This window comes from Actinomycetospora sp. NBC_00405 (genome assembly GCF_036044095.1).
GTDB classification, from domain to species: Bacteria; Actinomycetota; Actinomycetes; order Mycobacteriales; family Pseudonocardiaceae; genus Actinomycetospora; species Actinomycetospora callitridis.
In genome coordinates this window covers 5,444,628-5,499,619 of sequence record NZ_CP107938.1, presented here as the reverse complement: position 1 = coordinate 5,499,619, position 54,992 = coordinate 5,444,628, and the positions used below count along the sequence as shown (strand labels likewise).

Sequence of the window (54,992 nt, the reverse complement as noted above, 5' to 3'; positions counted from 1 at the left end):
GGGTGACCAGCGCAGCTCCAGGAAGCGCGGCGGGCGTGACGAGCCACCGCCGACGGCGAGGACGCCGCCGAACCCGTGCTCGGCGAGCCAGGCCTCGTCGCGGACCGTCACCTCGAGGCCCCGGGCGTCGGCGACGAGGTCGGTCGCGGTGGTGGCGAACCAGTCCGGCGACTTGGTGCCCGACGGTGTGTCGGCGAGGTCGCGGGCGCGCGCCGTGGCGGTGGCGAGCTCGACGGTCCGCTCGACCGTCCCGTGGTGCTCGGCGGGGACGTCGAGGTGGACCGTCACCCGGGCGCCGGGGCCCGTGGACTTCACGGAGAACCGGTGCGAGCCCAGCACGACGCCGAGCGCCAGCGACGCCCAGTCGTCGGCGGTCTCGGGAAGGTCCTCGGGACGCGCGGGCGCCAGGGTGGCCGCGCGGGGCCCGTCGCCGGCGCCCACGGCCGCGCCCGGGGCGTCCCGCAGCGCGCGTACGGCGGCGGCCCCGGCGGCGCGCCAGTCGCGGGGACGGCCTTCGCCGACACCCACCAGCCACTGCGCGGGGGCCGGGCCGGGGAGTGCGGCGACGGAGCCGGCCGACGGGCGCCAGCCCGGGGGCGCGCCCTCGACCGCCCCGTCGCCGTCGAGGGCCTCGTCGTTGCCGGCGCTCTCGGTCGACTCGTCGGAGGTGGTGTCGGACCCGTCCGCGCCGTCGCGTCGGCGCCACCGCAGGACGGCGACCGGGCCGTCCGGGACCGCGGTGGTCAGCGTGGCGAGCGGGGTGGGCAGGGCCGGGGACGCGAAGGGCGCGTCCCCGGTCACGGCGTCCCGCCCGGCGGTTGCGGTGCTCAGCCGACCACGCCCGTCAGAGCCTCCCGCAGGTCGCCCGCCTCGTCCGCCGTCATCTCGACGACGAGGCGCCCCCCACCTTCGAGCGGCACGCGCATCACGATGCCGCGCCCCTCCTTGGTGACCTCGAGGGGACCGTCTCCGGTCCGGGGCTTCATGGCCGCCATAGCGTGCTCCCTCCGCGAGCTGCGTCGTTCCCGTTCCCCGCGTCGCCCGCGTGGGCGTCCGGAGAGCGAGCGCCGTGTGACAGGCGACGATTCTTCACCATGCGACCGACCGGCACGACACCGGAGCGATCACCCGGGCGTGTCCGCCCCGGTCACGCGGCCGGTCAGACCCCCGGTGCGCCGATCGCGCGGAAGCATCCGGCCACGTGGTCGTCGACCATCCCGGTCGCCTGCATCAGCGCGTAGCAGGTCGTCGGGCCCACGAACCGGAAGCCGCGGGCCCGCAGCGCCTTCGCCATCGCGGCCGACGCGGGGGTGGTCGCGGGCACGTCGTCGAACCCGCTCGGCGGCTGCTCCCGCGGGGGCGGGGCAAACGACCAGAGCAGGGTGTCGAGGTCCTCGTCGCGGTCGGCCAGGGCCAGCACGGCGCGGGCGTTGGCCACCGTCGCCTCGATCTTGGCGCGGTTGCGCACGATGCCCGCGTCGGCCAGCAGGCGTGCGGTGTCGGTCTCGTCGAAACGGGCGACGGCCTCGGGGTCGAACCCGGCGAAGGCCTCCCGGAACGCCGGGCGCTTGCGCAGCACGATCAACCAGGAGAGACCGGACTGGAACGCCTCGAGGCTGATCCGCTCGTAGAGCGCGTCGCGGCCGTGGAGCACCCGGCCCCACTCGCGGTCGTGGTACTCGGCGAGCAGCTCGCTGCCCCCGCCCCACGGGCAGCGGCCGACCCCGTCGTCGCCGACGATCGCGCTCACCGCCTGCTCACCGCGACCAGCTCTCCTCGCACCGGCGGGCCAGGAGGTCGAGCGAGCGCTTGACGCCCCAGGCGAACGCCGGCTTGACCAGCGGCCACCCCAGCGCCCCGAGGGCGCCGAGCGGCAGGTCGAGCTGCTCGCTCCACACGAACGTCGACGCCTCGCGACCGTCGTCGGTGCGGCGCTCCAGGACGGTGAACACGCCGCTGCCGCGCACGACCCGGCCGGTGTGGCGGACGGTCGCCCGGTGCGGCGGGTCCCAGCCGACGATCTCCATCGTGTCGGTGACCCCGAGGGGCCCGACGCCGGTGGTCGCGGCGAGCTCCGACCCGACGCTCGTGCCGTCGCCGCGCGTGACCTTCACGGCCGTGCCGAGCATCCACTCACCCTGGGACTCCCAGTCGGTGACCTCGCCCCACACCGTCTCGACCGGTGCGTCGACGTCGACCGACACCGTGATCTCCCGTCGCGCCATCCGGCGTTCCTCCCGCGTGCTGTCGGGACCCGCGTCAGCGTCCGGGGCCGTCGATGCCGGACATTCCCCGCCCGGCACCGGACGACGCCCCCTGTGACGCAGCTTGTGCCGGGCCGAGCGCGTCCCGGCCCGTCACGGTCGGGTCGGTCGGGTCGGTCGGGTCGGTCGGCGTCGGGTCGGCCAGGTCGGGCGCGGGCTCGGCGTGGCCGTTGAGCGTCGACGCGGGCGCCTCGCCGTCGGTCTCCACCGCCTCGATGCGGGCGCGCAGGGCGTCGACCTCGGACGCGAGGCGCTCGAGCGCCCAGTCGACCTCGCTGCACTTGTAGCCGCGCAGGGCCTGCTGGAAGCGCAGGTCGCGCACGTCGCCGGCGGTGAGGTCGCGGGCGGGCAGCCGCGTGGGCGTGGCGCCGGGCGGCATGGGGGCGAGCTCCTCGCCCCGGCCGAAGACGAAGGCCGCCAGCAGGTAGACCGCGGCGGCCACGAGGCCCACCACGATGACGTACACCAGCGCGCTGCCCATGGCCCTCGATCGTAGGGGTGCCGACCGATGCTCTCCGTCAGCTCCCGGTGGCCCGCTGTGTCGCGAGCGGCGGGCGGTCCGTGGTGGCGACGGCCTGCTCGTCGGACAGCCAGTCGCCGTCGACCGGCACGAACTGCGTCAGCGGGTCCGCCCCCGGGTGCCCGGGGACGCAGCGGCGCAGCACCGCGTCGAGGACCTCGGCGGCGGTGGCACCCAGGGCCCGCAGGCTGCGGTGGCGGTGCTTGCGCACGCCGAGGTCGACCTGGGCGATCGCGTCGAGCCCACGCGTGGTGTGGGTGTCGAGGAGCAGGCCGATCTCGACGCCGTAGCCCGCGGCGAAGGGCAGCGACTCGAGCAGCTCACGGGTCGCGGCGTACTCGCCGCCGAGGGGCTGCACGACGCCGGAGAGCTCGGGGCGCAGCGCGGCGAGGGCGGGCCGCGCGGTCAGCTCGGTGACCCGGCCGCCGCCGGTCAGGGCCGCGCCGGCGTCGGCCATCCCGGAAGACGGGAGCCGTAAGGGCCGGTGGTAGAAGCCCTTGACCAGCGCCACGCCGTCGACGGTGAGCAGCGGGCCGAGCAGGTTCACGACGAAGTCGGGGCCGAGGTCGACGAGGTCGGAGTCGAGGAAGACCACCAGGTCTCCCGACGTGGCCGCGAGCGAGCGCCACAGCACCTCGCCCTTGCCGGGGCGGACCGGGATCTGGGCCAGGACCGGGATCTCGCGGAGCACGGCGTCCCGTGACACGACACGGGCCCCGGCCGCACGGGCGCGGGCGACGGTGGCGTCGGTGGACCCGGAGTCGACGACGACGATCTCGTCGACCAGCGTGCCGAGCAGGGGCCGCACCGCGGCGACCACGCCGCCGACCGTCGCCTCCTCGTCGAGCGCCGGCAGGACCACCGACACCGTCCGTCCGGCACGGGCCGCGGTGAGCTCCGCCGCGGTCCACGTCGGGCGGGTCCAGGTCCGCCGCGGGAACCACTGCTCGGTCGCGTCCCTCACCGACGGTCCTGAGCGTGCCGAGGAGATCGTGTATCAAGACGGCATGGTGACCGAGCACCGGGACGTGGCCCGCGGCGTGGGAACGGTGTCCGGGTCGTGAACGTCATGGCCGGACCGTCCGCACCGACGCAGATGGTGATCCGCGGCCGGCGCCTGAGCCGGGACCGCGCCCTGATCATGGCGATCGTCAACCGCACCCCGGATTCGTTCTACGACAACGGCGCCACCTGGGCGCCGGAGGCGGCGCAGGCCGCCATCGGCGACGCCGTCGCCGCCGGCGCGGACGTCGTGGACCTCGGCGGTGTCCCCGCGAGCCCCGGCCAGGACGTCTCCGTCACGGAGGAGCTCGACCGGGTGGTGCCCACCCTGCGCTGGGCCCGGGAGCGCTTCCCCGACCTCGTGATCAGCATAGACACCTACCGCGCCGAGGTCGCGGACGCGTGCCTCGCCGCGGGCGCCGACCTGGTCAACGACAGCTGGGCGGGCTGGGACCCGGAGATCCTGCCCGCCACCGCCGCCCACGGGGCCGGGTACGTCTGCGCCCACACCGGCGGCCTGACGCCCCGCACCGACCCGGTGCGGCCCACCTACACCGACGTCGTCGCCTCGGTCGTCGACGACACCACGGCCCTCGCCGAGCGCGCGATCGCCGCCGGGGTCCCCGCCGAGGGCATCCTGCTCGACCCGACCATCGACTTCGGGAAGAACACCCTGCAGAGCCTCGAGGTCCTGCGCGGCCTGCCGCGGCTCATCGCCACCGGGATCCCGGTCCTGCTCGCGATGTCGAACAAGGGCGTCGTCGGCGAGACGCTCGACGTGCCCCTCGACGGCCGGCTGACCGGCACGCTCGCCGCCACGGCCCTGGCCGCGCAGGCGGGGGTGACCATGGTGCGGGTGCACCAGGTGGAGGAGACCCGCCAGACGCTGGAGATGGTGGCGAGCATCGCCGGGCACCGGCCCCCGTCCCGCGCCGAGCGCTGGATGAGCTGATGCAGCAGGTCTGGCCGCTGCCCGCGCGGGCTCTCGACGAGGACGCGCTCGAGGAGCTGTACACGTACCCGGCCGGCGACGAGGACAGGGACCACTGGCTCGCGGTCAACTTCGTCAGCTCCCTCGACGGCGGCATCGAGGTCGAGGGGACGTCGGCCGGGCTGTCCACCCCAGCCGACCGGCGGGTGTTCGCGCTCGGGCACGACCTCGCCGACGTGGTCCTGCTCGGGGCGGGAACGGCCGTCGCCGAGGACTACCCGGGGCTGCGGCCCGACGCCACGACCACCGCGCGGCGCGAGCGGCACGGGCTGTCGACCGTCGCGCCGCTCGCCCTCGTCACCTCGGGGGCGTCACTGCCCGCCGACGCCACCAGCGTCACCGACGTCCTCGTCCCGTCGATCGTGGTCACGTGCGCGAGCGCCCCCGAGGAGCGGCGGCGCGCCTGGTCGGACGCGGGCGCGCGCGTCCTGCTGGCCGGCGACGACGAGGTGGACCTCGCCGACGCGCTCCGGCAGCTCGCCGACGCGGGGCTGCGGCGCATCGACTGCGAGGGCGGTCCCGGCCTCGTCGGCAACCTGCTCGCCCGCGGCCTCGTCGACGAGATCCGCCTGAGCATCGCTCCGCTGGCCGTGGCGGGCCGGGCGGCACGGGTGGCCTCCGGCGCGATGGCGCTGAGCCCCCCGACGGCCTTCGAGGTCGCGTCGCTGCTCGTCGACGACAGCACGCTGCTGGTCCGTTACGTGCGCTGAGCTACGCGCGATGGCCGGCCGCGAGGGCGTCGAGCGCGTCGTCGACCGTCTTCGTCCGCACCACGCCCGCCATGCCGCGCTCCGAGACGTAGCCGGTGCCCCGCAGGCCCTCGAGCCAGGCGAACAGGGGGGCGTAATGGCCGTCGGGGTCGAGGACGACGACGGGCTTGTCGTGCATCCGCAGCGACCGCGAGGTCCACGCCTCGAAGAGCTCCTCGAGCGTCCCGAGCCCGCCGGGCAGGGCGAGGACCGCGTCGCTGCGCACGTCCATCTCGCCCTTGCGGGTGCGCATGTCGGGCACGATCACCAGGTCGTCGGCCTCGTCGTCGGCGACCTCGTACGCCACGAGGGCCTCGGGGATGACGCCGACGGTGCGGGCGCCGCCCTCGCGCGCGGCCCGGGCCACCGCGCCCATCATCGACACGCGCCCGCCGCCGGAGACCAGGCTCCAGCCCCGCGCGGCGATCGCCGTGCCGACCTCGGCGGCGAGCGCGACGGCGGACTCCGGCACCGGTCCGGAGGCGCAGAACACGCAGACGGCGAGCGTCACGAACCTGCCCTCACGATCCCACCGCCTCGCGGAACCCCTCCTCGACGATGGTCACGACCTCGTCGATGTCGTCGGTGAGGTGGATGAGGTCCACGTCACGCTGGCTGATGGTGCCGGCGGCGATCGCGGGGCCGGCGAGCCACTCGAGCAGCCCGCCCCAGTAGTCGCGTCCGAGCAGGACGACCGGGAAGCGGGTGACCTTGCCGGTCTGCACGAGCACGAGCGCCTCGAACAGCTCGTCGAGCGTGCCGAAGCCGCCCGGCAGGCAGACGAAGGCCTGCGCGTACTTGACGAACATCGTCTTGCGGGCGAAGAAGTAGCGGAACCCGACGCCGAGGTCCACCCAGGGGTTCAGGCCCTGCTCGAACGGCAGCTCGATGCCCAGGCCGACGGACAGGCCGCCCGCCTCGGACGCGCCGCGGTTGGCCGCCTCCATCACTCCCGGGCCCCCGCCGGTGATCACCGCGTAGCCGGCGCGCGCCAGTGCGGCGCCCAGCTCGACCCCGCGGGCGTACTCGGGATGGTCCGTCGCGGTGCGCGCGGAGCCGAAGACCGTCACCGCCCGCGGGATCTCGGCGAGCACGCTGAAGCCCTCGACGAACTCGGCCTGGATGCGCTGGAGGCGCCAGGCGTCGGAGTGCACCCAGTCGACGGGCCCGCGGGAGTCGAGCAGGCGCTGGTCGGTGGTCGACGACAGACGGGCCGGATCCCGGTGCTCGGATCGGCGGCGGTCGATGGTGGTCGGGCGCGGGGCGGTGGCATCCCGGCCGGCCGGGTCGTCGTGGAGCATGCCGCCGAGCCTAGGAGCACCCCACGAACGGGGCCGGTCCGTGGGGTGACGGCCGGCATGACGGCCGCGGTTTCGGGCGGGACCGGGCGTGGCACCCGAAGTTGAACCGACAACTACTCCTCTGGAGGCTCCCCATGGCCACGGCCACCCCGAAGGTCGCGATCATCTACTACAGCTCCACCGGCACGATCCACGCGATGGCCCAGGACTACGCGAAGGGCCTGGAGAACGCCGGCGCCGAGGTGCGCATCCGCAAGGTGCACGAGCTGGCGCCGCCCGAGGCGATCGCCGCGAACGAGGCCTGGGCGCAGCACGCCGAGGCGACCAAGGACGTCCCCGAGGCCACGGCCGACGACGTGCTGTGGGCCGACGCCGTCGTGTTCGGCACGCCGACGCGCTACGGCAACGTCACCGCGCAGCTCAAGCAGTTCATCGACACGCTCGGCCCGCAGTGGGCGCAGGGCCAGCTCGCCGACAAGGTCTACTCCGGGTTCACCTCGACCTCGACCGCCCACGGCGGCCAGGAGTCGACGCTGCTCGCGCTCTACAACACGATCCACCACTTCGGCGGCATCCTCGTGACCCCGGGCTACACCGACCCAATCCAGTTCACCACCGGGAACCCCTACGGCCCGTCGCACGTCGACGGCCAGGGCTCGATCCCGATCTCGGACGACACGCGCCAGGCGACGCAGTACGCCGGCCACCGCGTCGCGACCGTCACCCGGCAGATCGTCGCCGGGCGCAACGAGGTCGCCGCGATCTGAGCGAGCCGTCCGGGCGTTCTGGCGAGGGGCACCGTTCGCCGCTCTATTTGGCTGAAGGTGCCCTTCGCGCGGTACAGGTGCGCGGCAGGTGCGGGACCCGAGCGCGCGTTCTGGCGAAGGGCACCGTTCGCCGCTCTATCCGGCTGAAGGTGCCCTTCGCGCGGTACAGGGCGCGGGTTTCCGGGGCACCGCGCCGTCCGGTCAGGTGCGCGTCAGGTACCCGCGCAGCACGTCGCAGGCGGCGGTGACGGCCTCGACCGGCACCGACTCCTCGCGGGTGTGCGCCAGGTTCGGGTCGCCGGGGCCGAAGTTCAGCGCCGGGATCCCGAGCGCGGCGAAGCGGGCGACGTCGGTCCAGCCGTACTTGGCCACCGGCGTCGTCCCCGTCGCGGCGACGAAGTCCGCGGCGGCGGGCGCGGCGAGGCCGGGCAGCGCGCCCGGGGCGGCGTCGGTCTCCGTGAGGTCGAAGCCGTCGAGCACCCCGGCCACGTGCTCGCGGGCGTCGTCGAGCGACCGGTCGGGCGCGAAGCGGAAGTTCACCGTCACCTCGCACACGTCGGGCACGACGTTGCCGGCGACACCGCCCGCGATCCGGACCGCCTGCAGGCCCTCGCGGTAGCGGCACCCGTCGATGTCGACGTCGCGGGCGGTGTGGTCCGCCAGCCGGGCCAGCACCGGGGCCGCGGCGTGGATCGCGTTCTCCCCCAGCCACGAGCGCGCCGAGTGCGCGCGCCGGCCGGTCGTCCGCACGACGACCCGCAGCGTGCCCTGGCACCCCGCCTCGACCTGCCCGGACGTCGGCTCGCCGAGCAGCGCGAGGTCGGCGTCGAGCCAGTCGCGGTGCTCGCGCTCGAGCCGGCCGAGCCCGTTGCGCGCCGACTCGATCTCCTCGCAGTCGTAGAGCACGAGCGTGACGTCGTGCGCGGGCTCGCGGACGGCGGCGGCGAGGTGGGTCATCACGGCGACCCCGGACTTCATGTCGCTCGTCCCGCAGCCGTAGAGCGTCCCGCCCTCGCGCCGCGACGGCACGTTGTCGGCGATCGGGACCGTGTCCAGGTGCCCGGCCAGCAGCACCCGCCGCGCCCGGCCGAGCCGCGTGCGCGCCAGCACCGCGTCCCCGGAGCGCAGGAGCTCGAGGTGCGGCGCCTGGACCGCCAGCGCCGCCTGGATTGCGTCGGCCAGGGCCCGCTCGTCGCCGGACACGCTCGGCACGTCGACCAGGGCCGCGGTCAGCGTGACCGGGTCGGCGAGCAGGTCGAGGGTCACGGGTGGAGCGCTCACGACGCGCGAGGCTAACCGGGTGTGCGGTCTGCGGTGTGAGGTGCGTGCGCCGGACGGCCCAGCACGGCGAGCGCGGCGCCCCCCAGGAGCACGGCGAGCACCGGCACCGACCAGCGCAGGACGGCGAGCAGCACCGCCGCCGCGGCGGCCCCCACGACCAGCGCGGCGAGCTGGCGCAGCCCCGACACCCGGCGGCGCGGGCCACCCGTGACGAGGGCGACCATCGCCCCGGTGAGCGTGCCGGTCAGGTACGTCGTCGACTCCCCCAGCCGCAACGCCGTGCTGCTCTGCGCGCCCATCGCGCCCGCGGCGACGCCCAGCAGCACGAGCACCGTCGCCCCCTGCGGCGCCGTCCCGGTCACGACCCACGCGACGGCGAGCGCGGCGAGCAGGACGAGCTCGGCGATCAGGGGCCACGCGACGGCGGCAGGCCGGCGGCGCCAGGCGAACGCCCAGGCCGCCGCACCGACGGCGAAACCGAGCACCGCGATCAGCGGCGGCCACAGCGCCGTCGCGTCACCCCGCCCGGCGGCGCCGCCGACGGTGACGAGGTTGCCCGTGACGACGCCCGCGAACGGGCCGCCGAGGCTCGTCACGGCCCAGAGGTCGACGACACCGGAGGCGGCGGCGAGGAGCGTCGTCGCCGTGGCGACCCGGGCCACCCCGCGCTCGCTACCGGCGTCCGCCACGCCCGATAGCCTGGCGGACGATGAGCACCCCCGCCGCCCCGCGTTCCTCCCGTGCCGTCGGTGTCGGCCTCGCCACCGTGGCCGCCGACGGCACCGTCCTCGACACCTGGTACCCGCTGCCCGAGCTCTCGGACGCGGCCGACGGGATGGCCGAGGAGCCGGGCACGGTCATGGTGCCGGCCGGCGATCTCGAGCCCTCCCTGGTCGAGGCGCTGGGTCCCGACGAGGACCGCGGCGTCGAGGTCGTCGCCGTGCGCACCGTCGCCGACCTCACGGGCCCGCCCGCCTCCGCGTACGACGTCTACCTGCGGCTGCACCTGCTCTCGCACCGGCTCGTCACCCCGCACGGCGTGGACCTGACCGGCGCGTTCGGGCTGCTGGCGAACGTCGTCTGGACCAACCACGGGCCGTGCCCGGTGCCCGGGTTCGAGCGCGTCCGTGCCCGGCTGCGCGCCCGCGGGCCGGTGACCGTGTACGCGGTGGACAAGTTCCCGCGCATGGTCGACTACGTCATCCCGTCCGGCGTGCGCATCGGCGACGCCGACCGCGTGCGCCTCGGCGCGCACCTCGCGTCGGGCACCACCGTGATGCACGAGGGCTTCGTCAACTTCAACGCCGGGACGCTGGGCACCTCGATGGTCGAGGGGCGCATCTCCGGCGGCGTGGTGGTCGGCGACGGCTCCGACGTCGGCGGCGGCGCGTCGATCATGGGGACGCTCTCGGGCGGCGGCAAGGAGATCATCTCGATCGGCGAGCGCTGCCTGCTCGGGGCCAACGCCGGCATCGGGATCTCGCTCGGCGACGACTGCGTCGTCGAGGCGGGCCTCTACGTCACCGCGGGCACGCGAGTGACCCTCTTTGAAGACCAGCACGCCGATAGGGGCTCGGTGGTCAAGGCCGCCGAGCTCTCCGGGCGCTCGGGGCTGCTCCTGCGCCGCGACTCGGTCACCGGCGCGGTGCACGCGCTGCCGCGCACCGAGGGCGCCAAGGTGGAGCTGAACGCCGCGCTGCACGCGAACGATTAGGCCGACGTAATCTGACGATCGTGGACGTCGAGGTCACCCGTCTGCCCGGGATCGGCACCAAGCAGGAGTTCGCGACGACGTCGGGGCGCCGCATCGGGGTGCTGACGCACCGCGACGGGCACCGCGAGTTGTTGGTGTCCGGCCGGGAGGATCCGGACTCCTGCAGCGCCTCGGTGGGCCTCACCGACGCCGAGGGCCAGGCCCTGGGCACGCTGCTCGGCGCGCCGAACCTCGTCGCGCAGCTGCAGGACCAGCAGCGCGAGGTCGAGGGCGTCAGCACCGCGCAGTTCCCGGTCGGCGCCGGCTCGCCGTACGACGGCCGCACCCTGGGCGACACCGCGATGCGCACGCGCACCAGCACGTCGATCGTCGCCGTGGTCCGCGACCACGTCGTCTCCCCGTCGCCGGGCCCGGAGTTCGTGTTCCGCGCGGGCGACCTCGTGGTCGTCGTGGGCACCGGTGAGGGGCTCGGCCAGGCGGCGGCGATCCTCGAGGACGGCTGAGCCCCACCCGTGCACACGACCGCCCTCTCGCTCATCGAGCTGGGCGCGCTCTTCTTCGGGCTCGGCATCCTCGGTCGCGTCGCCGGGCGCCTCGGCATCTCGCCCGTGCCGCTCTACCTGCTCGGCGGGCTCGCGTTCGGTGTGGGCGGCGTCCTGCCCCTCGAGGGCATCGAGCCGTTCACGGGTGTGGCGAGCGAGGTCGGCGTCGTCCTCCTGCTCCTGCTCCTCGGTCTCGAGTACTCCGCCTCCGACCTGGTCGGCGGCCTGCGGCGGTCCTGGCTGGCGGGGATCGTCGACATGGTCCTCAACGCCGCGCCCGGGGCGATCACGGCGCTGATCCTCGGCTGGGGTCCCCTCGGCGCGCTCGCGATGGCCGGCGTGACGTGGGTGTCGTCGTCCGGGATCGTCGCGAAGGTCCTCGAGGATCTGGGCCGGCTGGGCAACCGGGAGACCCCGGCGGTGCTCTCCGTGCTCGTCATGGAGGACCTGGCGATGGCCCTCTACCTGCCGATCACCACCGCCGCGCTCGCCGCGCTCGGCCTGGTCGCCGGGCTGCGGACGGTCGCGATCGCGGTCGGCCTGCTGATCGTCGTGCTCGTCGTCGCGCTGCGGTTCGGGCGCGCGGTGTCGGCCGTGGTGGAGTCGCCGACCTCCGAGGTCTTCCTGCTGCGCGTGCTCGGTATCGCGCTGCTCGTGGCCGGCATCGCCTCGCAGCTGCAGGTCTCCGCGGGCGTCGGGGCGTTCCTGCTCGGGATCGCGATCTCGGAGGACACCGCGGAGAACGCCACCCGGGTGCTCTCCCCGCTGCGCGACCTGTTCGCCGCGATCTTCTTCGTGGTGTTCGGCCTGAACACCGACCCGAGGCAGATCCCCGCCGTCCTGCCGGCCGCGATCGTGCTCGCGATCGTCTCGACGGCGACCAAGCTGGGCGCGGGCTGGTTCGCGGCGCGCCAGATCGGGGTCGGGCGCCTCGGACGATGGCGGGCGGGGGCCGCGCTCGTGGCGCGCGGGGAGTTCTCGATCGTCATCGCCGGGCTGGCGCTGGCCAGCGGGACCGTCGACCCCGGCCTCGCCCCGCTGGCCACCACCTACGTGCTGCTCATGGCGATCCTGGGGCCGATCGCGGCCCGGGTCGTCGAGCCGGTGCACGGCCGGCTCACCCGCCCACTGCGGCCGTCGACCTCCTAGTTGTACTGACCGGACAGGTTGGTCAAGCGGGTGATCGGGGCTTGCCTGTCGATGGCGCTGTGGGGCCGGTGGTGGTTGTACTCGTGTAGCCAGCCGGGTAGGGCCTTCCGTCGCTGGGTTTCGCTGAGATAGAGGCGTCGGAAGGCCCAGCCGGCGGTCATGGTGCGGTGGAAGCGTTCGATCTTCCCGTTGGTCTGTGGCCGGTAGGGCCGGGTCCGCTTCGGAGTGATCCCGAGTTCGCGGCAGGCGTCGCGCCAGGCGTACGACTTGTAGGCCGAGCCGTTGTCGGACAGGACCCGCTCGACGACCACGCCGCGGGCGGCGAACCAGGCCACCGCCCGATCCAGCACCCCGATGGCGGTCAGGGCCTTCTCGTCGTCGTGGATCTCGGCGTAGGCCACCCGGGAGTGGTCATCGAGCACGGTGTGCACGAACCCGGTGCCCATCATCGGGTTGTGGTGACGGTTGCGGGGCTTGCCCGGGGTCGCCGCCCGGTTCTTGTTGCCGGCCTGGCGACCGTGGAAGCGCCATCCACCCTGGTCGGGGATGTTGCCGAGCTTCTTCACATCGACGTGGATCAGTGAGCCGGGGTGGGGGTGCTCGTAGCGGCGTACCGGTTCTCCGGTGGCCCGGTCGACCTGGTTGAGCCGGCTGATCCCGCAGCGGCGCAGCACCAGGTGCACCGTGGAGGCCGCCAGCCCGAGCCGGGCGGCGATCTCGAGCTGCCCGAGGCGCTGCTTCCAGCGCAGGTGCACGATCTTGCGCACCACCGGCTGCGGGGTCAGCCGCGGCATCCGATGCGGGCGCGAAGACCGGTCGGCCATGCCGGGCGCACCGAGCTCGAGGTAGCGATCCCGCCAGCGCTTCGCGGTCGGCCAGGACACCTGGAACCGCTCGGCGGCCCTCGCGATCGGCCAGCCGTCCTCGACGATCAGACGCGCCAGCTTCAATCGAGCTCGCGGAGTCAGCGCAGCGTTAGCGTGGGTCACGGAGGACCTCCCGGTGGTGAGCGGATGCCGTCAGACAGCTCCACAGCACTCCCGAGAGGTCCTCCCCTCAAGATCATTCAGACCGTGTCGTCACACGCACTCAACCAACGTGTCCGGTCAGTACACCTAGTCACGGGCGCCGCGGGTCCCGAGCCGACCCCCACCGCGGCCGTGACCGCGAACCCGATGGTGGTGAGCAGCCAGGCGAGCCCGTCGAGCAGGTGGTTCGGCGCGAGCACGGCGACGACGAAGTGCAGCGGCTGCGACACGATCAGCGCGGTCGCGGCCCACCACGGGACCGCGCCCCGGAGCGCCACTCCGAGCAGGACGAGGCCGAGGATGTGGCCGGCCACCCAGAGCACGGTGGCCGCGGTGCTCACGGGGTGGACGACGGACGCGGTCAGCAGCGCGGCGGTGGTGGCGTTCGGCAGCCCGGCCTCGACGCCGGCGAGCGCGACCTGGTCGGGGCCCACCAGGAACGGCAGGGTGGCGAAGGCGAACCACGCGAGGACGGCGGCGACCGTGCCCAGGACGGGGCGGGCCCGCACGGCGACCGCGCCGACCACGAGGATGCCGAGCGGCAGGGTGAGCAGGGCGAGCAGGCTCAGCCACAGCACGGCGGACTGGGCGCCCGGGTGGGACGCGACCTTCGCGATCAGGGTCGCGGGCTCGTCGGTGGTGTCGTAGGGCAGCAGCCAGCGCAGCGCGGCGATCGCGAGCGGGCCGATCGGGGTGACGATCAGGGCGGTGCGCCGCCAGGCGGGCGAGAGAGGCAGGGGCAGCGGAAGAGGCAAGGTCATGCCGATGACGGTCCGCTGCCGGGCATCCCGCCGGACGGGGGTGCACTCCCGATCCGGACCGGGCCGTCACCCGGGTCGGACCGGGACCCCGACCGGGGACAACCGCGTGCCCGATCGGCCACACTCGGCACCGTGACCACGGCCGTGACCAGCGACGGGACCAGCGACGGGACCCCCGGCCGGCGCTCGACCGTCGTCGCCTGGGGGCTGTTCGCGCTCGTCGTGCTCGAGATCGTCGTCGCCGTCGTGGTGGCGGGCCTGGCCGGCGTCTCGCTCGCCGAGGCCGTCGACGGCTTCGTCGTCACCAACATCGCGATCGGCCTCTCGTGCGCCACCGCGGGCGTCCTGATCGCCTGGCAGCGGCCCTCCCGCGCACTCGGCTGGCTCCTCCTGGCGGCCGGGGTGAGCCAGACGGCGACGGCCGCCGCGGCGCCCCTGGTAATGCTCAGTGCCGACCGGGCGTGGCCCGAGCCGGTGCTGCGGACGCTCGACACGGTCTTCGCCTTCGCCTGGCCCTGGTCGATCGCGCTCTTCCTGCCGCTGGCGCTGCTCGTGTTCCCCGACGGCCTGCTGCCCGGACGGGTCTGGCGGGCGGTCGCGGGTGTCACGGCCGCGGCGTCGGTCCTGTTCGTGCTCAACGTCGGCACCGAACCCGGCCAGGTCGTGGGGCGGCTCCTGCGGCCGTGGCTCGTGATCGACGGCTACGCCGCCCTCGCACCCCTGTGGACCGTGTCCGAGCTCCTCCAGCTGCTGGTGCTCGTCGCGGCCGTCGTCGGCCTGGTCGTGCGCTACCGCCGCGGCGACGAGCAGCGCCGCCGGCAGCTGCTCTGGCTGGTGCTCGCTCTGGTGCTGACGATCGTCGTCCTCGTGCCCTGGGGCCTCTTCGACGCCGGACCGGTCCTGCAGCTGCTCGCCATCGCCCTGATCCCGGCCGCGATGACGATCGCCGTGCTGCGCCACCAGCTGCTCGACATCCGGCTCGTGCTCTCGCGCACGGTCCTCTACGCGCTGCTGACCGTCGGCGTCGTGGGCGTCTACCTCGCGCTGGTCGCCGTCGCGGACGTGCTGCTGCGCCGCGAGGGCGGGCTCGTCGCCTCGGGTCCGGGCACGAGCGTCCTGGCCACCCTGGTGATCGCCGTCGGCTTCAACCCGGTGCGCGTGCGCCTGCAGCGCGTCGTCGACCGCGCCCTCTACGGCGACCGGGCAGACCCCGTGCGCGCCCTCTCCCGGATGGGCGACCGCCTGCGCGCCGGGACGGAGCCCGACGACGTCCTGGGCGCCGTCGCCGAGGCGCTGCGGCTGCCCTACGTCGCGGTCCGCCGGGACGGCGAGGTGACCGCGGCCCACGGCACGGAGCCGACGGGGCCGACCACCACCGAGACGCTCCCCCTGCGCTACCACGGCGAGGACGTCGGGGAGCTCGTCGTCGGCGTCCGCCGGGGTCAGGGCGCCCTCCAGCACGCCGACCGGGCCGCCCTCGAGCTGCTGGCCGTCCCGCTGGCCGTCGCCGCGCACGCCACGCGGCTCTCGGCGGTGGTGCAGCGCGCGCGGGAGGAGCTCGTCGGCACCCGGGAGGAGGAACGCCGCCGCCTGCGCCGCGACCTCCACGACGGCCTCGGTCCCGCGCTCACCGGGATCGCGTTCTCCGCCGACGCCGCCGGCAACGTCCTGACCACCGACCCGCCCCGGGCGGAGGCCCTGCTGCGGGCGCTGCGGGCCGCGGCCACCGACGCGATCGACGACGTCCGCCGCCTCGTCTACGCCCTCCGGCCGCCCGCCCTCGACGAGCTCGGCCTGGTCGGAGCGCTCCGGCGCCACGTCGACGGGCTGGGCGGGGACGCGGTGACGGTGACCGTGCACGAGGACGGCGATCTCCCGCCCCTGTCGGCCGCGGTCGAGGCGGCGGCGTACCGGATCACGGTCGAGGCGGTCACCAACGCGGTCCGGCACGCGGCCGCGTCGCACGTGGACGTCCGGATCACGAACAACGGGGCGCTCGAGCTGGCGGTCACCGACGACGGGGTTCCGCCGGCGCCGTCGACCGGGTCCTGGACCCCGGGCGTCGGGCTGACGTCGATGCGGGAACGGGTCGCCGAGCTCGGCGGCACCCTCGACGCCGGGCCGGTGCGCGGGGGTGGCCGGGTCACCGCGAGGCTGCCGCTGTGAACGGCGCCCGGGGACCCCTGCGTGTCGTCATCGCCGACGACCACCCCATCATCCGCGACGGGCTCTCCGCGCTGCTGTCGTCCGTGCCGGGCCTCGAGGTCGTCGCGACGGCGGCGACCGGCCGGGAGGCCGTCCGCGCAGCGGTGACCGAGACCCCCGACGTCCTCGTGCTCGACGTGCAGATGCCCGACCTCGACGGGGTCGCGGCCGCCACCGAGGTCCTGCGGGCGGCGCCGTCGGTCGCGGTCCTGATGCTCACGATGTTCGACGACGACGACACCGTCTTCGCCGCGATGCGCGCCGGCGCCCACGGCTACCTGCTCAAGGGCGCGACCCAGGAGGAGATCGTGCGCGGCATCCACGCGGTGGCGGCCGGGGAGGCGATCTTCGGGCCGGGGATCGCCCGCCGCGTGCTGGGCCTCCTCGCCGGGACCGACCGGTCCGCCGAGCCGTTCGGGGAGCTGACCCCGCGGGAGCGCCAGGTCCTCGAGCTGCTCGCCGCGGGCCTGACCACCACGGCCGTCGGCACGAGGCTCGGGCTCGCGCCGAAGACGGTCACCAACCACGCGTCGTCGGTGTTCGCCAAGCTGGGCGTCAGCGGGCGGGCGGAGGCCGTCGCCCGAGCCCGGCGCGCGGGGCTGGGCGGCGCCGGTCAGGTGTAGGTGACCCGGCGCGGTCCGAGGCGCACCACCGCGACGCCCTGGACCACGACGCCCGCGGCGATGACCGCCAGGGCCGCGCGGAAGCCCGCGAGGTCGATGAGCACGCCCATCACGGGCGGCGCGACGGCGGCGAGGAGGTAGGCCGAGCCGAGGGTCAGCGCCGACACCGACGCCGAGGTGGCCCCGTCCGGGGTGCGCCACGCGACCACGGCGAGGCCGAGCGGGAACCCGGCGCCCACGGCGACCGAGGCGAGCACGACCCACACCCAGGGCCCGACGACGGGCAGCACCGGGGCGACGAGGGTCCCGGTGACGCCGATCGCCCCGCACACGACGCAGAACGCCGCCCACGGCGCCCAGGCGCGGCGCCGTTCCGCGGCCAGCGGCACCAGCAGGGCGGCGGGGATCTGGACGACGTTCCACACCGAGAGCAGCACCGCGGCGCGGGCGGTCGAGAACCCCTGCGCCTCGTAGAAGGGGGCGAGCCACGTCAGCCATCCGTAGAACTGCACCGACGACATCGCCTGGAACAGCACCGCGAGGCGGGCGAAGCGGTTGCGCCACGGCAGGCGCACCGGCGCCGCCGCGGGGATGTCGTGCAGGCGACGGGTGGCCGGCCACCACACGACGAGGGCGAGCACGGCGGGCACCGTCCAGGCCGCCAGTGCCCACCACCACCCGCCGAGCGCTTCCTCCAGGGGCAGCGCGGTCGACGAGGCGACCGTCGCCCCGCCCATCATCGACACGGTGTAGAGGCCGGTGGCGGCGCCGGCCCGCTCGGGCAGGTGGTCGCGGACGACGCCGGTGATCGCCACCCCGACGACGCCGATGCCGAGCCCGATCGCGAGGCTGCCGGCGACGAGGGTCAGGGCGGCCGGCACCCCGTGCGTCGCCGAGCCGAGCGCGATCGCCGCGATGCCCAGCGCCGCGGCCTGCTCGCGGCCGACGCGCCGCGCGAGGATCGGCGCGGCGAAGGAGCCGGCGCCCATCATCAGGATCGTCGCGGCCTGCACGAGCCCCGCGAACCCGGCGGACAGGCCGAGGTCGGCGCGGATCGTCTCCAGCAGCGGAGGGTAGGCCGAGAGCGCCGCGCGCAGATTGACGCCCAGCGCCAGGACGGCCAGGAGGACGACGACCGGGCGGACGGCGGGTCGGGTCTCGGTCATCGAGGTGTCCGGCACGTCGGAATCACCCCGCCAGTCGCTCCGCGGCCGCGGCGATGCGCTCGTCGGAGGCGGTCAGGGCCACGCGGACGTGCGCCCCGCCGGCCGGACCGTAGAACTCGCCGGGGGCGACGAGGATGCCGCGCCCGGCGAGACGGTCGACGGTCGCGCGGCAGGGTTCGTCGGCGGTGGCCCACAGGTACAGGCCCGCCCGGGAGTGCTCGACGCGCAGGCCGGCGGCCTCGAGCGCCGGGCGCAGGACGTCGCGGCGGGCGTCGTAGCGCGCGCGGGTCGCGGCGACGTGCTCGTCGTCGCGCAGCGCGACCGTCATCGCCTCCTGGACCGGACGCGGCACGATCATCCCGGCGTGCTTGCGCACCTGGAGCAGGCCGGCCACGAGGTGGGGGTCGCCGAGCACGAGGCCGGCGCGGTAGCCCGCGAGGTTCGACGTCTTCGACAGCGAGTGGACCGCGAGCAGACCCTCGACGCTGCCGCCGTGCACGACGGGGTCCAGCACGGACGTCGTGACGACGCCGCGCCCGGGCAGGGCGAGGTAGCACTCGTCGGACGCCACCACCGCGCCCAGCGCCCGGGCCTCCTCGACACGTGCGGCCAGCGCGCCGGCGTCGAGCACGCGACCCGTGGGGTTCGACGGGGAGTTCAGCCAGACCAGCCGCGTGCCGTCGGGCAGCGGCTCGTCGTCACCGACCCGTGCCGGCTCCACGCCCGCGAGCTGCGCGCCGACCTCATAGGTGGGGTACGCGAGGTCGGGGAAGGCGACCACGTCGCCAGGACCCAGGCCGAGCAGCGTCGGCAGCCAGGCAACGAGCTCCTTGGAGCCGATCGTGGGCAGCACCGCGTCCGGGTCGAGGGCCTCGCCCTCGGTGCGCCCGGCGCCGTGACGGCGCGCCAGCGCACCGACGGCCGCCTCCCGCAGCGCCGGGGTGCCCCAGGTCTGCGGGTAGCCCGGGGAGTCCCAGGCGGCGCCCAGGGCGTCGCCGATCGCCGTCGGCACCGGGTCGACCGGCGTGCCGACCGACAGGTCCACTACGCCGTCCGGGTGGCTGCGGGCGACGGCCGCCGCGGCGGTGAGGCTGTCCCACGGAAAGTCCGGCAGCGCGGGGAAACGCACCCCCACGCCGACGGACCCCCTCGGACTCACTCCCCCTGCGGCGGGAGCGCGGGCACGGGGCCCGCGTCACGGTCGACCTTGCCGACCTTGGAGGCACCGCCCGGCGACCCCAGCTCGTCGAAGAAGTCGACGTTCGCCTGGGTGTAGACCGACCACTGGTCCGGGACGTCGTCCTCGTAGTAGATGGCCTCGACGGGGCAGACCGGTTCGCACGCCCCGCAGTCGACGCACTCGTCGGGGTGGATGTACATCATCCGGCCCCCTTCGTAGATGCAGTCGACAGGGCATTCCTCGATGCAACCCTTGTCGAGCACGTCGACACACGGTTCTGCGATCACGTACGTCACGTCTGCTCCTGCTCCTCACTCGCGTCGTCCGGCGTACCCCGGCCCGCCCATGGTGGTGTCATGCGGAGCCCACGGGGGACGCCTGCGGCGAGTATTCCGGTCGCCGCCGCGTCACGCCCGTGCGGGGAGGGTCCGATTGGTCCTCCGGGCCGTGTCAGCCGCCACACCCTCCACCGTCCCCGCGACGTGCGGCGTTGTCCACCGTCATCGTCGTCCCTGCTCACGGGCGACCCAGCGCGCCGCGGCGCGGGCCGCGCGCTTGAGCCCCGAACGCTCGCTGCGGTAGCTCCCGACGGCGCCGACGACGGGCACGTTGGCCAGCGTCCGCCAGGCCCGGTTGCCCTTCGGGCGCCGGTCGAGCTCGGACTGCAGGCCCCACAGCGTGCTCCCCATCCGCCACACCGCCCGGGCCAGGGCCGAGAGCCGGCCCCGCTCCTCCTTCTCCTGCCCCACCGTGCCGCTGAGCTCGCCGGCCTCGCGCTCGACGTCGGCGGCGTGGGGGTCGCCGTGGCGGGACGGGTCGACGTCGCGCCCGAACAGCACCGACGCCAGCAGCCGCACCTGCTCGTCGCGGCCGCCCAGTCCGTGCTCGCCGGCGATCGCGCAGATCACGAGGCCCTGCGCGGCGAGGCCGAGGATGTCCGACACCGGCAGCCGGCGGGCCAGCGCGCCCCCGATCCCGGGGATCGACGCGACGACGGAGGTGAAGCGCCCGACCCGCGACACCCACCAGTCGTCGCGCTCCTCGGGGCTCATCGTCTGCCAGCGCGGGGTGCCGGGGAGCTTCGAGGTGGCCAGGCGGTCGAGCGCCCGGGCCCGCCCGGTGCGCACGACCTTGGCGGCCTTCCCCCGGCGGGTGGTCGGCGCCTCCTCGGGGGGACGACCGCCGCTCTCCTGCAGTTCGAGGGCACGGCGGCGGGCGAGGCGACCGAGCCGGAACGGGTCGGCGTCACGCAGGCCCCGCAGCACGGGGCCGGTGGCGGCCACGAAGGGGCGCAGGACGCGGACGACGTGGTCGTCCGGGATGGCGGGCATGGCCGCTCGGTTCCCGACCGCCGCGCCGCTCAACCGTCCCCGGTGTCCTGTCCCACGGGTCCGGGGGCGGGCGGGAGGGGGTCGTGGCGCCCGGGACGGCGCATCCCGACGACCAGCGCGGGCAGGACGCCGGCGGCGAGGAGCAGGACCGCGCGCCAGTCCGGCGGGAGCACGCCCGCCCCCGCGGGGCTCCACAGCCCCGCGCCGACGATCGTGAGCGTCCACGTCCCCAGCGGGGCGAACAGGGCCGCCGACCGGGGCATCGCGGCGTCGGCGGCCAGCACGAGCAGCGGCGTCGTCAGGGCCGCGACCAGCGCGGACAGCGGGAGCGGGAACGCCGTGGCCTCGGTGCGCACCGTCAGCCACGCCATCTCGGTCCAGGCCAGCAGGATCGCGTCGACGGCGAGGATCACCACCACGACCACGGCGAGGACCGGGCGGCGCCGGGGCCGGTGGGTGGTGGAGCGAGGGACGCCCTCGCTGCTCCCTGCGCGGTCGGGGACGCCCTCGCTGCTCTCGTCGGGTGCGGTCACCGAGGCGGGAGCAGGGCGTCGAGGCCGCCCGCCGGGCCCCGGAGGTGCACGAAGCACTCGGTGGGCAGGACGGGCTGGGCGAGGTCGTTGGAGAGCGCGTAGGCCGGCGGCTCGCGGCCGTCGTCGTGGACGGCGATCTGGGTGGCGTGGGCGCGCAGGGCGGCGAGCTTGGCCACGCGCGCGCCGTCCAGCGCGATCCGCGAAGTGATCGTCGCGTCCGGCACCGTCGGCAGGTCCTCCACCGGCGGCACGGGCAGCGGCAGCCACGTCCGCCGGCGCAGGGCGGCGAGGCCGGCGTCGACCTCGTCGTGCGCCGCCGCGGTCGCCTCCACCGAGATCCGCGTGGCGTCCGGGTCGACGGCCGCGACCGCCGCCGTCGTCACCTCGTGGGCGCGGACGTGGTCGGGGTGGCCGTAGCCGCCGCCCGCGTCGTAGGTGATCACCACGGTCGGGTCGACCTCGCGCAGGACCGCGACCAGCGCCTCGACCTGCGCCCCGAACGCCTCGGGCGCGGCGAAGGCACCGGCCTCGAGCGCGGCCGGGGCGGCGGCGCGGATGCCCGCGCCCGCGAGCACCATGCCCGAGTCGTGCCACGGTCCGACCCCGGTCCCGTCGCCGCCGAGCCAGCGGTGGTCGGTGACGCCCAGCGCCGCGCAGGCCCGGGCGAGCTCGCCCTCGCGGTACTCGCCGAGCGCGTCGCCGGTGAGGTGCCGGAGCCCGGGCGGGATCACCTCGCCGAGCTCGCCGCGGTTACAGGTCACGAGGGTCACCGGCACCCCGGCGCCGGCCGCGAGCGCCATCAGCCCGCCGCAGGTGATCGTCTCGTCGTCCGGGTGGGCGTGGACGAGCAGCAGGCTCACGCCCGGCACGCTAGGCCGTCCGGGCGTGCGCGTCCGCGCCGGGTGGGACGAGACTGGCGGCGTGACGGACCTGACCTGGTCGGTGTCGTGGGAGACCGAGCTGGACGACGCGGCGCACGGGGCGCTGGCGGCCCTCCTGGCTCGTGCCTACACCGCAGAGGCGGACCGGTTCACGGACGGCCGGAGCTGGGTCGGCGCCCGTCCCGAGCTGCGGGTGGTCGCGCGCGCCGGTGAGACCCCCGTGGCGCACGCGGGGGTCATCCGCCGGTTCCTGCGGGCGCTCCCCGACGGCCCCGACGTCCTGGTCGGCGACGTGGGCCTCGTCGCGGTGGACCCCGACCGGCACGGGAGCGGTCTCGGCCGGGAACTGATGGCGCGCGTGGTGGCGACCCTCGTCGACCTCGACATCCCGTTCGGCTTCGTGTCGTGCGGGCCCGACGTCGAGGGCTTCTACCGCGCCGCGGGCTGGACGCGGCTGCCCGGCGTGAGCGTGCGTCTCATCGACACCCACCACCGCACCCGCGTCGACCCCGGCCCGGCGATGGTGCACGCCGTGGGCCGGCCGCTGTCGGCGTGGCCGGCCGCGACCGTGCTCGCCCGCGACGGGCAGCTCGTCTGACCGGACGAGCGCGCGCCAGCGCCACACGCGCCTGGTCACATCGAGCGCGTGGCGTTACGGACGTTCAGTGTCTGCGACGGTCCGCCGCTGACCGATCGGCACTACTCCGTCCGGACCAGGTGCGGGGGCTCGGCGAAGTGGCACGCCGCGGGGTGGTCGGTGGACGCCCGGACCTCGAGGGCCGGGGGCTCCTCCGCGCACACGGGCTGGGCCTTCGGGCAGCGCGTGCGGAACCGGCAGCCCGAGGGTGGGTCCGCAGGGCTGCGGCCAGAAGGAAGGGGGACGTCGCCGGTAAGACGGATCGCCTCGCGACGCCCGCGCAGCGAGGGGTCGGGCACCGGGACCGAGGACAGCAGCGCCTGCGTGTACGGGTGGCTCGCGCGCTGGTAGATCTCCTCGGCGCTCCCGGTCTCCACGATCGAGCCCAGGTACATCACCGCGACGCGGTCGCAGAGGTGGCGCACGACGCCCAGGTCGTGGGCGATGAACAGGTACGCCAGCCCGAACTCGCGCTGCAGGTCGCCGAGCAGGTTGAGCACCTGGGCCTGGATCGACACGTCGAGCGCCGACACCGGCTCGTCGCACACGATCACCTTGGGCCGCAGGGCCAGCGCCCGCGCGATCCCGATGCGCTGGCGCTGCCCGCCCGAGAACTGGTGCGGGTAGCGCCGGATGTGCTCGGGGTTGAGCCCGACCACCTCGAGCAGCTCCTGCACCCGCCGCCGGCGGTCGCCCTTCGGCGCCACCTCGGGGTGGATGTCGAAGGGTTCGCCGAGGATGTCGCCGACCGTCTTGCGCGGGTTCAGCGACGTGTACGGGTCCTGCAGGACGATCTGCATGTCGCGCCGCCAGGCCGTCAGCGCCGCGCCCCGCTTGGCGAAGAGGTTCTCGCCCTCGAAGGTCGCGGTGCCCGCGGTCGGCGGGATCAGGCGCATCAGGACCTGCGCGAGCGTCGACTTCCCACAGCCCGACTCGCCCACCACCCCGAGCGTCTCGCCGGGGTGGAGGTCCAGCGAGACCCCGTCGACGGCGCGCAGGTGCCCGACGGTCCGGCGGAACAGCACGCCCCGCGTGATCGGGAAGTGCTTGACCAGGTCGCGGACGGCCAGGATGGGCTCGCTCACCGGGACACCACCTCATGGGTCGTCGGACGATCGGTCCCCTCGGCGACGAAGCGCTCGGCGAAGTGGCAGGCCGCCTGGTGCCCGTCACCCAGCTCCCGCAACGGCGGGACGTCGTCGACGCACTCGTCCTGCGCGTACGCGCAGCGCGGGTGGAACGGGCATCCGTTCGGGATCGCCGCCAGGCTCGGCGGCAGCCCGGGGATGGGCCGCAACGGGGCGCCCGCTCCGTGGCCCGGGTCGTCGACCCGCGGCACCGAGTCCATCAGCCCGCGCGTGTACGGGTGCCCGGGCCGGGCGTAGAGCGTCGCCGCGTCGGCGTGCTCGACGATCCGCCCTGCGTACATCACCGCGATCCGGTCGGCGACCTCCGCCACCACCCCGAGGTCGTGGGTGATGAGCACGAGCCCCATGCCTCGCTCGCGGCGCAGCTCGTCGAGCAGGTCCATGATCTGCGCCTGCACCGTGACGTCGAGCGCCGTGGTGGGCTCGTCGGCGATCAGCAGCTCGGGGTCCAGCGCCAGCGACATCGCGATCATCGCGCGCTGGCGCATCCCGCCGGAGAACTGGTGCGGGTACTCCTTCACGCGCTGCTTCGCGTTCGGGATGCGGACCTGGTCGAGCATCTCCACCGCCCGCGCCGTCGCGTCCTTGCGCGACATCCCCCGGCGGAAGCGGAACTGCTCGGCGATCTGGAAGCCCACCGAGTAGACGGGGTTCAGCGCCGACAGCGCGTCCTGGAAGATCATCGCCATCGACTCGCCGCGCAGCAGCCGCCGGCGTTCCTCGTCGGCGCCGAGCAGCTCCTCGCCACGGAAGCGCACCGATCCGCCGGTGATCCGGCCGGGCGGCGCGTCGAGGATGCCCATGACCGTCTGCGCGGTCACGCTCTTGCCCGACCCCGACTCGCCCAGCACGGCCAGGGTCTCGCCCTCGTCGACGTGGTAGCTCACGCCGTTGAGCACCGACGCCGTCTCCGGGCCGCGCCCGAGCTCGACCCGCAGGTCCTCGACCTCCAGCAGAGCAGCCATGCCTCACCGTCCCCGGGGGTCGAGGGCGTCGCGCACGGCGTCGCCCATCATCACGAACGCCAGCACCGTCACGACCAGGAAGCCGGCCGGGAAGAACAGCGCCCACGGGATGTCCTGCACCCGGTCCTTCGCCTCGGCGATCATCACGCCCCAGGAGACCACGGGGTCGCGCAGGCCGATGCCGAGGAACGACAGCGTCGCCTCCGCGCCGATGAAGACGCCGAACTGGATCGCACCGTAGACGAGCACCGGCGCGAGGGTGTTGGGCAGGATGTGGCGCAGCACGATCCGGAACGGGCCGGCGCCGAGGGCCCGGGCCGCCTTGACGTAGTCCTGTTGGGCGGTCTCGATGGCGGCCGCCCGCATGATCCGCATGGCCACCGGCCAGGTCAGCACCACGATCGTCAGCACCACCTGGAACACCAGCTCCTCGGCGCCCACGATCTCCCCGGGGTCGTTGAGCGAGGTGAGGATGACGATGCCACCGAGGACGAACGGCAGGCCGGCGAAGACCTCCCCGATCCGCGAGAGCAGCGAGTCCGCCCAGCCCTGCGAGTAGCCTGCGAGCAGGCCGGCCAGCGACCCGATGACCATCGTGCCGAGGGTGGCGAGGAAGCCGACGGCGAGCGACGGCGCCGCCCCGTAGATGGTCCGCGCGTAGACGTCGCGGCCCTGCAGGTCGTAGCCGAAGACCGCGCCGTCGCCGGGCGGCTGCCGCGAGCGGGAGAGCTCGCCGACCGCCGGGTCCACCGAGGTGAACAGCGACGGCACCAGCGCCATCAGCAGCAGCACCAGGATGAGCGCGGCCGCGATCCAGAACCTTGGGCGGCGCCGCAGGTCGGCCCACCCGTCGACCCAGAGCCCGCGGGTCTCCTCGACGGCCGGGCCCTCGTCCCTCGCCGTGTCCGGCGACGTCGCGAGCTCACTCATAGCGGATCCTCGGGTCGAGCACGGCGTAGAGCAGGTCCACGACGAGGTTGGCGACGAGGTAGACGATCACGAGCAGGGCGACGACGCCGACCACCGTGGCGATGTCCTGCTGCTGCAGGCCCCGGTAGATCAGCCCGCCGATCCCGCGGATGTTGAACACGCCCTCGGTGACGATCGCGCCGCCCATGAGCGCACCGATGTCGGTGCCGAGGAACGTGACGACGGGGATGAGCGAGTTGCGCAGCATGTGCACGCCGACGACGCGGCGCCGCGGCAGGCCCTTGGCGACGGCGGTGCGCACGAAGTCGGCGCGGCTGTTCTCGATGAGGCTCGTGCGCGTCAGCCGCGCGACGTAGGCCATCGAGAGGCTCGCGAGCACGAAGCCCGGGACGATCAGCTCGCCGATCGACGGGTTCGCCGGGACCGACGTGCGGATGATCCCGAGGTCCACCCCGAGCACCTGGCGCAGCACCAGGCCGGTGACGAACACCGGCAGGGCAATGAGGAAGAGCGTCGAGACCAGGACGAGCGTGTCCGCGAACCCGCGGCCCCGCAGGCCGGCCACGACGCCGGCGATGATCCCGATGACCGCCTCGATGACGAGCGCGACGATCGCGAGCTTGATCGTGATCGGGTAGGCGTCCGCGATGAGCGTCGAGACCTCGGTGCCGGAGAACGTCTGGCCGAAGTCCCCGGTCAGGACGGCGCCGAGGTACTTGAGGTACTGGACGATCAGCGGGTCGTCGAGGTTGTAGCGCTCGGTCAGCGCGGCCCGGAAGGCGGGCGAGCACTCGCGCTGCCCGCACTTGCCGGCGAACGGGTCCTCACGCAGGCCCCAGACGAGCCAGTAGACGAGGAACGTGGTCCCCAGGAAGACGGGGATCAGCTGCAGCAGCCGCCGCAGCGTGTAGCGGCCCACGGTGGGTCTCCTCCGGTCGGTCCGACCCGCCGCGCGGGACCCGGGTGGACCCGGGTCCCGCGCGGGCGGTGGTGGTGGTCGGTGACGGGATCAGCCCTGGGGGTTGAGCCGGAACGACGTCGTGACGAGCCGGTCGAGCGGGTTGCGGTCGCCCGAGGCCAGCCGAGCCGAGTCCCCGTAGATGATCTGCCGGGTGAACAGCGGGATCGACGGCATGTCCGCGAGGATCAGCCGCTCGGCCTCCTGGTAGCCCGCCTCGGCGGCCTGCTCGGTGGGGGCCTGGTCGGCCCGGTCGAGCGCCGCGTCCACCGCCGGGTTGGAGTACTTGTAGTCGTTCGACGACGCGTCGGTGCGGTAGAGCTGCGTCAGGAACGTCTCCAGGTTCGGGTAGTCGCCGATCCACGCCGCCCGGAACAGCCCGGTGAACTGGAACGCGTTCGCCTGCTGGCGGACCTCGGAGAACGACGGCAGCGGCGTGTACTGCGCGTCGACCCCGAGGTTCTGGCGCAGCTGGTTCGTGACCGCCTGCATCCAGTCGGCGTGACCGCCGTCCGCGTTCGCGGTGAGCGTCAGCGGCCCCGCGAAGCCGCCGGCCTGGGCGAGCAGCTCGCGGGCCCGCTGCGGGTTGAACTGGCAGTTCGCGCCGCACTGGTTGGGCAGGTACCCCTGCGCGGCCGACGTCGCGAGCCCGTCGGCGGGCTCGTAGGTGCCGCCGAAGATCTGGTCGACGATCGCCTGGCGGTCGATCGCCATCGACATGGCCTGGCGCACCAGCGGGTTCTGGAACCGCGGGTCGTAGAGAGGGAAGCCCAGCGCCGTGGTCTGCAGGCCGTCCTTGGCGTGGGCGCCCGCTCCGAGCTCCTGGCGCCAGCGGCCCCCGGTGAGCGCCGCGGGCGGGATCGCCTTGACGTGGTCGAGGTTGCCGGACACGACGTCGTCGTAGGCGGTCTGGATGTCGGCGTAGACGCGGAACTCCAGGCGCGGGACCTGCGGCTTGTCGGTGCCGGCGTACTGGTCGTTGCGCACCAGGGTGAGGTTCTGGTTCGGCGTCCGCGACTCGAACCTGAACTCGCCGTTGCCCACCGGCGCGGCCTCGAAGCCCGCGCGGTCGGTGAAGAACTTCTGCGGCAGCGGGTAGTAGGCCGAGTAGCCCAGCGTCGTCGGGAAGATGACGAACGGCGCCTTGAGCGTGACCTCGAAGGTCTGCGGGTCGACCACCCGCAGCCCGCGCATGGTGGGCGCGGTCGGCTGCTCGGTCGAGACCTCGTCGTACCCGTCGATCTTCTCCATGAACGACTGGGCCTGGGCGGCGTTGGGGCCGGCGGCGACCCAGTTCCAGGCGTCCACGTAGTTCTGCGCGGTCACCGGGGTGCCGTCGTGGAACGTCCAGCCCGGCTTGAGGCGGATCGTCCACACCCGGTTGTCCGCCGACGTGATCGACTCCGCGGCCTCCATCGAGGGCGCGGCGGTGTCGACGTCGTACTTCACGAGCCCGGCGAACAGCGCGTCGAGGACGTCGCCGCCCTGCTGCTCGGTGTTGTTGCCGGGGATCAGGGCGTTCTCCGGCTCACCCCAGTCGAGGGTGACGGTCTGGGCGGACTGCTCGTCCCCTCCCCCGCCGCACGCCGTCGCGACCAGGGCCACGGCGAGAGCAGCGGCCACGGCAGTGGCCAGGCGGCGCAACGGCAACGTCTACCTCCTCGAGAGTCCCGACTCCGGTTCCTTGCGCGGGGCGACCGAGCAATCACCGCGCGTGACACGACTGCGGGGAACCTAGGGAATTCCGTTGACAGCGGCAAGACAGGCACGTCACGTGGCCAGGACGGCGGCCGGGCACGCGACCGTCAGTTGATGCCGTCGTCCCCGCGCTGGGTCGGCGGCGGCGGCATCCAGCGGTCGGCCCCGGCGAAGGGGCTCTCCGGCAGCGGGCCGATCACCACGTCGGTGCGCTCGGTCGGGCCCACGAGCACCGAGGCGGCCTGGAAGAGCGGGATCGCCGGCAGGGCCGTCCACAGCGTCGGCTCGGCGAGTGCGAGCGCGGTGTCCGGGGAGACGGCGCCGGCCGACGCGGCGTCGAGCAGCGACTGCAGCGCCGGGTCGCAGTAGCCGGTGGGTGTGAGCGCCTCCGAGGCCTGCGGCTCGGAGAGCTCCTCGATCGCGTCCGGATCGGCCTCCGCGCTCTCCGTCGGCGCGGCCGGGGCGTCCGTGGACGTCGGCGCCGCGCCCGTCGCCGACGCCGGCGGCGCGACGCTGGTGGGCGCGGACGTGCTCGTCGGCGCGGCGGGCGTGCTCGGGGCGGCGGCGGTCGCGCCCGGCAGCCTCGGCGCGTCGTCGCTCGCGGCGAGGTCGACGGCCGGGTCGGTGACGGTGCGGCCCGAGGTCATCGGCGCCCGTCCGCCCGGGCAGCCGATCACCGACGCGAGGTCGGTGATCGGGTCCGTGCCCACCGGGAGCGCGACGACGGCGATGTCGGCGACCGCGAGGTCCGACGGCGAGTCGGGGGTGGGCGGGACGGTCGTGGTGGTGGAGCTGGTGGCGCCGGCCGACGCGCCCGTCGGGCCCTGGCCGGGCGTCCGGGCCGGCGTCTGGCGGGGTGGGCCCGCCGTCGTCGGGGTCGGCGCGGGGGTCGGCACCACGGCCGTCGTCGTCGACGCCGGGCCCCGGCCGGGCTGGAAGGGCGTCGAGCCGCCGTCGGCCACGACCACCGACGCGATGCCGGCGGCGCGCAGCTGGGTCCCGAGGGTCGAGACGAGGCGGCCGAACGGCGCCACCTGGGGCGGCGCGGCGAGGCGCAGCACCAGCGGCTGCCCGGCCCGGCTCCACTGGCCGTCCTCGCCGCGGGTGTAGCCGGCCTTGGTCAGCAGGCGCGCCGACTCGCCGAGGTCCCGCTGCGCGGCGGGCGAGTCGGCGGGCAGCGTCGACCGGTAGTCGGCCTGCGAGGGCGCGCGGGCGAAGGCGTCGGCGGGCAGGTCCTCCGACGGGCCGCCGTCGGCGCCGACCTCGCGCAGCGCCGACCGGTCGATCGCCGACGCCACCGCCTGCCGCACCCGCAGGTCGGCGAGGGGCCCGTCGTCGCTGCGCAGGGCGAGCTGGACGACGGCGGGCTCGGGCAGGGCGCGCACCGTCAGCCCGGGGCCCGCCGTGGCCAGCGCGGCGAGGTCGTCGCCGGTGGCGCGGAACTGCGTGGCCTGGACGTCGCCGGAGCGCACCCGATCGATGAGCGACGTCGCCTCGGCGGCCTGGAAGACGATCTGGTCGGGCACCGAGGGCGTGCCCCAGTAGCGGTCGTTGCGGGCGAGCGTGACCTGGCCGCGGACGCGGTCGACGACGCGCACCGTGAACGGGCCGGCGGACACCGGGATGCTGTCGGTCAGCCCGCCGCCCCACGAGCCGGGCGCGTCCTTGAGCAGGTGCGCCGGCAGCAGGTGGTCGAAGAGGGTCTGCCAGGCCGGGAAGGGGCGGTCGAACACGACGTCGACGGCCTTTCCTCCCGCGCGCGACCGGACGTCGCTGATCGCCCGGTAGCCCGCGGCGCCGACCACGCCCGGCTGGCTGCGCATCTGCTGCCAGAGATAGACGAAGTCCTCGGCGGCCACCGGGGCGTTGTCCGACCAGGTCGCCGCCGCGGCGATCTCGTAGGACACGGTGTAGGGCTCGGTGTCGGTGACGCGCGCCGACGTCACCACCGTGGTGTCGAGGCGCGGCTCGCCGTCGGGGCCGGGGCGGAACGCCGAGGGCAGCACCAGCGGGGCCAGCGCGCGGGCGATGGGCGTGTCGTCGGCGACGCGGTGCGGGTTGAAGCCGATGCCGAGGTCGTCGACACCGATGCGCAGCTCCGTCGGGTCGGGCTCGAGCTGCGGGGTCGGCGCGGGGGCCGGGACGGGCACCTGGCCGACGACGGGCGGCGGCGCACCCGAACAGGCCGCCACCAGCAGGGCGAGGGCGAGCACGAGAGCGGGGAGGACTCCGACGACACGTCGGGGACCGCTCACGCCTTCGTCCGGCCCTTCGTCCTCGGGGAGATCGCCTGGTCGTTCGCCGGTCAGCCTGACCTCGCGGGACCAGTCGTACCGGGATCGCCATCGTGACACGGTGGCCGTCGGCCCTGGTCGACGGGTCTGGCCCGGGGCGGGGACCAGAGGTTAGCCTCGCCTCATGGGCAAGGGCGCGAAGAAGGGCCGTCACCGGGCGGAGTGCCCCACCTGCGGGGCCGCCCGGGCGGGGCGTGACGCCGCACCGGCGGACGAGGCCCCCGCGCCGAAGGAGAAGGGCCCGAAGGTCCCGCTCCACCTCGCCGCCTACGCCCACGCCGCCCCGCTCACCGGGGCGAAGAAGATCAAGAAGCAGTGCTGCCGGTCGTCGCCCCGCTGCAAGGGCTGTCCGGTGCTGCTCATGCGCGCGGCGCGGCTCCAGGAGTCCGGCGTGACGGGCAAGGACCTCAAGAAGGCGCTGAAGAAGGCGCGCGCGGCCTAGCTCGCGCCGCCGTCCAGGAGCGCCGCCAGCGCGGGCAGCACGGCCCGGTCGGCGTCCAGCCAGTCGAGGTCGTCGAGGTCGTCCGGCCCCACCCAGCGCAGGGCGTCGTGCTCGAGCGCCGTCGGCTCCCCGTCGGCACGGCACGCCCGGATGCGCAGCACCCGGCCCTCGGAGAGCGTCACCTCGGGACCGACGCGGTCCCCCACCGCGACGTCGGCGAGGGCGAGCTCCTCGCGCAGCTCGCGGGCGAGCGCGGTCGCCTCGTCCTCGCCGGACTCCACGGCTCCCCCGGGCAGCTCCCACCGTCCGGCGGCGGAGGCGGGACGGGTGCGACGGGCCGCCAGCACCCGACCGTCGCGGACGAGGGCGGCTCCGACGACGATGCGCACGACGGTCAGTCTCCCCGCCCCGTCTCTGGGAGGATGCGCGCATGGCTGAACTCCTGAGTGAGGACGCGATCGCCCGGGCCCTGGAGGACCTGCCGGGCTGGCAGCGCGAGGACGACGCCACGATCGCGCGCTTCGCGAAGCTGCCGAGCTTCCCCGAGGCCATCGCGGCCATCGACGCCGTCGCCGAGCTGGCCGAGTCGGCGAACCACCACCCGGACATGGACATCCGCTACAACAGCCTGAAGTTCAAGCTGTCGACGCACTCCGAGGGCGGCCTGACGGCCAAGGACACCGACCTCGCCGCGAAGATCTCCGCAGAGCTCTCCTCCCGCGGCGCGGAGTGATCCCCGCCTGAGCGCCGACACCCCGGCGGGCCTCCGGTCCGCGCCCTTCGTCGCGCTCCTCGCCGCGACCGTCCTCGCCTTCGGCGGCTACGCGCTCCTGCTCCCCGTGGTGCCGGTGCACGCGGCCGCGGGCGGCGCCACGCCCGGTGCCGCCGGCGCCACCACCGGCGTGTTCATGGCGGCCACCGTCGCCGCCCAGCTCACCGTCCCGGCCGTCCTGCGCCGCGTGGGCCCGCGCGCGGCGATGATCGCGGGAGTGCTCGCGATGGGCGCGCCTGCGATCCTGCTCGCCGCCACCGCGGCCCTGCCCGTGCTGTTCGGGGTGGCCGTGGTGCGCGGGCTCGGGTTCGGGCTCGTCACCGTCACCGGCGCCGCCCTCGTGGCCGACCTCGCGCCGCCCGCCCGGCGGGGACGGGCGATGGGCCTCTACGGCGTCGCCCTCGGCCTGCCCCAGCTCGTCCTGCTCAGCGGGGGTGTCTGGGCCTACGAGGTGCTCGGCGGGGCGGCGGTGCTGCTCGCCGGGGCGGCGCTGCCGCTCCTGGCCTCCCTCGCCTGCGGACGCCTGCCGACGCGCGTCGTCGCCTCCCCCGGCGACACCGCGGGCGGGCGCACGTTCCCGGTCACGGCCGCGCTGGGCCCGTGGACGGCGATGGTGGTGTCCGCGGCCGCGGCCGGCGGCGTGATCACCCTGCTGCCTCTCTGGACCCCCGGGACGGGGTCGGCGACCGGCCTCGCCGGGGGCACGACCACCGCCGCGATCGCCCTCGCCGTCCTCACGACGGGCCAGCTCGCGGGCCGCGGGCTCGCCGGCGAGCTCGCGGACCGCCGCACCCGCGCCACGGCGGTCGCCGTCGGGCTGGTCACCGGCGCGGGCCTCGTGACCGTCGCCGCCGGCGCAGGCGCGATCGCCCTCGGCGGGGACGGTTCCGGTCTCGTGGTGCTCCTCGGCGCCGCGCTCGTGGGCCTCGGGTTCGGCACGGTCCAGAGCGACACCCTGCTCGCGCTCTTCGCCCGCGCCGGCCCGTCCCGATCAGGGGCCGCCAGCACGTGGTGGAACACCGGCTACGACGCCGGCACCGGCCTCGGGGCCGCGGCGCTGGCCGCGGTGCTCGGCGCCGCGGGCGCGCCCACCGCGTTCGTCGTCGCCGCCGTCGCCTGCCTCCTCGTGCTCCCGGTCCCGCTCGCCGCGGTGCTCGGGCGTCGGGCGGGCTGAGCTGACCCGAGGCCCATCGGCTGCTCAGGACGCTTCGGTTTCCGAAGCATCTGCGGGCCGGGGGGTTCGGGTCCGGGTCCTGGTCCCGGTCCACGTCGCCCGTCCGGACGCCGACGACGTCACTCGGTCCATGGTCGGGGGCTGTGCGGGTGACGTGCTGACGCGATCGGGGGAGAACCTGTCATCGGCTGTCACGAGGCGGGCACCGCCCGCGATGTCCGCCGTGTCCGGCACGGGTCGGGCGCGGGTGACGGAGGCCGACGTGGTGAAGAAGGTGCTGTTCGCGGCCCTGCTCGGCGCCGTCGTGATGATGGGGTCGGCGCAGGCCGGCTACCTCACCTCCGCCACCCTGCCGGACCCCGTGGCCCCGGGGGCCGCGCGCGCGCCGGAGCTGTCGGGCGCCGTCACGCCGGCGCCACCGCCGCCCGGTGCGGCTCCCGGGTCTCCGCTGCCCGTGGCGCCCGCAGGACCCGCCGAGCCCGCGGGTCCGGTCGGGGCGGGCGGGCCCGGCGCGGTCGGCCCCGTCGGCGCGACGGGCGGCGGCGACGGGGAGGCGGTGACGCCACCCCGCACGGGGCGCTCGGCGGCAGCCGACAGCGACCCGGAGAACGGCTCCTCCGGCTCCTCCGGCGGCTCCGGATCGTCGCGCGACGCCGGGGCCCCGGCCAGCAGGTCCGGCTCGTCGTCGGACGGGTCGTCCGGCGGCTCGTCGAACGGCTCGTCCAACGGGCAGGCGAGGGACTCGGGCGGGGTCCGCGTCCAGGTGTGCCTCGAGCGCGTGCTCGGGAAGTGCGTCCGCGTCGGCCTCGGCTGACCTCTCGGCTGACGCGACCTCAGCCCGCGGCGACCTTCTCGGGCGCCCCGCCGGGGACGGCCGAGCGCTCGGCCTGCGCCACCGCGGCGATGGTGTCGTCGAGCAGCGCCACGAGCAGGCGGTCACGCGCGGCGGCGTCGAGATCGGCCACGCGCGCCGCGACGAGCAGGTGGGCGCAGGCGTGGTTGACCGGGCCCACGTGCAGCAACGTCGCCAGACGTCCGCCGTGCCCGCTCTCGCCCCGGCCCGGGCGTCCCGGCCCGGCCGCCGCGCGCCGCTCGAGGCGGCGCTGCAGACGGGGGAAGAACCGGTTGGCGGGGTCGATCGCGAGGCCGGCGCGCGCGATCGTCGCGAGCACGATCGGCCGGACCTCGACGCCGGAGTCGCGCCCGAGACCGATGAGCGTCACGGCCCGGGTCGCGAGCTGCTGACGGGCATCGGAGGAGACGGCGTCGTTGACCTGCCACGCGACGGCGGCGAGCGCCGGGTGCGTACAGCGTGGCCGGTCGGTGAAGCGTTCACCGGCGAGGACGGAGACGTACTCCATCAGACAACTGCCGGCCTCCGCGTCGCGGTGCGCACCGGCATCGAGGACAGGCATGCCCTCCGGAGGGCGGGTGGACGTCATGGGAAGCTCCCTTCCCCGGCCCCGGGCCCTCGCGCCCGGTCGGATGCTCCACCGTAGACCGAAACCGGGCGCAGGACAGGGGGTCCGGACGAGGGAATCGAGATCGGGTCACCCGCGCGGGGCGGTGACTCAGCGCTCGGAGCCGATGACCGTGGTCGCCGTGAGCGCGGCCAGCACCGCACCGACGGTGGGCGAGATCAGCCGGCGGATGTCCTGGGCGACGCCGAGCGTGACGTGCCGGCCGTCGGAGATCGCCCGGGCGCGGCGGGCGGCGAGGGTCAGGTCGGCGGGGCTGAGCTCCCGGACGCGGCGTCCGTGGTGGAGCAGCACGATGAGCATCGCGACCGCCTCGTCGGGCTCCTCGCCCTCCAGCGAGGCGCGGACGGCGGCGCGGTCGTGGTGCAGCGCCTCGACCTCGTGGACCCGCAGGGCGGAGCCGAACACCGGCATCGCGAGGTAGCCGAAGACCCGGCGCGGCTCCCGGGCGGCCAGCCCGCGCTCGACGAGACGGTCCATGGTGCGGCGGATCATCTGGGCACCGCGGTTGCCGGTGACCGCGTGCTGCAGGTCGGTCTTGGCGCCCCCGTGGGCGAGGAGGCTCTCGGCGACCCAGCCGAGCAGCGGATCGGTGACCTCGACCGGCCCGCGCCGGTACGTCGTGCCCGCGTCGAGCAGGGAGGCGTCGAGCAGCAGCTCGACCATCGCGGCCGCCACGAGCAGGCCCGCGGGCTCGGTGAGGGTGGACATCGGGCGTCCTTCGTCGTCGCCGAGGATCCACGCCACCCGCTCCGGCAGCGTCAGGTCCGCGGTCCGTGACGACCACCGCTCCGAACGCACGGAGACAGCGTAGGCACCCGTGTCCCCCACCCGAGCGAGGAGTCCTCAGGCGGCGGCACACGGCGTCGAACGGTGCGGCCGCTCGGGGCATCGGGGTCGGCCGATCGCCCGGGCGCCGGTCGCCGACGGTGAGGGCGTGATCGTCGCGCAGGATGCGCACCCCGCGTGTCGGTCCCCCGGGGCACACTGCTCGCATGGACGACCCGGGCACCGCGACGCCCGTCGCCCCGCTGCCGCCCGACGACGCCCTGGCGGCCGCCGGCGCGGGGGACGACCTCGAGCGCGCCCGCCACGGCGACGACGAGGCGTTCGCCCGGCTGGTCGCGCCGCTGCGCCGGGAGCTGCACGCGCACTGCTACCGGATGCTCGGCTCGACCCACGACGCCGACGACGTCCTGCAGGACGCGCTCCTGCGGGCCTGGCGTGCGATCGGGCGCTTCGAGGGCCGCCCGGACCGGCCGAACGCCCTGCGCTCGTGGCTGTACACGGTGGCCACCAACGCCGGGCTCGACGCCGTCGCCCGCCGCGGCCGCCGGGCCCTGCCGATGGACCTCGGCCCGTCGAGCGAGGCGCCGGGGGACGATCCGCCGCGCACCGAGGTGGCGTGGCTCGGCCCCTACCCCGACCACCCGGACGCCACCGTCGAGGAGCGCGAGGCCGTCGAGCTCGCGTTCGTCGCGGCGCTGCAGCACCTCCCGGGCAACCAGCGGGCCGCGCTGCTGCTCATGGAGGTCCTCGGGTTTTCGGCCGCCGAGGTCGCCACGATGATGGTGACGACGACGGCGTCGGTGAACAGCGCGGTGCAGCGGGCGCGGGCGACGCTCGCCGCCAAGGTCACCGGCCCCGGCCAGCAGCGCACCCTGCGCGCGCTCCCGGACGCCGCGCTCGCGGCCACGGTCGCCCGCTACACGTCGGCGCTGGAGGCCGGCGACGCCGACGCGCTCGTCGGCCTGCTCACCGCCGACGTCACATGGTCGATGCCCCCGAGCCCCGCCTGGTACCGCGGCATCGACGCGGTGTCGGCGTTCCTGCACCAGGGCCCGCTGGGCGTGGCGTGGCGCCACGTCCCGGCCCGCGCCAACGGCCAGCTCGCCGTGGGCTGCTACCTGTGGGACGCCGACGAGTCGCTGTGGCGCGGCGGGGTGCTCGACGTGCTCACGCTCGCCGAGGACGGCCGGATCGCCGAGGTCACCGCGTTCATCGGGGCCGAGCACATCGCCGCCGCCGGCCTCCCCGCGACGCTGCCCGGGGGCACGCCGCCCACTACAGCTCCCTGATCATGTCCTCGGTGCGCTGCTCGGCGGCGGCGAGGAAGGTCGCCATCCGCCCCAGCACCGCGTCGTCGACACCCGCGAGCTCGGCGGCGAGGCGGGCGTTGAGGGGGTCGTAGAGCGCGGCGATGCGCTGCAGGGTCGCCGGGTCCGGCTCGACGAGGACGCGGCGCCGGTCGGCCGGGTCGGGCACACGGTGGACGTGGCCCGCGGCGTGCAGGCGCTCGACCAACCGGGACGCGGAGCCCGTGGTCAGGTTGACGCGCGCCGCGAGCGCGCCCGGGGTCGCCGGGCCGTGGCGCGCGAGCTCGTAGAGGCACTGCAGCTCGGTGGCGCCGACGCCGATCCGGGCGGCGACCACGCCGTTGAACTGGACGAGCCGCACGCTCCACGCCGCCAGCGCGGCCACGACCTCCTCCGGTTCCACGACTCCTCTTTTCTCTGCACTGTGCAGCAAACGTGTGTCACAGTGTCTGCATGTTGCAGCCATCGTGGCACGGCGCCTGCCCGTTCACCGCCGGGACGCGCCGACCCGACGAGCCCTACCCGGGCCGCGAGGCGCTCCGCTCCGCCGGCCCGGTCGTGCTCGCCGAGGCACCGGCGGGAGGGCCGGTCGCGATCGTGACGACGGCGGCGCTCGCCCGGGCGGTGCTCGGCGACCCGCGGATGGTCAAGGACAGCGCCTGGGCACCGCCCGACTGGGACCCCCGGGCCGCGGAGCTGGAACCGACCGCGTCCCAGGCGCTCTCCCTGACGACCACCGAGGGCGCCCCGCACGCCGCCCTGCGCCGGGCGCACGCCCCGATGCTGTCGCCGCGACGGATGCGGGCCCGGCGCGACGCGATGCGGGACACGGCCCGGGAGCTGCTCGCCGCTCCGGACGACGGCCCCGTCGACCTCATGGCCGACTTCACCACCCGCTACCCCCTGGCCGTGGTCGGCGACCTGCTCGGGGTCCCGCGCGCGATGCTGGACGACGCGGTCGAGGCCTGCCGGCGGATGTTCGGCGATGAGGACGAGGTCGCCGCGGCGATGGGCGGGTTCGCGCGTCTGGCCGCGACGGCGATGCAGCACGACGGTCTCGCCCGCGAGCTCCGCGAGCGGCTGCCCGCCGACGTCACCGACGAGCAGGTGCACTACCTGCTGTTCACGCTGCTCTTCGTCGGCCAGCTGACCACCGGCCCGGCGCTGGGGTTCGTGCTGGCCCGGGTGCTCGCCGCGGGAGACGGAGCGCGGCGGAGCTCGACCCGGGGGAACGGCGACGCGTGGGACGGGGACACCACCGCCCTCGTCGACGACGTCCTGCGCCGGGACCCGCCCGCGCCGTTCACGCTCTGGCGGTTCACCGCACGGGAGGTCGAGCTCGCGGGCATCGTCCTCCCGCCGCGGACCCCCGTGCTCGTCGACCTCGCGGGGACGGCCGACGACCCCGCCGCGGGCCCCGGTCCCGGCCTCGCGTTCGGCGCGGGCCCGCACCTCTGCGCGGCCGTCCACCTCGCCCGCGCCGAGCTCGTCGCGGCCGTCGACGTCCTCGTCACCGACTTCCCCGACGCCCGCCTGGCCGTGCCCGCGGCCGATCTGCGCCGCATCGACCCGGGCGGGATCGCGGGCAGCCGGCTCGCCGCCCTCCCCGTCGAGGGCCTGCGGCCGCGTGAGCGATCCGGGTCGTCCTGACGACCCGGATCGCTCACGTGCGCGCAGCGCCTCAGGGAAGCCCGGCGTGCGGCACGTCGACGCGGGTCGCCAGGAGCTGCGCCTCGCGCACCGGACGGCGCTCGTGCTCGGCGAACGACGGCGCCGCGCAGGCGTAGAGCGTGCGCCCGTCCTCGCCGCCGAGCATGCAGGCGTAGACGCCGGTGCCCGTCGGGAGCTCCTCGAGGATCTCCCCGCCCTCGGCGACGCGCAGCAGCCGCCCGTGCAGGGCGTCGGCGACCCAGATCGCGCCGTCGGCGTCGGCGCAGATGCCGTCGGGGGCCACGGGCAGCGCCCCGACCGCCTCGCCGACGTCCGTGGTGGCCGGCGGCTCGGCGAACCGCGCCCAGGAGCGCCGCCGCGCGAGCCCGCCGTCGTCGGCGACGTCGAAGGCGGTCAGGCGGGCGCCGAACGTCTCGGCGACCACGAGCACGCCGTCGCGCAGCACCATGCCGTTGGGGAAGAGGAGGTCGTCGGCCACGGTGCTCGCGGCGCCGTCGGGATGGACGTAGGTCAGCGTCGTCGAGCTGATCGGCGCGCCGCCCATGAGGTCGAAGCCGAAGTTGCCGACGTAGGCGCCGCCCCGGGCGTCGACGACCATGTCGTTGAGGTGGTCCGCGACGAGGCCCGAGAGGTCGGCGTGCTCGACCAGCGAGCCGTCGTCCTCGCGCCGCAGGATCCGGTGGTCGCGCATGGACACGATCAGCGCGCGCCCGTCGGGCAGGAAGCCGAGGCCGGAGGGCTGCTCGGGCACCTCGGCCATGACCTCGTGGTGGCCGGCGTCGTCGATCGTCACGACCTTCTCGGTGTAGAAGTCGGAGACCCACAGCCGTCCCTCGTGCCACCGCGGGCACTCGAGGTACGACCACCCGTCCGACACCACGTCGACGTTCCGTTCAGCCACGGCGCTCCTCCTCGAGCTCGATCGTCCGCGCACGCTCTTGGCACCCGCCGGTGGTGTCAAGAGCGCGACCTCCACACGATCTCCACGAAACGACCCCGAATCCCGACCGGCCCGGCTCCTACGCTCGCCGACCATGAGCGGCCCCACCCGGCGCATCCTCGTCGTCGAGGACGAGCCCGTGATCAACGGCGCGGTCACCGACCGGCTCGTCGCCGCCGGCTACGACGTCGTCCGAGCGTGGGACGGGCCCGGCGCCGTCGCCGAGTTCACCGCCCGCGAGCCCGACCTCGTCGTCCTCGACGTCATGCTCCCCGGGCTCGACGGGCACGAGGTGTGCCGGCGGATCCAGGCCGTCCGGCCCGTGCCGGTGCTCATGCTGACGGCGGCCGACGACGAGGCCGACGTGCTCGTCGGGCTGGCCGTCGGAGCCGACGACTACCTCACCAAGCCGTTCCGGATGCGCGAGCTCGTCGCCCGGGTCGCCGCGCTGCTGCGGCGGGTCGAGCGCGCGGCGGAGCTGTCGACGCAGGACCCCGACGTCCGGGAGCTCGGCGACGTCCGCATCGACCCCGGGGCCCGCCGCGTCTGGGCCGACGGCGACGAGGTGCACCTGACGCCGACCGAGTTCGACCTCCTGCGCTGCCTCGCCGCCAGCCCGGGCGTGGTGCTCACGCGGGAGAAGCTCATGGGCGAGGTCTGGGGCTGGCCCGGCGCGTCGGGCACCCGCACGGTCGACAGCCACGTGAAGGCGCTGCGCGCCAAGATCGGGCCCGAGCGGGTGCGCACGGTCCACGGCGTCGGCTACGCGCTGGAGATCACCGGGGTCGGCCCGTGAGTGTCCGCGCGCTCGACCCGGTCCGCTCGGTCAAGGTCAAGCTCGGCGTCCTGGTCGGCGCCAGCGTCACGCTCGCCTCGGTGATCGCGACGATCGGCGCGGGCGCCGGCGTCCCGATCTGGCTCGGCATCCCCGTGACCATCGCCGTGGCGCTCGCCGTCACCCAGCTCCTCGCCGTCGGCATGACCTCGCCGCTGCGCGAGATGACCGCGGCCGCGCGACGCATGGCCACCGGCGACCACGACGTGCGCGTCACGGCCACGTCGCGCGACGAGGTCGGCGAGCTGGCGCGGGCGTTCAACTCGATGGCCGAGGAGCTCGCCGGGGTCGACCGCCAGCGCCGCGAGCTGGTCGCCAACGTCAGCCACGAGCTCCGGACGCCGCTGGCCGCGCTGTGCGCCGTGCTGGAGAACCTCGCCGACGGCGTCGCCGCGCCCGACCCCGCCACGCTGCGCGCCGCGGTCGACCAGGGCGAGCGGATGTCGGACCTGGTCACCGACCTGCTCGACCTCTCGCGCGTCGACGCCGGCCGGGCACCGCTGCACCGCGAGCCGGTCGAGGTCCGCCCGCTGCTCGACGCCGCGGTCGCCGAGGCGCGGGTGGGCGCGCAGGACGTCGCCCACGTGCTCGACGTCGACCCGCCCGATCTCGTCGTCGACGGCGATCCCGCGCGCCTGCGCCAGCTCGTCGCCAACCTCCTCGACAACGCCGCGCGCCACAGTCCACCCGGCGGCACCGTGACCGTCCGGGCGCGGGCGGCGGACGACGAGCGCTGGCACCTCGAGGTCGTCGACGAGGGCCCCGGCGTCGCGCCGGAGCACCGCGACCGCGCCTTCGAGCGCTTCGGGACGCTGCGGGACGTCGCGGTCGAGGGCTCGGCCAGCAGCGGCGGCACCGGCCTCGGGCTCGCCATCGCCCGGTGGGTGACCGACCTGCACGACGGGTCGATCGGTTTCGCCGACCCCGAGCCGGGCACGTCCGGCGCCCGCGTGTGCGCCGACCTCCCGACGACGCCGGCCCGACGCCGGCCCGCACCACCCACCCCCGTCCAGGAGGCGATCGCCGTGCCCGCACCCCCGGTCACCCCCGCACGACCCGGGACCTCGGCGCGGGAGACCGGCCCCGCCGAGGTCCCCTCGATCACCGACGGGCTCTTCGGCGACTTCTGGCCCGACCGCGGGGTGCCCGGCAACGTCGCGGTCCTGCTCGGTGCGCTGGGCGTCGGCGTGCTCGCCGGCGTCGTGCTGCCCTTCCGGAACCTCGGGCTGGGCACGTTCCTCGTCCTGCTCGCGACCACCGGCGTCCTGCTCGTCGCGAGCCGGCACCGCCGCGACCGCTTCACCTCCGTCTGCGCCGGCCTGTGCGTCGCGCTGGCCTGCGTCGTCGTCGTGCGGGACGCCGTCTGGATCGTGTTGCTCTGCCTGCTGGCCGGCGCGGTGCTGGGCGCGGTCGGGCTGACGCGCGGACGGCGCGTGCCGGCGTTCCTCGTGGCCCTCGTCGCCTGGCCCCTCGCCGCGCTGCGCGGCCTGCCCTGGCTGGGGCGGACGGTGCGGGCGGTCACCGGGCTGGGCAACGGGGCGGCGCTGCTGCGCACCGCGGTCTGGTCGCTGCTGGGGATCACCGTCTTCGCCCTGCTCTTCGCCTCGGCGGACGCGCTGTTCGCGGAGTGGGTCGGCGCGGTGGTCCCCGACCTCGGCTCGGCGGACCTCACCGCGCGCGTGTTCGTCGCCCTGGGCGTCGGCGGCGTGGTGCTGTGCGGGGCCTATCTCGCCCTCAACCCGCCGCGCGCCGAGCGCGGCGAGCGGGGCGCCCGTCCCGTCGCGCACCGCTTCGAGTGGCTGGCGCCGGTGCTCGTCGTCGACGCCGTGTTCGCGGTGTTCCTCGTCGCCCAGGCCACGGCGTTCTTCGGTGGTCACGACTACCTGGAGCGCACGACGGGCCTGACCTACGCGCAGTACGTGCACCAGGGCTTCGGGCAGCTCACCGTCGCCACCGCGCTCACGCTCCTCGTGGTCTGGGCGGCGACGCGCAAGGCGCCGCGGGCGACGACGTCGGACCGCACCTGGATCCGCGTCTCGCTCGGGCTGCTCTGTGCGCTCACGCTGGTCGTCGTCGCCTCGGCGCTCTACCGGCTGCACCTCTACGAGCAGGCCTACGGCCTGACCCGCCTGCGCCTGCTGGTCGCGGTGTTCGAGGCCTGGCTCGGTGTCCTGGTGCTCGCCGTGATCGCCGGCGCCGGCCCGCTGCGCGCCCGGTGGCTGCCCCGGTTCGGGCTCCTGTGCGGCGTGGTGCTGCTGCTCGGGCTCGCGGCGGTCAACCCGGACGCCTGGGTCGCGCGGCAGAACCTCGAGCGCTACGCCGTCACGCAGACCGTCGACTGGGAGTACCTCAGCGACCTCTCCGCCGACGCCCTCCCCGCCTACGCCGACCTGCCCCGGCCGCTGGCCGAGTGCGCGCTGCGCCCGACCGGGGAGGAGCGCGACGACTGGCTCGCGTGGAACCTCGGGCGCTCGCGGCTCGACGCGTTCCTCGACGCGTCGGGGGGTGCGTGGCGGCACCGGACCGACTGCCCGGGCCAGACGCGGTCGGAGTGAGGGGTCGGAGCGCACCGGACCCGTGACGGTGCGTCGCCCTGGGTCCCGCGTGCTGCGACATCCGGGTGGTGCCGCTCGCCGAGCCTCGGTGTGAGCCACGACACTGCGTGTCTGCCGAGCCTGCGAGGTGCGCCATGACCACCACCGACACCCGACCCGCCCTCAGCGGGTTCCACCACGTCGCCGTCACCGCGCGGGACGTCGAGGCGAGCGCGGACTGGTACCAGCGGGTGTTCGGCATGTCGCGGATACCGCCGCAGTTCCCCCACCACGGCGCCGACGCCAAGGGCTACACGCTGGTGCTCATCGAGCCGGAGACGAACCTGTGCGTCGGCATCGTGCACCACCCCGGCAACTCCGGGGAGCCGGCCGACGAGACCCGCTGCGGGATCGACCACGTGGGCTTCGCGATGCCCACCCGCGGCGACCTCGACGCCTGGGCGGGCTGGCTCGACTCCCTTGGGATCGCGCACTCCGGCGTCACCGACACCGAGGACCCGGTGCCGTACTCCGCGCTCGTCTTCCGGGACCCCGACAACGTCCAGCTCGAGCTCTTCTACATGGACATGTCCGGCTGACGCCTCGGGGCCCGCTCACGATCGGCTCGCGGCACACCGGACCGGCCCCTGATCCGAGCCACGGCGGAATGCCCCTCGACCTCGCGCCGTTGGTTGAAGCGTGAAGAACATCGGGTTCCTGTCGTTCGGGCACTGGTCGGCGTCCCCGCACTCGCGGGTGCGGTCGGGAGCCGACGCCCTGCTGCAGTCGATCGAGCTCGCGGTGGCCGCCGAGGAGGCGGGCGCCGACGGCGCCTACTACCGCGTGCACCACTTCGCCCAGCAGCTCGCCTCGCCGTTCCCGCTGCTCGCCGCGGCCGCCGCGAGGACGAGCCGGATCGAGCTGGGCACGGGCGTGATCGACATGCGCTACGAGAACCCGTTGTACATGGCCGAGGACGCCGGCTCCGCCGACCTGATCTCGGGTGGCCGGCTGCAGCTCGGCATCAGCCGGGGGTCGCCGGAGCAGGTGATCGACGGCTACCGCTACTTCGGCTACGCCCCGCCGGAGGGCACGAGCGACGGCGACATGGCGCGCGAGCACACCGCGACGTTCCTGAAGGTCCTCGACGGCGAGGGCTTCGCCCGGCCCAACCCGCGGCCCATGTTCCCGAACCCGCCCGGCCTCCTGCGGATCGAGCCGCACGCCCCCGGCCTGCGCGACCGCATCTGGTGGGGCGCCGGCAGCCGCGCGACCGCCGAGTCGACCGCCGAGCAGGGGATGAACCTCATGAGCTCGACGCTGCTCACCGAGGACACCGGCGTGCCGTTCCACCGGCTGCAGGCCGAGCAGATCCAGCGCTTCCGCGACGCGTGGACGGCCGCCGGGCACGAGCGCGAGCCGCGCGTCTCGGTCAGCCGCAGCATCTTCCCGATCGTCAACGACCTCGACCGTCAGCTGTTCTGGCGCGAGCACGACAGCACCGACCAGGTCGGGTGGATCGACGGCGGGAACGCGCGGTTCGGCAAGACCTACGCCAACGAGCCGGACAAGCTGATCGCCGAGCTCGCCGAGGACGAGGCGATCGCCGCCGCGGACACGCTGCTGCTCACGGTGCCCAACCAGCTCGGCGTCGACTACAACGCCCACGTCGTCGAGAGCGTGCTGACCCACCTGGCCCCGGAGCTGGGCTGGCGCTGAGCGGTCAGCTCTGCAGCAGCTTGGTGACGCTGCCGGCGAAGTCCTCGTAGCGGCGCAGCGCCGACACGTCGATGGTCACGTGCTGGCCCATCTCGACCATGATCGGGAGAGTCAGCGAGATCTCGTCGAGGGTGTCGTGGCTGTCGACGTCGACGATCGCGATGACGCGCCGCTCGCCGGCGACCTTCCAGAGGTCGACGACGACGCCCGCCTGCTTCGCGCCGAGCGCCGCCTCCGCCTCCCGGGACCAGGTCGCGAAGAGGTCCTGCTGGCTCATCGTCGCGCCGTACTCGATGCGGAAATCGAGGTGGAAGAGCATCGGTGGCCTCCGCGGGTTCGATCGGTTGATCGAAACGTCGTGCCGCCCGGGGATCGAGAACAGCGCTCGCGCCCCTAGGAGCCGTACGGCCCGATCTCGCCCGCCTGCACCCCGATCACGCGGCACGGGCGGTTCATGGCCTGCAGGGCGCGTTCGAGGACGCGGCCCACCTCGTCGACGGCGCCGCGCGCGTCCCCGGCCGTCGTGCTGCCGGTGACCTCGAGGACGCCGAACGGGACCGACGGGACACCGCCGACCTCGACGAGCCGCTCGAGGAGATCGGCGAGTCCGTCCTCGTCGAGACGCGTCAGGTCGGTCATCAGGTGGACCCGGTACTTGGTCATGGGTGGAGTGTCCTCGGCCCGGCGCGACCGCTCGACCAGCACTCACCGGGAGGACGCGGCCGTCGACGCGATGCGTGACCGCGTCCGGGGCGCCCCGGCCTGACCCCCGCCCACGGCGTCTCCCCGGACCGCAGCAGGAACCTGACGAGCGCGCCCTCCACCACGGGGTACACCGCGAAGCGTCGGATGCCTGCCGCCCATGTCGACGCCCCGGTCGTGGTGCTCGTGCTCGACCGTGACAACCCACGGCGCTCCGCGATCTCCTTGGCCCGCCGATGCACCGCAGGCGGCAGGTCGACGGTGGTCCGCATGACGGCATCGTCGCTGCATCGCCCCCTGATGCAGTGGGTCGTCGAGACGGTGGAGCAGCGCTGCGCGGCCCGCAGCGCGCGGGGTGGCGGGCCGGCGTCGTGGTCCGGTCCCCGCCGGCCGGGCTCGTCCGCGGACCCGTCTCAGAGCGTGGTCGTCGCGACCAGGACGAGCACGAAGGACGCCACGATGATCGCGACGCGGAGGTAGTGCAGCCGGTCCCAGCGCCGGTGCTGCTCCCGCCAGTCGTCGGGGTGGTCCTCCGCGGTCCACCCCCTCGAGCGATTGTTGATCGGCACCAGCAGGACGACCGACATGACGACGCTGACGACCAGGAGCAGCGCGGCGACGAGGAGCGCCGTCGTCGCGGTCGGCGTGCCCCACACGAGCGCGGCGAGGACCGCGGTGAGCGCCAGGGACGCGATGTACCAGAACGGCATCGCACGCCCCAGCACGCGCCCACCATCCGCTCGTGCGGCCAGCGACGCGTCGGCCGGCAGGCGCAACAGCATCGGGTTGACGATGACGGCGACCGCGAACTCGACGCCGACCATGAGGCCGACGACGGTCGCGGTGACGACCGCGAGAACGGATGTCATGGCGAGACCCTCTCCATCTAGCGACGCTAGATTTCCTAGCACTGCTAAGCTAGGTCGGGTCACGACGGATCACAAGGGGGAGAGCCGATGGCGGATCAGACGCCGCGCCGGCGGCGGCACGAGGAACGCGGTCGTCACATCCTCGATGCCGCGCGGGATCGCGCCGACGCGCAGGGTTGGGCCGCCGTCACCACCCGACACCTCTCCGATGCCATCGGCTACAGCCAGCCCGTGCTCTACAGCCACTTCCCCGGCGGCAAGGCGGAGATCATGCTGGCGGTCGCCCTCGACGGCTTCGTCGAGCTGACACGGCGGTGCCGCACGGCCCTCGGCGGCCGACAGGGACGGGCCGCGATCGAAGCCGTGTCCGTCGCCTACCTCGACTTCGGCGGCGAGCACCCGGCGGTCTACGAGGCGATGTTCCACCAGCCGATCGACACGCCGTTCGCCCACGACGACACCCGTCCCGAGCTCCGCGCCGCGTTCGACGTGCTGGCCGAGACGATCGGCGACGACCACGGCACCGCGACCGAGGTGTTCTGGAGCGCCCTGCACGGCATCGGCGTGCTGGAACGCGCCGGGCGCATGCGCCCGGAGCACCGCCGTCTCCGCGTGTCCGAGCTCGGCGTCCGCTTCGGGGCGACCCCGGCCCGCTGAGCGGGTCAGACGTTGAAACGGAACGTGTGACCGGGAGCCGGCTGGGGTGCGGGGGCGGCGAGCGCCCCGCCCAGCACGTCCCCAGATCGTTCGTAGCCGGGTCCGCGATCGAGGACGAGAAAGGCGCCCAGCTCTGCCACGGGGCCGACCTGACCGGTGTTCCTTGGAACATGACCGATCGCACCGAGCATTGTGATCACACCGCTGGTCTCGTCTCGCACGCGGCCGCTTGGAGTGCTCGCAACGCGGCGCAGAAAGAGCTATCGACGAAGCCGCCGGACCCGCTGGCGGACCGTACTCTCACGACCGACGAACGGTCGGCGGCGCTGCGATCGGCGCGCTACGCCTCGCACGCCCATCCCGGACCGGTGGGCGACGTGATCAGCTCCAAGATTCATGAGTACGTCCTCGACGGGAAGTTGCTCGAAGCCTTCTCGCTGCCGCGGCGACTGGTCCGCTCGATGCAGACGATGGAAACGCGCAGCCCCCTCCCTCCGCTCCGTGGAGACGACTACCTCCCAGCGACATACATGCCTGGCAGCGGTGGTCGGTGGCGACACCGCACCGCAGCGGACGAGGACCAGGACCATCGCCGATGAGTGCCGAAGGGCCGCTGATGCACTGAGAGCAGCGGGCCTTCGTCATCCGAATCAGGGCGAGGCCTGATCGGTTGCCTCGAAAGGCGTCCAGGTGAGCAGACCACACTTCACACCTCAGCCCGAGAGCGCAATTCACCCCGCCATCGCTCGCTTCTTGAACGAAACGAACCGCCTCGCCGATCCGTGGGCGGTCACCTGCCTTGCCAACCGAATCTGCCATCAGACTGGATGGCGACGACGCGCCCGAAGGGATGCACACCGTGTCGACAGAAGAAGAGAATAAGGCCATCGTCGGTCGCTGGTTCGACGAGTTCTGGGGGAAGGACTTCAATCCTTCCGTCATCGATGAGCTCGCCGCGCCGGACATGCGCTTCGAGTACTCGCTGCATGCCCCTCGCCGCGGGCGCGACGAGGTCCGCGAGTTCGCCAGGACGTTCCGCGCGGCCTTCCCCGACCTCCAGTTCTGGGGGACGGCTGATCTCATCGCCGAGGGCGACTACGTCATCGGCCAGTGGGAAGGCGGTGGCACCCACACCGGGGACGCCTTCGACGACATGCCCATCGGGGCGTTGCCCGCCAACACGGGCAGGACGATGCGCTTCACCGGCACCTCGGTTCTCAAGATCGAGAACGGCCTCATCACCGAGGAGGTCGGCCTCGACGACGGGGTGACGGCACTGCAGCAGCTCGGTCTCATCAAGGCGGCATGACCGTCGAGGACGAGGGCAGCGATCTGACCCTCCGGGTGCTGCGGATGGACTCGCCGACCAAGCAGTTCCTGCTCGAGGCAGGGCACGGCTCGGCTTCGCTACCCCGGCGCAGTGGAGAGCTCCTCAGCTCGGCAGAACGCCCAGCTCGTGCTCTCGACATATGGGCACCTCATGCCCGACAGCGAGGACCGGACCCGGCGGGCCCTCGACGCGGCGTGGTCCCGTGCCCGTCGGTGCCCCTGCAAGGCCAGGAGGTCCCACTACCTGCGCGAACGTGCTGCTGCTTCTAGACGTTGAAGCGGAACTCGACCACGTCGCCGTCGTGCATGACGTAGTCCTTGCCCTCCATGCGCACCTTGCCCGCGGTCTTCGCGGCGGCCATCGACCCGGCGGCGACGAGGTCGTCGTACGAGACGATCTCGGCCTTGATGAAGCCCTTCTGGAAGTCCGTGTGGATGACCCCGGCGGCCTCGGGGGCGGTGGCGCCGATCCGGATCGTCCAGGCGCGCGACTCCTTGGGACCCGCGGTGAGGTAGGTCTGCAGCCCGAGGGTGCGGAACCCGGCGCGGGCCAGCGCGTCGAGACCGGGCTCGGGCTGGCCGATCGACTCCAGCAGCTCCTGCGCCGACTCGGCGTCGAGCTCGAGCAGCTCCTGCTCGACCTTCGCGTCGAGGAACACGGCCTCGGCCGGGGCGACGAGCTCGGCGAGCTCCTTGCGCTTCGCGTCGTCGACGAGCACCGGCTCGTCGGCGTTGAAGACGTACAGGAACGGCTTCACCGTCATCAGGTTCAGCTCGCGCAGCCGCGGCGAGTCGAGGCCCGCGGAGAACAGGGTGCGACCCTCGTTCAGCACGGTCTGCGCGTGCTGGATCTCGTCGACGGCGGCCTTGGTCTCCTTCTTGACCCGCGCCTCCTTCTCGAGGCGCGGGAGGGCCTTGTCGATCGTCTGGAGGTCGGCGAGGACGAGCTCGGTCGCGATCGTCTCGATGTCCGCGGCCGGGTCGACGCGGCCGTCGACGTGGACGACGTCGTCGTCGGCGAAGACGCGCACGACCTGGCAGATCGCGTCGGCCTCGCGGATGTTGGCGAGGAACTTGTTGCCCAGCCCGGCGCCCTCGCTGGCGCCCGCGACGATGCCGGCGATGTCGACGAACGACACCGTCGCCGGGACCACCTTCTCCGACGAGAACAGCTCGGCCAGCCTGTCGAGCCGTGGGTCCCGCAGGGGCACCACGCCCACGTTGGGCTCGATGGTGGCGAACGGGTAGTTCGCCGCCAGCACGTCGTTGCGGGTCAGGGCGTTGAACATCGTCGATTTGCCGACGTTGGGCAGTCCGACGATGCCGAGGGTCAAGCTCACGAGAATCCAGTCTGCCAGCGAGGGATCCGGGCGGGCCCCGGCGGCGTCCAACCAGGGTGACAGCTGCTCCACGTGACCCTCGGAGGTCCCCGTGCCCGCCATCGCCACCGTGCCCACTGCGCTCGGCCCGTTCACCGCCCTCGTCGACGACGAGGGCGCCGTCCTCGCGTCGGGCTGGACCGACGACGCCGACGCGCTGCTCGCGCTCGTGCACGCCGAGCTGCGTCCGACCGATCCCGCGCGCCGCGAGGACCTCGGGGAGGTCACCGCAGCGGTGGCGGCGTTCCACGACGGCGATCCCGGCCCGGCGGCGGCCGTGCCCGTGCGCCAGATCAGCGGGCCGGCGACCACGGCGATCTGGGAGCGGCTACGCGCGGTGCCCGCCGGCGCGCCGACCACCTACGGCGAGCTCGCCGGCGCCGCCGGCTACCCGAAGGGGCACCGGATCGCCGCGCGGGCGTGCGTACGCAACGCCGCCACGCTCTTCGTCCCGTGCCACCGCGTGCTGCGCCGGGGCGGCGCGCTCGGCGGGTACCGCTGGGGGCTGGAGCGGAAGGAGCGGCTGCTGGCCCTCGAGGCCTCCTGGCGCGTCGATGACGGGGCGTTGTCAGGGGTGTGATCCATCCTGCCGGTCATGACGGAGGAGCCATGACGACGGCCGGGGTGCTCGCGGGGCTGCTGCTGGGGCTCGTGATCGGCGCGGGCGTCGGCGCGTGGGTCGCGCTGCACCTCGCGGGGGCCCGGCGCGACGCGGCGGTGTCCGAGGCGGTGCGCCGTGCTGGGGCCGAGGTCGCCGCGGCGCGCGCCGAGCTCGACGCCGAGCGCCGCGGGGCGGGCGACCGCGAGCGCGCCCTGGGGCCGGCCGTGCGCGCCGCCTCGACGGACGTGCTCGATCGCGTGCTGGAGCCCGTGTCCGCGGCCCTCGGTCGCATGGAGCGGGAGATGGCGGGCGCGGAGCGCGAGCGGGCGGCCGCCTTCGCGTCGCTGCGCGAGCAGGTCGGCGCGGTCGCGGAGGGCGCGCAGGGGGTGGCGGGCGAGACGCGCGCGCTGGTCGGGGCCCTGCGCGCCCCGAACGTGCGCGGGCGGTGGGGCGAGCTGCAGCTCGAGCGGGTGGTCGACCTCGCCGGCATGGTCGAGCACTGCGACTTCACCCGCCAGGCCCACGCCCGCGGGGTCGACGACGACGGCGCCCAGCGTCCCGACCTCGTGGTGCACCTCGCGGGCGGCAAGCAGGTGGTCGTCGACGCGAAGGTCCCGTTCGCCGCGTACCTGGAGTCCACCGAGGCCCGCGACGACGCGGCCCGCCGTGAGCGGATCGCGGCGCACGCCAAGCAGGTGCGCGCCCACGTCGACGCGCTCGGAGCCAAGGCCTACTGGAGGCGCTTCGACCCGACGCCCGAGTTCGTGGTGATGTTCGTGCCGGGCGAGGTCTTCCTCTCCGCGGCGCTGGAGGCTGATCCGGCGCTGCTCGAGCACGCCTTCGGCGCCGACGTCGTCATCGCGACGCCCACCACGCTGATGGCGCTGCTGCGCACGGTCGCCTACGCGTGGCGCCAGGAGGCCCTCGCCCGCAACACCGCCGAGGTGCACGCGCTCGGCCGCGAGCTGCACGGCCGCCTGGCCACGCTCTCCGGGCACCTCGCGCGGCTGGGACGGTCCCTCGACGGCAGCGTGCGGTCGTTCAACGAGACGGTCAGCTCGCTGGAGTCCCGCGTGCTCGTCAGCGCCCGGCGGTTCGCGGACCTGTCCGTGACCACCGCCGATCTGGAGAGCCCGGAGCAGATCGAGCGCCGCCCGCGCGCACCGGCCGAGTCGATCGCGGAGACGGGATGACGCGAGGATGAGTGGTCCACGTCACCGCACTCGCCGGTGTGCGTGCGGGTGCGACGGAACGTCACGGTCCGACCGCTAGCGTTGGGGTGTGACCAGCGCGCGGGAGGAGGCACTCGGCACCGGGCCCGTCGGCCCCGAAGAGCGCTCCGTCGTCCGGTCACTGCGTGGGCTCCGCTGGTGGGGGACGCTCCTGCTCGGCGGGGTCTTCACCGTCGCCGGCGTGGCGATCGACCTCGTGCTCTCCGGCGAGCTGGGCGTCGCGTTCACCGCCTGCTTCGCCGGCGGCTGCGTCCTCGCGACCGCCTGGTCGCGGCGTGACTCGCTGTTCGTCCCGCTCGTCCAGCCGCCGCTGCTGCTGGCGGTGGGCGTGCCCGTGGTCGTCGTCGCCACGGGGTCGCTCCCCCGCTCGGGCGGCACGGCCTCCACGCTCCTCGCCGTCGGTGGGCCGCTGGTCAACGCCTTCCCGACCCTCGCGATCACCACCGCCGTGTGCCTGGCGCTCGGCTTCATCCGCTCGCGCCTCGAGCCGTGGCAGCGGGACTCCGACCGGCTCGACCCCGACGCCCCGCGCGAGCCGCGGGACCGGCCGCCCCGGGACCGGGACCCGCGCGACCCGCGCGAGCGCGAGCTGCGGGAGCGGGAACGACGCGAGCGGGAGATCCGCGAGCGGCAGCGGCGGGAGCCCCGCGACCGTGACCCCCGGGACCGGGACCGCGACCCCCGGGACCGCGATCCCCGGGACCGGGAGCCGCGCGAGCGCCGTCCCCGCCAGGTGCCGGTCGAGGCCCGTCCGGCGCGGGACGACCGGCGCCGCCCGTCCGCCGGCGACCCCCGGCGCCGTCCCGTGCGCCCGGACGATCCCGACGAGGAGTTCGGCCCCGGGGTCCGGCGCGTCCCGCGCCGCGTCGACGGGCCCGACGACCGCCGCTGACGCGGATCTCCGGCGGTCGGCGGCCGACCGACCCGTGATCAACGGGGAGTTCGTGCGCGTAGAAGCAGCGAGATACCCGTTCGCTGCTCAGCAGCCGGCGTACTCGTCGCGCCGCAGGAGCATCGCGCCGAACATGGTCAGGAACATCAGGACGTGTCCGCCGATCATCAGGGTCTCGCCGGAGACGGCACCGAGGCCGTAGGGCACCAGCAGCAGCACGAACGGGGCGCACATCGCCGCCGACATCTCGACGATCAGGCGCGCGCGGTGACGTCGCACGGCCATCCACACCGCCATGCCGATGGTCATGTCCGCGGCCATGACGAGGGCGTGGACGGCGGGCAGAGCGGCCCAGGCCGCCGGCGTCAGGGGCATGAGCAGCGCCATGCCGACGACCATCGCCACGACCATCTCGAGGTAGTGGCCGGCGAAGCGCAGCACGCGCCGGCGGGGGGCGCGGGTGGTCGCGACGGGGGCGGCGGGCTGGGCGGGCTGGGCGGGCTGGGTGGTCATGGCGGGCGGGTCCTTCCACGGGGTGGGCCGGCGATGCCGACGAGCATCGCGAGCCCCGCGCCCGCGGACAGGTGCCGGAAGTCATGCCCGGGGTCACGACCTAGAGCAGGTCCAGGGCCCGGGCGCGCAGCGCGGCCTGGGTGCGGTCGCGGGCGCCGAGCTTGCCCAGCACGTTCGTGACGTGGTTCTTCACCGTGCCCTCGGCGAGGTGCAGGCGGCCGGCGATCTCGCGGTTGCTGCACCCGTCGGCGAGCAGGCGCAGCACGTCGACCTCCCGCTCCGAGAGCGGTACGACCAGCGGCTGGGCCCGGCGCGCCGACCCCGCCGGCTCGTCCGCGGGCAGGCGCGCGACGCGGGCGACGACCTTCGCCGCGACCGAGGGCTCCAGCACCGACCCGCCCGCGGCCGCGGTCAGCACCGCCTCGACGAGGCGCGCGGACGAGACGTCCTTGAGCAGGTAGCCGACCGCGCCGGCCCGCAGCGCGGCGAACACGTCCTCGTCGTCGTCGAAGGTGGTCAGCGCGATCACGCGCACGTCGGGCTGCTCGGCCCGCAGCCGGCGGGTCGCCGCGACGCCGTCGAGCACCGGCATCCGCAGGTCCATGAGCACGACGTCGGGGGCGAGATCGGCGGCGCGGCGGACGGCCTCCTCGCCGTTGCCCGCCTCCCCCACGACGACCACGTCGTCGCGCACGCCCAGGAGCGTGGCCAGTGCCTCGCGGAACAGCGCCTGGTCGTCGACCAGCAGGAGCCGCACGGGCGCCGTCACGCGGGCACCTCCAGGACCAGCGCGCACCCACCGGCCGGGGCGCGTCCCAGCTCGAGGCGCCCGCCGAGGTCCTCGGCCCGTTCGCGCAGGCCGAGGAGGCCGACACCCCCGCCCTCCCCGTGCCCGCCGGGCCCGGGCTCGCCCGCACCGCGCCCGTCGTCACGGACCTCCACGCGCACGGCGCCCGCGGCGTAGTCGAGCACCACCTCGGCGCGGCTCGCGCCGGCGTGCTTGCGCACGTTGGTCAGCCCCTCCTGCGCCGCCCGGAACAGCGCCTCGCGGGCGGGGTCGGCGATCGCGCGCTCGTCCCCGACGATGCGCACCGACGTCGGGAGCCCGGCCGCGGAGCTCTCTGCGGCGAGGTCGTGGAGCGCGGTGCCCAGCGCCGGGACCACGCGGGGCTCGCGCAGGGCGCCGACGGAGCGCCGGACCTCGCCGAGCGCCTCCTGCGACTGGTGCTGGGCCTTGGCGAGCACGTCGTCCACCGGGTCGTCGGCACTCCGGTTCGCCAGCAGGGCCCGCGCCGCCTGGAGCTGCATCTGGATGACCGTGAGCGAGTGCCCGAGCCCGTCGTGGATGTCGCGGGCCACCCGGTTGCGCTCCTGGGCGGCCGCGAGGTGCTCGACCTGCTCCTGTGCGGCCGCGAGCTCGCGGCGCATCTGCTGCTCACGACGCAGCAGCTCGGTGACCACGGCCGCGAACACCACGGCGACCAGCGTGCCGAGGCCCTCGCGCAGGCCGTCGACCAGCGGCATGCCGGCGTGCACCATCGGCACCATCGCGATCACGACGATCGTGGCCGGCAGCGGGAGCAGCAGGACGCACTGGCTGACCAGCACGATGAGGAACAGCGTGCCGCCCACCCCGGGGGCGAGCGCGAACACCACCGACGCGAGCACCAGACCGACGAGCACGTACGCCGCCGACCACCCACGCCGTCCGCGGGCGAGCACCCACCGGAAGCCCAGCGTGGCCAGCAGCGCGAACGCCGCGCCGAGCGGCAGGACGGCCACCGGGTCGCCGCCGCCGACGACCCCGAGCACCAGGGTGAGCAGCGCTCCCCCGGTGAGCAGGGTCAGGGCCAGGAGCACGGGGACACTGTGCGGTGCCCGCGCCCCCAGGACAACGGCTGCTAGCGCACCGCCTGCGGCTTCATGTCGCGCTTGAGCTCGCGCGGCAGCGAGAAGGTCAGCTTCTCGTTGGCGGTGGTGATCTCCTCGACGTCGGCCCAGCCGCGCTCGGCGAGCCAGTGCAGGACGTCGCCGACGAGGATCTCGGGCACCGAGGCGCCGCTGGTGACACCGACGGTGGTGACGCCCTCGAGCCAGGCCTCGTCGATCTCACCGCAGTGGTCGACGAGGTGGGAGTCCTTCGCCCCGGCCTGCAGCGCGACCTCGACGAGGCGCACCGAGTTCGAGGAGTTGCGGGAGCCGACGACGAGCACGAGGTCGCACTCCGGCGCCATCTGCTTCACCGCGACCTGGCGGTTCTGGGTGGCGTAGCAGATGTCGTCCGACGGCGGGTCGGAGATCGCCGGGAACCGCTCGCGCAGCGCGGCGACCGTCTGCATCGTCTCGTCGACCGACAGCGTCGTCTGGGAGAGCCAGATGACCTTCTCCGGGTCCCGGACGGTGACGTCGGCCACCGCGGCCGGGCCGTCGACGAGCTGCACGTGGTCGGGCGCCTCGCCGGCGGTGCCCTCGACCTCCTCGTGGCCCTCGTGGCCGATGAGCAGGATGTCGTAGTCGTCGCGCGCGAAGCGCTTCGCCT

Annotated in this window: 61 protein-coding genes and 1 pseudogene (2 of these 62 cut by a window edge); 25 read left to right on the top strand and 37 right to left on the bottom strand. The window is 74.8% G+C overall.

The window, feature by feature from the left end; all coding sequences use genetic code 11:
• The 6 genes and pseudogenes from OG774_RS27110 to OG774_RS27085 all read right to left on the bottom strand — a co-directional run.
• A protein-coding gene (locus OG774_RS27110; RefSeq protein ID WP_328305435.1) for a leucyl aminopeptidase family protein crosses the window boundary here: on the bottom strand, positions 1-801 show its 5' portion. Its footprint begins 768 nt before the window's first position; only the first 801 of its 1,569 coding nucleotides appear in the window; its start codon is at positions 799-801; its stop codon lies off the left edge, out of view.
• A 26-nt stretch (positions 802-827) separates the two neighbouring features.
• Positions 828-995, bottom strand: coding sequence for a DUF3117 domain-containing protein (locus OG774_RS27105; protein ID WP_274188192.1), 168 nt, complete (start codon positions 993-995; stop codon positions 828-830).
• Between the two features lie 164 nt (positions 996-1,159).
• Entirely contained in the window at positions 1,160-1,750 is a 591-nt protein-coding gene (locus OG774_RS27100; protein ID WP_328305434.1) for a DNA-3-methyladenine glycosylase I, read from the bottom strand.
• A 7-nt stretch (positions 1,751-1,757) separates the two neighbouring features.
• Positions 1,758-2,225 carry an SRPBCC family protein gene (locus OG774_RS27095; protein ID WP_328305433.1) on the bottom strand — a complete coding sequence of 156 codons (468 nt, stop codon included), beginning with the start codon at positions 2,223-2,225 and terminating at the stop codon, positions 1,758-1,760.
• Between the two features lie 235 nt (positions 2,226-2,460).
• Positions 2,461-2,745: pseudogene (locus OG774_RS27090) on the bottom strand (DivIVA domain-containing protein); the annotation flags it as partial.
• 37 nt (positions 2,746-2,782) lie between these two features.
• Positions 2,783-3,748, bottom strand: coding sequence for a glucosyl-3-phosphoglycerate synthase (locus OG774_RS27085; protein ID WP_328305432.1), 966 nt, complete (start codon positions 3,746-3,748; stop codon positions 2,783-2,785).
• 105 nt (positions 3,749-3,853) lie between these two features.
• Here OG774_RS27085 and folP point away from each other — a divergent pair, with 105 nt between their 5' ends.
• The gene (gene folP, locus OG774_RS27080; RefSeq protein WP_328305431.1) at positions 3,854-4,738 is read left to right on the top strand and encodes a dihydropteroate synthase; all 885 of its coding nucleotides are present in this window, start codon (positions 3,854-3,856) and stop codon (positions 4,736-4,738) included.
• Positions 4,738-5,487 carry a dihydrofolate reductase family protein gene (locus OG774_RS27075; RefSeq protein ID WP_328305430.1) on the top strand — a complete coding sequence of 250 codons (750 nt, stop codon included), beginning with the start codon at positions 4,738-4,740 and terminating at the stop codon, positions 5,485-5,487. The genes folP and OG774_RS27075 overlap by 1 nt, the downstream gene beginning before the upstream one ends.
• 1 nt (position 5,488) lies before the next feature.
• On the opposite strand, the gene OG774_RS27070 is transcribed toward OG774_RS27075, so the two are convergent.
• Positions 5,489-6,037: a TIGR00730 family Rossman fold protein gene (locus OG774_RS27070; protein ID WP_328305429.1), complete on the bottom strand. Its 549-nt coding sequence runs from the start codon at positions 6,035-6,037 to the stop codon at positions 5,489-5,491.
• A gap of 10 nt (positions 6,038-6,047) precedes the next feature.
• Positions 6,048-6,827: a TIGR00730 family Rossman fold protein gene (locus tag OG774_RS27065; protein ID WP_328305428.1), complete on the bottom strand. Its 780-nt coding sequence runs from the start codon at positions 6,825-6,827 to the stop codon at positions 6,048-6,050.
• Positions 6,828-6,961: 134 nt separating this feature from the next.
• Between OG774_RS27065 and wrbA the strand changes: the two genes are divergently transcribed.
• Positions 6,962-7,594, top strand: coding sequence for an NAD(P)H:quinone oxidoreductase (gene wrbA, locus OG774_RS27060; protein WP_328305427.1), 633 nt, complete (start codon positions 6,962-6,964; stop codon positions 7,592-7,594).
• Positions 7,595-7,795: 201 nt separating this feature from the next.
• Here the strand turns inward: wrbA and dapE are convergent, their stop codons facing one another.
• Both dapE and OG774_RS27050 read right to left on the bottom strand, forming a co-directional pair.
• Positions 7,796-8,875: a succinyl-diaminopimelate desuccinylase gene (dapE, locus tag OG774_RS27055; RefSeq protein WP_328305426.1), complete on the bottom strand. Its 1,080-nt coding sequence runs from the start codon at positions 8,873-8,875 to the stop codon at positions 7,796-7,798.
• A gap of 11 nt (positions 8,876-8,886) precedes the next feature.
• The gene (locus tag OG774_RS27050; RefSeq protein WP_328305425.1) at positions 8,887-9,564 is read right to left on the bottom strand and encodes a DUF1275 family protein; all 678 of its coding nucleotides are present in this window, start codon (positions 9,562-9,564) and stop codon (positions 8,887-8,889) included.
• Between the two features lie 20 nt (positions 9,565-9,584).
• Between OG774_RS27050 and dapD the strand changes: the two genes are divergently transcribed.
• Genes dapD through OG774_RS27035 form a run of 3 tightly spaced genes read left to right on the top strand, consistent with a single transcriptional unit; the run spans position 9,585 to position 12,280 of the window.
• The gene (gene dapD, locus OG774_RS27045) at positions 9,585-10,589 is read left to right on the top strand and encodes a 2,3,4,5-tetrahydropyridine-2,6-dicarboxylate N-succinyltransferase (RefSeq protein WP_328305424.1); all 1,005 of its coding nucleotides are present in this window, start codon (positions 9,585-9,587) and stop codon (positions 10,587-10,589) included.
• Positions 10,590-10,609: 20 nt separating this feature from the next.
• Positions 10,610-11,092 (top strand): cation:proton antiporter regulatory subunit, encoded by a 483-nt coding sequence (locus OG774_RS27040; protein ID WP_328305423.1) that lies wholly within the window; start codon positions 10,610-10,612, stop codon positions 11,090-11,092.
• Positions 11,093-11,101: 9 nt separating this feature from the next.
• Positions 11,102-12,280: a cation:proton antiporter gene (locus tag OG774_RS27035; protein WP_328305422.1), complete on the top strand. Its 1,179-nt coding sequence runs from the start codon at positions 11,102-11,104 to the stop codon at positions 12,278-12,280.
• Here the strand turns inward: OG774_RS27035 and OG774_RS27030 are convergent.
• Together OG774_RS27030 and OG774_RS27025 are read right to left on the bottom strand one after the other, a co-directional pair.
• Entirely contained in the window at positions 12,277-13,269 is a 993-nt protein-coding gene (locus OG774_RS27030) for an IS481 family transposase (protein ID WP_328305421.1), read from the bottom strand. The two genes, OG774_RS27035 and OG774_RS27030, sit on opposite strands and share 4 nt — an antisense overlap.
• 77 nt (positions 13,270-13,346) lie before the next feature.
• On the bottom strand, positions 13,347-14,069 hold the full coding sequence (locus OG774_RS27025) for a hypothetical protein (protein WP_328305420.1): 723 nt from the start codon (positions 14,067-14,069) through the stop codon (positions 13,347-13,349).
• 132 nt (positions 14,070-14,201) lie between these two features.
• Between OG774_RS27025 and OG774_RS27020 the strand changes: the two genes are divergently transcribed.
• Positions 14,202-16,235 carry a sensor histidine kinase gene (locus OG774_RS27020; protein WP_328305419.1) on the top strand — a complete coding sequence of 678 codons (2,034 nt, stop codon included), beginning with the start codon at positions 14,202-14,204 and terminating at the stop codon, positions 16,233-16,235.
• Complete coding sequence (locus OG774_RS27015) at positions 16,232-16,897, top strand: response regulator transcription factor (RefSeq protein ID WP_328305418.1); 666 nt, start codon at positions 16,232-16,234, stop codon at positions 16,895-16,897. The genes OG774_RS27020 and OG774_RS27015 overlap by 4 nt, the downstream gene beginning before the upstream one ends.
• On the opposite strand, the gene OG774_RS27010 is transcribed toward OG774_RS27015, so the two are convergent.
• From OG774_RS27010 to mshB, 6 genes are all read right to left on the bottom strand, one after another.
• The gene (locus OG774_RS27010; protein WP_328305417.1) at positions 16,888-18,063 is read right to left on the bottom strand and encodes an MFS transporter; all 1,176 of its coding nucleotides are present in this window, start codon (positions 18,061-18,063) and stop codon (positions 16,888-16,890) included. The two genes, OG774_RS27015 and OG774_RS27010, sit on opposite strands and share 10 nt — an antisense overlap.
• 22 nt (positions 18,064-18,085) lie before the next feature.
• Positions 18,086-19,192: a succinyldiaminopimelate transaminase gene (dapC, locus tag OG774_RS27005; protein WP_328311172.1), complete on the bottom strand. Its 1,107-nt coding sequence runs from the start codon at positions 19,190-19,192 to the stop codon at positions 18,086-18,088.
• Positions 19,193-19,218: 26 nt separating this feature from the next.
• A complete protein-coding gene (gene fdxA, locus OG774_RS27000) occupies positions 19,219-19,539 on the bottom strand; it encodes a ferredoxin (RefSeq protein WP_274193902.1) in 321 nt (106 codons plus the stop codon).
• Positions 19,540-19,743: 204 nt separating this feature from the next.
• Positions 19,744-20,574 (bottom strand): hypothetical protein, encoded by an 831-nt coding sequence (locus tag OG774_RS26995; protein ID WP_328305416.1) that lies wholly within the window; start codon positions 20,572-20,574, stop codon positions 19,744-19,746.
• Positions 20,575-20,603: 29 nt separating this feature from the next.
• A complete protein-coding gene (locus tag OG774_RS26990; protein ID WP_328305415.1) occupies positions 20,604-21,107 on the bottom strand; it encodes a hypothetical protein in 504 nt (167 codons plus the stop codon).
• Positions 21,104-21,967 (bottom strand): N-acetyl-1-D-myo-inositol-2-amino-2-deoxy-alpha-D-glucopyranoside deacetylase, encoded by an 864-nt coding sequence (gene mshB / locus OG774_RS26985; protein WP_328305414.1) that lies wholly within the window; start codon positions 21,965-21,967, stop codon positions 21,104-21,106. Before mshB ends, OG774_RS26990 begins: the two co-directional genes overlap by 4 nt.
• Positions 21,968-22,028: 61 nt before the next feature.
• On the opposite strand from mshB, the gene OG774_RS26980 reads away from it, so the two are divergent.
• Entirely contained in the window at positions 22,029-22,586 is a 558-nt protein-coding gene (locus tag OG774_RS26980; protein WP_328305413.1) for a GNAT family N-acetyltransferase, read from the top strand.
• Positions 22,587-22,687: 101 nt separating this feature from the next.
• Here the strand turns inward: OG774_RS26980 and OG774_RS26975 are convergent, their stop codons facing one another.
• From OG774_RS26975 to OG774_RS26950, 6 genes are all read right to left on the bottom strand, one after another.
• Positions 22,688-23,710 carry an ABC transporter ATP-binding protein gene (locus tag OG774_RS26975; RefSeq protein WP_328305412.1) on the bottom strand — a complete coding sequence of 341 codons (1,023 nt, stop codon included), beginning with the start codon at positions 23,708-23,710 and terminating at the stop codon, positions 22,688-22,690.
• The gene (locus tag OG774_RS26970) at positions 23,707-24,738 is read right to left on the bottom strand and encodes an ABC transporter ATP-binding protein (protein WP_328305411.1); all 1,032 of its coding nucleotides are present in this window, start codon (positions 24,736-24,738) and stop codon (positions 23,707-23,709) included. The genes OG774_RS26975 and OG774_RS26970 overlap by 4 nt, the downstream gene beginning before the upstream one ends.
• Before the next feature lie 3 nt (positions 24,739-24,741).
• Positions 24,742-25,668: an ABC transporter permease gene (locus OG774_RS26965; RefSeq protein ID WP_328305410.1), complete on the bottom strand. Its 927-nt coding sequence runs from the start codon at positions 25,666-25,668 to the stop codon at positions 24,742-24,744.
• On the bottom strand, positions 25,661-26,587 hold the full coding sequence (locus tag OG774_RS26960) for an ABC transporter permease (protein ID WP_328305409.1): 927 nt from the start codon (positions 26,585-26,587) through the stop codon (positions 25,661-25,663). The genes OG774_RS26965 and OG774_RS26960 overlap by 8 nt, the downstream gene beginning before the upstream one ends.
• Positions 26,588-26,677: 90 nt before the next feature.
• A complete protein-coding gene (locus OG774_RS26955) occupies positions 26,678-28,276 on the bottom strand; it encodes a peptide ABC transporter substrate-binding protein (protein WP_328305408.1) in 1,599 nt (532 codons plus the stop codon).
• Positions 28,277-28,431: 155 nt separating this feature from the next.
• Positions 28,432-30,579, bottom strand: coding sequence for an ABC transporter family substrate-binding protein (locus OG774_RS26950; RefSeq protein ID WP_328305407.1), 2,148 nt, complete (start codon positions 30,577-30,579; stop codon positions 28,432-28,434).
• A 163-nt stretch (positions 30,580-30,742) separates the two neighbouring features.
• Here OG774_RS26950 and OG774_RS26945 point away from each other — a divergent pair, with 163 nt between their 5' ends.
• Positions 30,743-31,060 carry a hypothetical protein gene (locus OG774_RS26945; RefSeq protein ID WP_328305406.1) on the top strand — a complete coding sequence of 106 codons (318 nt, stop codon included), beginning with the start codon at positions 30,743-30,745 and terminating at the stop codon, positions 31,058-31,060.
• On the opposite strand, the gene OG774_RS26940 is transcribed toward OG774_RS26945, so the two are convergent.
• On the bottom strand, positions 31,057-31,443 hold the full coding sequence (locus OG774_RS26940) for an NUDIX domain-containing protein (RefSeq protein ID WP_328311170.1): 387 nt from the start codon (positions 31,441-31,443) through the stop codon (positions 31,057-31,059). The two genes, OG774_RS26945 and OG774_RS26940, sit on opposite strands and share 4 nt — an antisense overlap.
• Before the next feature lie 47 nt (positions 31,444-31,490).
• Here OG774_RS26940 and OG774_RS26935 point away from each other — a divergent pair, with 47 nt between their 5' ends.
• The 3 genes from OG774_RS26935 to OG774_RS26925 all read left to right on the top strand — a co-directional run bounded on the left by OG774_RS26935 (position 31,491) and on the right by OG774_RS26925 (position 33,820).
• Positions 31,491-31,793, top strand: a complete 303-nt coding sequence (locus OG774_RS26935; RefSeq protein WP_328305405.1) for a 4a-hydroxytetrahydrobiopterin dehydratase — start codon at positions 31,491-31,493, stop codon at positions 31,791-31,793.
• A 7-nt stretch (positions 31,794-31,800) separates the two neighbouring features.
• Positions 31,801-33,006 carry an MFS transporter gene (locus OG774_RS26930; protein WP_328311168.1) on the top strand — a complete coding sequence of 402 codons (1,206 nt, stop codon included), beginning with the start codon at positions 31,801-31,803 and terminating at the stop codon, positions 33,004-33,006.
• A 223-nt stretch (positions 33,007-33,229) separates the two neighbouring features.
• Complete coding sequence (locus OG774_RS26925) at positions 33,230-33,820, top strand: hypothetical protein (protein ID WP_328305404.1); 591 nt, start codon at positions 33,230-33,232, stop codon at positions 33,818-33,820.
• Positions 33,821-33,839: 19 nt separating this feature from the next.
• On the opposite strand, the gene OG774_RS26920 is transcribed toward OG774_RS26925, so the two are convergent.
• Positions 33,840-34,448, bottom strand: a complete 609-nt coding sequence (locus tag OG774_RS26920; RefSeq protein ID WP_328305403.1) for a hypothetical protein — start codon at positions 34,446-34,448, stop codon at positions 33,840-33,842.
• Between the two features lie 129 nt (positions 34,449-34,577).
• The gene (locus tag OG774_RS26915; RefSeq protein WP_328305402.1) at positions 34,578-35,285 is read right to left on the bottom strand and encodes a GPP34 family phosphoprotein; all 708 of its coding nucleotides are present in this window, start codon (positions 35,283-35,285) and stop codon (positions 34,578-34,580) included.
• Between the two features lie 194 nt (positions 35,286-35,479).
• Here OG774_RS26915 and OG774_RS26910 point away from each other — a divergent pair, with 194 nt between their 5' ends.
• Positions 35,480-36,562, top strand: coding sequence for a sigma-70 family RNA polymerase sigma factor (locus tag OG774_RS26910; protein WP_328305401.1), 1,083 nt, complete (start codon positions 35,480-35,482; stop codon positions 36,560-36,562).
• Here the strand turns inward: OG774_RS26910 and OG774_RS26905 are convergent.
• Entirely contained in the window at positions 36,549-36,983 is a 435-nt protein-coding gene (locus OG774_RS26905; protein ID WP_328305400.1) for a MarR family winged helix-turn-helix transcriptional regulator, read from the bottom strand. The two genes, OG774_RS26910 and OG774_RS26905, sit on opposite strands and share 14 nt — an antisense overlap.
• A 50-nt stretch (positions 36,984-37,033) precedes the next feature.
• On the opposite strand from OG774_RS26905, the gene OG774_RS26900 reads away from it, so the two are divergent.
• Entirely contained in the window at positions 37,034-38,230 is a 1,197-nt protein-coding gene (locus OG774_RS26900; protein ID WP_328305399.1) for a cytochrome P450, read from the top strand.
• A 31-nt stretch (positions 38,231-38,261) separates the two neighbouring features.
• Here OG774_RS26900 and OG774_RS26895 read toward each other — a convergent pair whose 3' ends face one another.
• On the bottom strand, positions 38,262-39,152 hold the full coding sequence (locus OG774_RS26895; RefSeq protein ID WP_328305398.1) for an SMP-30/gluconolactonase/LRE family protein: 891 nt from the start codon (positions 39,150-39,152) through the stop codon (positions 38,262-38,264).
• A gap of 133 nt (positions 39,153-39,285) precedes the next feature.
• Here OG774_RS26895 and OG774_RS26890 point away from each other — a divergent pair, with 133 nt between their 5' ends.
• From OG774_RS26890 to OG774_RS26875, 4 genes are all read left to right on the top strand, one after another.
• Positions 39,286-39,987 (top strand): response regulator transcription factor, encoded by a 702-nt coding sequence (locus OG774_RS26890; RefSeq protein WP_328305397.1) that lies wholly within the window; start codon positions 39,286-39,288, stop codon positions 39,985-39,987.
• A complete protein-coding gene (locus OG774_RS26885) occupies positions 39,984-42,581 on the top strand; it encodes a DUF4153 domain-containing protein (RefSeq protein WP_328305396.1) in 2,598 nt (865 codons plus the stop codon). Before OG774_RS26890 ends, OG774_RS26885 begins: the two co-directional genes overlap by 4 nt.
• A gap of 134 nt (positions 42,582-42,715) precedes the next feature.
• Positions 42,716-43,159, top strand: a complete 444-nt coding sequence (locus OG774_RS26880) for a VOC family protein (protein WP_328305395.1) — start codon at positions 42,716-42,718, stop codon at positions 43,157-43,159.
• Between the two features lie 100 nt (positions 43,160-43,259).
• Entirely contained in the window at positions 43,260-44,279 is a 1,020-nt protein-coding gene (locus tag OG774_RS26875; protein ID WP_328305394.1) for an LLM class flavin-dependent oxidoreductase, read from the top strand.
• Between the two features lie 4 nt (positions 44,280-44,283).
• Here OG774_RS26875 and OG774_RS26870 read toward each other — a convergent pair whose 3' ends face one another.
• The 3 genes from OG774_RS26870 to OG774_RS26860 all read right to left on the bottom strand — a co-directional run bounded on the left by OG774_RS26870 (position 44,284) and on the right by OG774_RS26860 (position 45,850).
• Complete coding sequence (locus OG774_RS26870) at positions 44,284-44,598, bottom strand: muconolactone Delta-isomerase (RefSeq protein WP_328305393.1); 315 nt, start codon at positions 44,596-44,598, stop codon at positions 44,284-44,286.
• 74 nt (positions 44,599-44,672) lie between these two features.
• Complete coding sequence (locus OG774_RS26865) at positions 44,673-44,942, bottom strand: hypothetical protein (RefSeq protein WP_328305392.1); 270 nt, start codon at positions 44,940-44,942, stop codon at positions 44,673-44,675.
• Between the two features lie 452 nt (positions 44,943-45,394).
• Positions 45,395-45,850: a DUF1772 domain-containing protein gene (locus tag OG774_RS26860; RefSeq protein WP_328305391.1), complete on the bottom strand. Its 456-nt coding sequence runs from the start codon at positions 45,848-45,850 to the stop codon at positions 45,395-45,397.
• Positions 45,851-45,937: 87 nt separating this feature from the next.
• Between OG774_RS26860 and OG774_RS26855 the strand changes: the two genes are divergently transcribed.
• From OG774_RS26855 to OG774_RS26845, 3 genes are all read left to right on the top strand, one after another.
• Positions 45,938-46,507, top strand: a complete 570-nt coding sequence (locus tag OG774_RS26855) for a TetR/AcrR family transcriptional regulator (protein WP_328305390.1) — start codon at positions 45,938-45,940, stop codon at positions 46,505-46,507.
• Positions 46,508-46,677: 170 nt separating this feature from the next.
• Positions 46,678-47,106: a hypothetical protein gene (locus tag OG774_RS26850; protein WP_328305389.1), complete on the top strand. Its 429-nt coding sequence runs from the start codon at positions 46,678-46,680 to the stop codon at positions 47,104-47,106.
• Between the two features lie 251 nt (positions 47,107-47,357).
• Positions 47,358-47,816 carry an ester cyclase gene (locus OG774_RS26845; RefSeq protein ID WP_328305388.1) on the top strand — a complete coding sequence of 153 codons (459 nt, stop codon included), beginning with the start codon at positions 47,358-47,360 and terminating at the stop codon, positions 47,814-47,816.
• 286 nt (positions 47,817-48,102) lie between these two features.
• Here the strand turns inward: OG774_RS26845 and ychF are convergent, their stop codons facing one another.
• A complete protein-coding gene (gene ychF / locus OG774_RS26840; RefSeq protein WP_328305387.1) occupies positions 48,103-49,176 on the bottom strand; it encodes a redox-regulated ATPase YchF in 1,074 nt (357 codons plus the stop codon).
• A gap of 91 nt (positions 49,177-49,267) precedes the next feature.
• Between ychF and OG774_RS26835 the strand changes: the two genes are divergently transcribed.
• The 3 genes from OG774_RS26835 to OG774_RS26825 all read left to right on the top strand — a co-directional run bounded on the left by OG774_RS26835 (position 49,268) and on the right by OG774_RS26825 (position 51,940).
• Entirely contained in the window at positions 49,268-49,795 is a 528-nt protein-coding gene (locus OG774_RS26835; protein ID WP_328305385.1) for a methylated-DNA--[protein]-cysteine S-methyltransferase, read from the top strand.
• Positions 49,796-49,824: 29 nt separating this feature from the next.
• Positions 49,825-51,009 carry a DNA recombination protein RmuC gene (locus OG774_RS26830; protein WP_328305384.1) on the top strand — a complete coding sequence of 395 codons (1,185 nt, stop codon included), beginning with the start codon at positions 49,825-49,827 and terminating at the stop codon, positions 51,007-51,009.
• An 88-nt stretch (positions 51,010-51,097) separates the two neighbouring features.
• A complete protein-coding gene (locus OG774_RS26825; RefSeq protein ID WP_328305383.1) occupies positions 51,098-51,940 on the top strand; it encodes a DUF6542 domain-containing protein in 843 nt (280 codons plus the stop codon).
• Positions 51,941-52,027: 87 nt separating this feature from the next.
• Here the strand turns inward: OG774_RS26825 and OG774_RS26820 are convergent, their stop codons facing one another.
• The 4 genes from OG774_RS26820 to OG774_RS26805 all read right to left on the bottom strand — a co-directional run.
• Positions 52,028-52,453 (bottom strand): hypothetical protein, encoded by a 426-nt coding sequence (locus OG774_RS26820; RefSeq protein ID WP_328305382.1) that lies wholly within the window; start codon positions 52,451-52,453, stop codon positions 52,028-52,030.
• Positions 52,454-52,553: 100 nt separating this feature from the next.
• Positions 52,554-53,222 carry a response regulator transcription factor gene (locus tag OG774_RS26815; protein WP_328305381.1) on the bottom strand — a complete coding sequence of 223 codons (669 nt, stop codon included), beginning with the start codon at positions 53,220-53,222 and terminating at the stop codon, positions 52,554-52,556.
• Entirely contained in the window at positions 53,219-54,313 is a 1,095-nt protein-coding gene (locus tag OG774_RS26810; RefSeq protein WP_328305380.1) for a sensor histidine kinase, read from the bottom strand. Before OG774_RS26810 ends, OG774_RS26815 begins: the two co-directional genes overlap by 4 nt.
• 41 nt (positions 54,314-54,354) lie before the next feature.
• Positions 54,355-54,992 carry the 3' portion of a 4-hydroxy-3-methylbut-2-enyl diphosphate reductase gene (locus OG774_RS26805; RefSeq protein ID WP_274193940.1) on the bottom strand. The gene runs 355 nt beyond the window's last position, so the window shows 638 of its 993 coding nt (coding positions 356-993); the start codon falls outside the window, past its right edge — the gene reads right to left on this strand; it ends in the stop codon at positions 54,355-54,357.

Coding starts and splice junctions, on each gene's coding strand:
- OG774_RS27095 (WP_328305433.1), bottom strand. CDS start 2,225: ATGGCGCGACGGGAGATCACGGTGTCGGTCGACGTCGACGCACCGGTC.
- OG774_RS27025 (WP_328305420.1), bottom strand. CDS start 14,069: ATGACCTTGCCTCTTCCGCTGCCCCTGCCTCTCTCGCCCGCCTGGCGG.
- OG774_RS27075 (WP_328305430.1), top strand. CDS start 4,738: ATGCAGCAGGTCTGGCCGCTGCCCGCGCGGGCTCTCGACGAGGACGCG.
- OG774_RS27065 (WP_328305428.1), bottom strand. CDS start 6,827: ATGCTCCACGACGACCCGGCCGGCCGGGATGCCACCGCCCCGCGCCCG.
- OG774_RS26860 (WP_328305391.1), bottom strand. CDS start 45,850: ATGACATCCGTTCTCGCGGTCGTCACCGCGACCGTCGTCGGCCTCATG.
- OG774_RS26880 (WP_328305395.1), top strand. CDS start 42,716: ATGACCACCACCGACACCCGACCCGCCCTCAGCGGGTTCCACCACGTC.
- dapD (WP_328305424.1), top strand. CDS start 9,585: ATGAGCACCCCCGCCGCCCCGCGTTCCTCCCGTGCCGTCGGTGTCGGC.
- OG774_RS26935 (WP_328305405.1), top strand. CDS start 31,491: ATGGCTGAACTCCTGAGTGAGGACGCGATCGCCCGGGCCCTGGAGGAC.
- OG774_RS26830 (WP_328305384.1), top strand. CDS start 49,825: ATGACGACGGCCGGGGTGCTCGCGGGGCTGCTGCTGGGGCTCGTGATC.
- OG774_RS26970 (WP_328305411.1), bottom strand. CDS start 24,738: ATGGCTGCTCTGCTGGAGGTCGAGGACCTGCGGGTCGAGCTCGGGCGC.
- wrbA (WP_328305427.1), top strand. CDS start 6,962: ATGGCCACGGCCACCCCGAAGGTCGCGATCATCTACTACAGCTCCACC.
- OG774_RS26965 (WP_328305410.1), bottom strand. CDS start 25,668: ATGAGTGAGCTCGCGACGTCGCCGGACACGGCGAGGGACGAGGGCCCG.
- OG774_RS26890 (WP_328305397.1), top strand. CDS start 39,286: ATGAGCGGCCCCACCCGGCGCATCCTCGTCGTCGAGGACGAGCCCGTG.
- OG774_RS26870 (WP_328305393.1), bottom strand. CDS start 44,598: ATGCTCTTCCACCTCGATTTCCGCATCGAGTACGGCGCGACGATGAGC.
- OG774_RS26855 (WP_328305390.1), top strand. CDS start 45,938: ATGGCGGATCAGACGCCGCGCCGGCGGCGGCACGAGGAACGCGGTCGT.
- OG774_RS26995 (WP_328305416.1), bottom strand. CDS start 20,574: ATGCCCGCCATCCCGGACGACCACGTCGTCCGCGTCCTGCGCCCCTTC.
- folP (WP_328305431.1), top strand. CDS start 3,854: ATGGCCGGACCGTCCGCACCGACGCAGATGGTGATCCGCGGCCGGCGC.
- OG774_RS27010 (WP_328305417.1), bottom strand. CDS start 18,063: ATGACCGAGACCCGACCCGCCGTCCGCCCGGTCGTCGTCCTCCTGGCC.
- OG774_RS26900 (WP_328305399.1), top strand. CDS start 37,034: ATGTTGCAGCCATCGTGGCACGGCGCCTGCCCGTTCACCGCCGGGACG.
- OG774_RS26945 (WP_328305406.1), top strand. CDS start 30,743: ATGGGCAAGGGCGCGAAGAAGGGCCGTCACCGGGCGGAGTGCCCCACC.
- OG774_RS26865 (WP_328305392.1), bottom strand. CDS start 44,942: ATGACCAAGTACCGGGTCCACCTGATGACCGACCTGACGCGTCTCGAC.
- OG774_RS26845 (WP_328305388.1), top strand. CDS start 47,358: ATGCACACCGTGTCGACAGAAGAAGAGAATAAGGCCATCGTCGGTCGC.
- OG774_RS26910 (WP_328305401.1), top strand. CDS start 35,480: ATGGACGACCCGGGCACCGCGACGCCCGTCGCCCCGCTGCCGCCCGAC.
- OG774_RS26850 (WP_328305389.1), top strand. CDS start 46,678: ATGACCGATCGCACCGAGCATTGTGATCACACCGCTGGTCTCGTCTCG.
- OG774_RS26820 (WP_328305382.1), bottom strand. CDS start 52,453: ATGACCACCCAGCCCGCCCAGCCCGCCCAGCCCGCCGCCCCCGTCGCG.
- OG774_RS26920 (WP_328305403.1), bottom strand. CDS start 34,448: ATGACGTCCACCCGCCCTCCGGAGGGCATGCCTGTCCTCGATGCCGGT.
- OG774_RS27105 (WP_274188192.1), bottom strand. CDS start 995: ATGGCGGCCATGAAGCCCCGGACCGGAGACGGTCCCCTCGAGGTCACC.